This is a genomic window from Streptomyces sp. NPDC051921 (genome assembly GCF_040680975.1).
Classification (GTDB): domain Bacteria; phylum Actinomycetota; class Actinomycetes; order Streptomycetales; family Streptomycetaceae; genus Streptomyces.
This window is the reverse complement of record NZ_JBFAXU010000024.1, coordinates 1-56,000: the sequence shown is the minus strand read 5'-3', so window position 1 is coordinate 56,000 and position 56,000 is coordinate 1. Positions and strand designations below refer to the sequence as shown.

Sequence of the window (56,000 nt, the reverse complement as noted above, 5' to 3'; positions counted from 1 at the left end):
CAGTGGTCCGCCGGCGTCCGCCGCCACCTCGGCGGCGGAGCCGACCAGCTCACCGGACCCGGCGGCAGGGTCGTCACCGTCAGCGGCGCCAAGGGCGGCGTCGGCACCACCGTCACCGCCGTCCACCTCGCCCTCGCCGCCCGCGCCTCCGGACACACCGTCGCCCTCGTCGACATGGACCTCCAGGGCGGCGACATCGCCTCCTACCTCGACGTGCAGTTCCGCCGCTCGCTCGCCGACCTCGCCGCCATCACCGACATCACGCCGAGGGTGCTGCAGGACGCCGTCTACGTCCACGAGACCGGACTCTCCCTGCTCCTCGCCCCCGGCGAGGGCGAACGCGGCGAGGAGGTCACCGACCGCTCCGCCCGCCAGATCGTCAGCGCCCTGCGCAGCCGCCACGAGGTCGTCGTCGTCGACTGCGGCACCCACCTCGACGCGGCCGGCGCCGCGGCCGTGGAGATGGCGGACGCCGCGCTGCTGGTCACGACCCCCGACGTCGTGGCCGTACGCGCCGCCAAGCGGGTCGTCCGCATGTGGGACCGGCTCCAGGTGCGCAAACCGGAGGAGACCACGGTCCTCGTCAACCGCCACCACCGCGCCACCGAGATCCAGCCGGCGCTCGTCCAGAAGATCACCGGCACCCGGATGGCCGGCATCTCCGTCCCGGCCAACTTCAAGGAACTCGCCGCCGTCGTCGACGCCGGCCGGCTGCACGACCTGGACGCCCGGTCCTCGGTCAAGCAGGCCCTGTGGGCGCTCGCCGGGGAGCTCGGTCTGGTCAAGACCGGGGCGGGCACCCCGGGCAAGGAGCTCGTACGCGGCGGGGACCGGGGCGCCCTCGGGCTGCGGCGGCGCGGGGCAGGGCGATAGGCGTGCGCGGGCCGTGGCGGGAGGAGCGGGGGCGGGACGACAGCGGGCAGGTGGCGGTCGAGTTCGTCGGCATGCTGCCGCTGATCCTGCTCACGCTCGTGCTGCTGTGGCAGTGCGTCCTGATCGGCTACACGTACACCCTCGCCGGCAACGCGGCGGACGAGGCCGCGCGGGCCTACGCCGTCGGCGACAGCTGCGGGGAGGCGGCGCTGCGCCATCTGGACGGGGCGTGGCGGTCGGGCGCCGCCTCGGACTGCCGGCGCGCGGACGGCATGGCGCAGGCCAGGGTCAGCATCCGCGTTCCCGTGCTGTTCCCGGGAGCGATCAGCTTCCCCTTCACGGTGGACGGCGAGGCCGCGGCGGTATGGGAGGGGGACGAGCGATGAGACGTCTCTGGAGCTGGAGCTGGAGCTGGAGCTGGAGCTGGAACCAGAACCGGAACAGGAACCGGAGCTGGAACCAGAACCGGAACCGGAACCGGAACAGGAACCGGAGCTGGAGCCCGAGCCCGAGTCCGAGCCCGAACGGCAGGTCGAACCGGGGCCCGCAGCCGGGCCGGCGCCGGGCCCGGAAGCTGGCCCGGCAGCGGGACCGTGGGCAAGTGGCCGTCGAGTACCTGGGCTTCCTGCCGCTCCTGCTGCTGATCGGCCTCGTCGGCGTCCAGCTCGGCATCATCGCGTACGCGGCCCAGCAGGCCGGCACGGGAGCGCGGGCGGCGGCCAGGGCGGCGAGCGTGGACGACCCGGACTCCGTACCCGGCCCCGAGGCGGCGGGTAAGGCGGCGATGAGCGACTGGATCGCGCGCCGCAGCCGCGTCGACGAGGCCGACGGCACCGCCACCGTCACCGTGCCGATCCCCTCGCTCATCCCCTTCTGGAGCTTCGACGACGTGAAGAGGACCGCCACCATGCCCGTCCCCGATTCCGCGTCCGAGGAGGACCGACGATGAGCCTGCGGTCCCGCATCAGCACCCCCGAGGACCACGGGTCCCCCGGCGCCGGACGGGAGGACGGACACCTCGTCGCGTCCTTCCGGGCCAAGCTCCTGGAGGAGATCGACCTCACCGAGATGTCCGCGCTCGCCGCCGCCGAGCGGCGGGCCCGCCTGGAGCGCGTCCTCGGCCACATCATCAGCCGCGAGGGCCCGGTCCTCTCCACCGCCGAGCGCGCCCAGCTGATCCGCCGGGTGGTCGACGAGGCGCTCGGACTCGGTGTGCTCGAACCGCTCCTCGAAGACGCCTCCATCACCGAGATCATGGTCAACGGCCCCGACCAGATCTACATCGAGCGGGCCGGCCGGGTGGAGCTGCTGCCGTTGCGCTTCGCCTCGCACGAGCAGCTGATGCAGACCATCGAGCGGATCGTCTCCACCGTCAACCGGCGCGTCGACGAGTCGAACCCGATGGTCGACGCGCGGCTGCCGTCCGGCGAGCGCGTCAACGTCATCATCCCGCCGCTGGCCCTCACCGGCGCCACGCTCACCATCCGCCGCTTCCCCCGCGCGTACACCCTGCACGAGATGATCGGCCTCGGCTCGATCGACGAGCAGATGCTGCTCCTGCTGTCCGGGCTCGTGCAGGCCAAGTTCAACATCATCGTGTCCGGCGCCACCGGCACCGGGAAGACGACCCTGCTCAACGCCCTCTCCGGCCTCATCCCCGAGGGCGAGCGGATCATCACCATCGAGGACTCCGCCGAGCTCCAGCTCCAGCAGTCCCACGTGATCCGCCTGGAGGCCCGGCCGCCGAACATCGAGGGCCGCGGCCAGGTCACCATCCGCGACCTGGTCCGCAACTCCCTGCGCATGCGCCCCGACCGCATCGTCGTCGGCGAGGTCCGCGGCGGCGAGACGCTCGACATGCTCCAGGCGATGTCCACCGGCCACGACGGCTCCCTCGCCACCGTCCACGCCAACTCCGCCGAGGACGCCCTCATGCGTCTCCAGACCCTCGCCTCCATGTCGGAGGTCAAGGTCCCCTTCGAGGCGCTGCGCGACCAGATCAACAGCGCCGTCGACGTCCTCGTCCAGCTCACCCGGCACCCCGACGGCACCCGCCGGGTCACCGAGATCGCGATCCTCGCCTCCAACGGCCGCGAGCGCTACCTGCTCGCCACCGTGTGCCGCTTCAACGCCCAGCCGCTGACCGCCGACGGGCGGGTGTACGGCGAGTTCGCCTACCACCCGCTGCCGCGCAGGGTCGCCGAACGCCTGTACATGGCGGGTCAGCCCATCCCGCAGGCCTTCGGCGTGGCCGCGACCGACGCGCACCTCGCCACGCGGGAAGCGAAGTAGGGGGAGGAACGATCGTGAACCCGACACTGCTGACCGTGGGCGTGGCGCTGGTCGCCGGCGTCCTGGCCGTGATCGGCGTCCAGCTGTACGCGAGCGGGGCCGCGCAGCGGACCGCGCTGATCGCCCGCCTGTCGCAGACCGCGGGCGAGGCGGGCGACGGCGAGGGCCGACGCAGGCGCCCCTTCCGGGGCATCGACCGGCGGGTGCGGCGCACGAGGTTCGGGCGCAAGCTGGAACTCCGCATCTCCGCCACAGGACTGGACCTGACACCGGGCGAGTTCGTCGTCTCCATGGCGATCGCGGTGGCCGTGCTGTGGACCGCCGGGCAGGCCCTGCTGTCCCCGTTCTTCGGGCCGATCTGCGGCTTCCTCGGGGTGTGGGTCGCCATGGGCTTCCTCAACTGGCAGCGGCAGAAGCGCATCGAGAAGTTCATCAACCAGCTGCCCGAACTGTCCCGCATCCTCGCCAACGCCACCCAGGCCGGCCTCGCGCTGCGCATGGCGCTGTCGCTGGCCGCCGACGAACTGGAGGCCCCGGCCGGCGACGAGCTGGAGAGGGTCGCCCAGCAGCTCGCCGTCGGCACCTCCGTCGACGACGCCCTCGGGGAACTCGCCGAACGCCTTCCCTCCCGCGAACTCGTCGTCCTCGTCACGACGCTGGTCCTCGCCAACCGGGCCGGCGGCACGGTCGTCTCCTCGCTGCGCAACCTCACCGAGACGCTGGAGGAACGCAAGGAGACGAGGCGCGAGGTCCGTACGCAGCTGTCGCAGGTGAGCATGACCGCGTACGCGGTCCCGGTCATCGGCGTCGGATCGCTGCTGCTCATCGACAACATGCAGCCCGGAGCGCTGGACCGGATGACCGGCTCGGGACTCGGCCAGCTGGCGGTCGTCCTCGCCTTCGGACTGTACGGGGTGGGATTCATGGTGATCCGCCGGCTCGCGAAGATCGACGTGTAAGGGACCGGAACCGTGGACCTCCTCCTCGCCCTGCTCGCCGGCCTCGCCGTCGCCGGCATCTGCTACGGCATCCGGCTCTACCGCGCCGACGCCAAGCTGCCCGGCGACCTCCAGCTCGCCCTGGAGGTCGGTGCCACCCGCACCGGCGCCGTCGACTCGGTCGTCGACCGCCTCGGCATGCGCTGGTCGCCGACCGTGCTGCGGCTGATGGGCCCCAAGCGCGTCAACGCGGTCCGCCGCCGGATCGACCTCGCCGGAAACCCCGGCGGCCTCACCATCGACCGGTACGGGGCGCGGCGCGCCGTCTACGGCGTCCTGGGCGGCTTCGGCGGCCTGCTGATGCTGAGCAGGGGCTCCGTCCTGGTGGCGGTGCTGCTGTTCGCCTTCGGTGTCTTCTGGACGGAGGTCGGCATCTGGTCGGCGGTCCGCATCCGCAAGGACCAGATCGAACGCACGCTGCCCGACTTCCTCGACGTCCTGGCCGTCGTCGTCTCGGCCGGCCTCGGCTTCCGCCAGGCCCTGGAACGGGTCGCCGACAAGTACGAGGGCCCGTGGGCCGACGAACTGCGCATCACCCTGCGCCAGATGGACATGGGCGTCAGCCGCCGGGAGGCCTTCGACGAACTGCGCCGCCGCAACGACTCCGAGCAGGTGGCCCAGTTCGTCACCGCGCTCCAGCAGGGCGAGGAGCTGGGCGCGCCGATCGTCGACACCCTGATCCAGATCGCCAACGACATGCGCCGCACGGACGCGCAGAACGCGCGGCGCAAGGCCGCGAAGGCCGTGCCGAAGGCCACGATGGTCATCACGACCCTGATGGTCCCGGCCACGATGATCCTGCTGGGCGCGGGCCTGTTCCTCGGCACGGGCACCGACTTCGGCTCGATCACGGGCGAATGAGGTCGCGGCCGATGCGGAGAGTCGTGGTGGTGGCGGAGAACCCGGTGGTGCGGGCGGGCCTGGGGGTGCTGCTCGCCGCGCACCCGGACGTGGAGGTGACGGCGCAGGTCCCGGACCCGGCGACGGGGCTCGCGGCGGCCCGCGGGACGGCCCCCGACCTCTTCGTCCTCGACGGAAGCCCGGCGGACGTACGGCACTTGAGCCCGAGGGCCCCGGTGCTGCTCCTCACCCACACCCCGGCACGGGCCACGGGCGCGGCAGGGCACCTCGTCCACGGGACCTTCGACGAAGCGGAACTGCTGCGAGCAGTGCGTGCGACTGCACATGCTAGCGGAGCCTCAACTGTCTCCAATATACTGCGCTTCAGAAATCCAGCTTCGCAGGTGCAACGGTTCGGACTGAGTGCCAGGGAGGTGGAGGTGATGGACCTGATCGCCTCCGGCATGACCAACCAGCGGATCGCCACCACCTGCTCCATCACCGAGAAGACCGTCAAGAACCACATCAACCGCATCTTCGCCAAACTCCACAGCACCACCCGCGGCGAAGCCATCGCCTCCTGGCTCGGCACGAGGACCGCCTCATGACGCCGACTACGCACCGTGATTGGGCCTACGGACCCTGTGAACACCCCGCCTTCCGGGCGTACCCTGCCCGAGTCGCCGGACTCGGAGGGGAACACGATGAACGACGCGCTGCTGAAGGCCCTGACCAAGGCCAGGGTGCACGCGGGAAGTTGGTCCAGGGACAGGGGCGATCGAGGGCAGACTGCGGTCGAGTACCTGGGGATCATCGTGGTCGTGGTCGCGATCGTGGTGGCGATCTCGGGGACGAGCATCGGGCAGGACATCAAGGATGCGATCAGCCGGAAGATCACCAGCTTGACCGGTGGCGGCTCCGGTTCGCATCCCTGACGGTTCAAGGGAGGGGTGACGCCGGGCAGGCCTTTCCGGTCTACATCGCGGTGATGGCGGGACTGTTGTTCCTCGCGTTCGTCTATTTCGCGGTGGCGCAGGCAGCGGTCACCCGCGGTGGTGGCCAGACGGCGGCCGACGCCGCCGCACTTGCCGCGGCCCAGGACGCAAGGGAGCAACTGCGGGACGGCTGGCTCGATGTGATCCTCGATCCTGCCGAATGGGACGGCTATCTGCACGGCGATGGATATCTGGCCGATCAGGCGTGTCGACAGGCGGAACTGTTCGCCGCGAGAAACAGGGCCGAAGTGCCTGATGGCGGCTGCACCCCTGTCGAGAAGGGATTCCGGGTACAGATCCGCACCCTCGACGCGGTAGGTGTCCCCGGTGCGGACAAGCAGCACGCTGTCGCGAGCGCGACGGCCGTCCTGGAACCTCGCTGCTCCTTCGACGTACCCGAGCCGACGCCCCCGCCGTCCCCCACCACGCCCACACCGACCGGTTCTGCCACGCCGGAGCCGACCCCCACCCCGAGTCGGGAGCCTGAGCCGATCACCGGCCTCGTGTGCGGCGGCGTCGAGTGGGTCATCGACCCGGATCACCCGCGGCTGCCCGACGCTGCTGACCTGTTCACTGTTCGACTTGCCGACTGACGAGCGAAGGACCTTGTTTCTCATGAACGTTCGGTACGCGAGGAAGGCCCGCAGGGGGGCGGCCGTGGCCCTTGCGGCTGGACTGGCTCTCATCGTGACGGGGTGCGGCAGTGAAGAGCAGCCGAAGAAGGAGCAGCAGGCCGCGAGCTCCGCGTCGCCGAGCACGGGCGGTCAGGACGAGAAGCCGTCCCCGTCGAACGAGCCGGCCGAAGTCCTGGCCGTCCTCAAAGGGCAGGAGGGGCTTGAGCTGACGGTCAACTCGGCCAAGCGCGACGCGGGGGGTTTCATCACCGTCAGCGGTGTCCTCAAGAACACCTCGGGCGACGTCGCCGTCGTCTCCTCCCATCTGAGCGGCGACGAGACAGAGATCATCAAGCACGGCAATTCGCTCGGCGGCGCCACCCTCCTCGACTCGGCCGGGAAGAAGCGTTACTACGTGCTCCGCGACACTGACGGACGCCCCCTGACCACCACCCGGCTCTCCAGCCTCGACTCCGGTGCGGAGACCCCCGTCTTCATGCAGTTCCCCGCCCCGCCCCCCACCACCACCGAGGTCTCGCTCCAGCTCCCCACCTTCACCCCCGCCACCATCAAGCTCTCCTGAGAGCGCAGCCATGACGACGACATCCCGCCGCCTCGCCGCCCTCGCCACTGGTCTTGTGTTGCTGTCCGGTGGGACCGCGCGCGCCGACGATCCCCCCAACTCCACCTCCAGCGGCTCCCCGCCCCCCGCCATCGACGCCACCTCGCCCGCGCTGATGCTCCCCGACGGTGCCACCCTCGCGCCCGCCAAGGTCCTCGACATCAAGCAGATCGTCGAGGAGGAGGGCGGCGAGCAGCGGCGGGAGGACACCAATGTCGACGTGACCTTCGCGCTGCAGGCCGAGGTGCTGTTCCCCAAGGACAGCGCCAAGCTCAGCCCCGCCGCGACCGCCCGTATCGCCGCGATCGCCGCGGAGATCAACAAGCAGGCGTCCAGCCGGGTCCGCGTGTTCGGGTTCACCGACGACCTGGGGACGTACGAGCACGGGCTGAAGCTGTCCAAGGAGCGGGCCGACGCCGTGCAGCAGGAGCTGGCCAAGAACCTGAACCCGGGCACCACCTTCGACATCCGCGGGTACAGCGAGGACTATCCGATCGCCGACAACTCCACCGAGGAGGGCCGCAAGAAGAACCGCCGCGTCGAGGTCTCCTTCCCCCGCACCTCCGGCGGGTAGCGGGGCGATGCGCAGGGTCGCGGTCGCCGCGCTCGTCCTGGGGGTTCTGGGCACGCCCGCCACCACCGGTACCCCGGTCACTCCCGTCGCACCACCCCGGCCCTCGGGGTACCGCAACGCCCCCGACGCCACGCCCGTCCGCGCGGGTTCGCTGCTGCCCGGCCCCGGCACGTACACCGACAGCGTCGCGCGCGGGGAGACCCGCTCGTACCGCGTGCGCCTCGACGGCTCCTCGAACGTCTTCCTCTCCGCCGTCCTCGCCCCCGCACCCGGTGCCGCCGTCGACGTCGTGGACGGCGTCGCGCTGTCGCTGCGCACCGCGTCCGGTCTGCTGTGCGGCATGCGCACCGACGTACGCCTCTACGGCGAGACAGCAAGGCCCGTCGCCGACTACGTCAGCCGGCGCGTCGAACCTGGCCGGGACTGCCAGGAGGCGGGGGAGTACGACTTCGTCGTCGAGGGAGTGGGCCGGGACGGTGACGCCGGTCGGGGGGCGGCCTGGCGCTGGAACCTGGAGCTCGGATACGTCGTGGAGCCCGCGCCCGGCCCCGGCGACGAGCCTCCGCCCCTGCCCCCTGCCTCGGCGTGGAGCACCGACCCGCCGGCCGGCTTCGGCGACGACGCCTCCGGGCGCGGCCGGACGGCCCGCGGCGGCACCGGCTTCAACGACGCCGCGCCGCTCGCCGGGGCCGGGACCTGGCGGGACGAGCTGCGGCCGGGGGAGAGCCGCTTCTACCGGGTGCCCGTCACCTGGGGGCAGCAGCTCTTCGCCCGCGCGCGGTTCGGCAACACGACCGCCCCGTCAGGGGGTTCCGCGCTCCCGGACGGGCTGCGGCTCGCCCTGTACAACCCGGCGCGCGGTGCCGTCGACGAGCGCAAGGCCCTGTACACCGGGGACCCGGCCACGCTTCTCCTCGCCACCGCTCCCGCCGCGTACGCCAACCGCACCGAGGGCGCGACCGACGCCGTCAGCGCGATGCGGTTCGAGGGGACCTACTACCTCCAGGTCAGCCTCGACCGGCGGGCTCCCGGACCGGTCCCCCTGGCCCTCGACCTCGCCCTTCCCTCGCCGTCCGCGGCCTCCGGCGGGGACGGCGAACCGGCCTCCGGCGGGGACGGCGAACCGGCCTCCGGCGGGGACGGCGGCTCCGGCCCCGCTGCCGGTCCCGACTCCGGTCCCGACTCCGGTCCCGCCCGCGGCGGGACCTCGGCTTCCCGACCCGGTCCGGACCCCGTTCTGCGCGCCGTCGGCATCGCCGGGATCTCCACCGGCACCGCCCTGGTCGTGGCCCTCGCCGCCTGGCCCCTGCTCCCCTCCCTACGTCCCCGTCCCCGTCCCCGTCCCCGGTCCCGGTCCCGACCCCGTGGCCGTCACGCCCGCGGGGCGTGACGACCGGCCAGGTCCGGATCGGCGCAGTCGGCCAGGGCCGCCCGGATCGTGGCCGTCATGCGCTCCGGGTGCGTGAAGACCTCGCGGGCCGTGAAGCGCAGCACGCGGCGGACGCCCAGGCAGTTCTGCAGCTCGTTGAAGCGGTGGACGTCGCGTTCGTGGGCCTCGCGGGTGCCGTGATAGGCGAAACCCTCGATCTCGACGACCAGGCCGGCGGCCCGGAAGTAGAAGTCGGGGTGCAGCGGGCGGCCCGCGCGGGTGTGCAGGGTCGGCTGGACCTCCGGGTGCAGGTCCGCGTCCCGCATCCGCAGCCGGGCGACCGTCTCGGCGGGCGAGCCCGCGCCCGGCACGGCGAGCGGCAGCCAGCGGCGGGCCGCGGGGCCGCCCGCACGGCGGGGCGCCGCGAGTTCGACGGCCAGCTCCTCGGGCCGGACGAGCGCGGCGCGGCGCAGGCCGCCGACGATGCGGGGGGAGAGCGCCGAGTCCGCGACGACCACGGCGGCCTCCCGGCTGCCGGCGGTCCGTATCAGGTCGCCGGCCGTCCGTGCCGGGTTCGTCACCCGCAGCCCGTGCCGCAGTGAGCAGTCCCGGTCGGTCAGCAGGGACGTCGTGCGGACGCGCAGTCGTGTCCGTGGCGGTATCCGGCCATGAGCGGCTCGGCCCTGGTGGGGCGTGAGTGGTCTGCGAGGTCCGCCGGCCGCGGGGGACGTGAAGTCCAGGATCTCCACGGCCCCGTCCGGGTGCCCGTACCCGCCCGGCCCGTGGCCCTCCAGCACGTCGATGCGGTGCAGTGCCGCCGCCGTGGCGTGACTGCACACCAGGTCCGGACGCAGCAGCTGGACCGCCCTGGCCAGCACCCGCCAGTCCACCTCCTTTCCCGGGACCGCCCACGCGCCCCGGCAGATCCGCTGCCAGCCGTCCCTCCGCAGCCGCCGGTCCAGCCGTCCGTGCGGCCAGCCCGCGGCGAGCGCCCACACCGTGAGCAGCACCCCGCCCCTGGCGAGTCTCAGCAACTCGTACACATGCGCAACGATCCACGGACGGGGGACACTTCGCATCCCCTGTGGAAAACCCGGCATAAGACGTCGTCAGGAAAGCGCAAAAGCGACGCGCCGGGGCAGTTCAGGAGGAGCATCCTGGTCTCCAGGCCTCCCAAAAGGGCAAAAGTGCAGAGTGCTTTCGAAGTGGGCAGCCCATGACGACCACGACCCCGAGCAGCGTCCAGCTGGTCAGCGATCTCGTCGCCCGTGTTCCCGCGTTCCGTGACGCGTACGACACGCACGTCTTCAACCAGGGCGGTGTCCTGCCGCACGTCTTCTTCTGGAACGTCGTCCAGCGGACCGTCGGCTCCTTCCTCGGTGAGGACGGGGGCGGCGTCGACTGGCGGTGCACCCTCGACTTCCTGGAGGAGCAGAGCTGCCGGGGCGTCCTCGGCATCGACGAGGTGATCGTCACCTCCTTCCTCGGCGACCTGCCCGCTCCCCACGAGCCGGGGCACGAGATCGTGGGGCAGCTGGGCCCGGTCCTGGCGGCCAGGTTCCTGCGCATGCGACCGGGCGGCTGACAGCGGCCAGGTTCCTGCGCATGCGACCGGGCGTCTGATAATCGATCGCATGTCCCGCACCACCCCCGCCCCGCCAGGAGCCGTCTCCACCCGGGTCGCCCCGCCCCGGAGCGCCCGGCCCCGGTTCACCCCGCCCTGGGCCGCCCTCGGCGCCTATGCCGCCACCCGCGTCCTCGGTCTCGCGGTGCTCGCTGCCGCCGCGGCGGTCACCGGCAAGGACGGGCTGCACCGGCTCATGGGGCGCTGGGACGCGGTCTGGTACACCCGGATCGCCGAGCACGGCTACGGCTACCAGGTCACCCTGCCCGACGGGGGCGTCCACGCGGACCTGGCCTTCTTCCCGCTGTTCCCCGCCCTCGAACGCGGTCTGTCCACCGTCCTGCCGGTCGACGCGGCCACCGCCGGGCTGATGGTCTCCTGGACCGCCTCGCTCGCCGCCGCCTGGGGCATCCACGCGGTCGGCGCGCAGGTGACGGGCCGGCCGCGGGTCGGCGTGCTGCTCGCGGTCCTGTGGGGGGTGTACCCGACGGCGTTCGTGCAGTCGATGGCGTACACGGAGACCCTGTTCACGGCCCTCGCCGCCTGGTCGCTCCTCGCCGTGCTGCGCGGGCGCTGGATCCTGGCGGGCGCCCTGTGCGCGGTCGCCGGTCTGACCCGGCCGACCGCCGCCGCACTGGTCGCGGCGATCGGGATCACCGCCGTGGTCACCGTGGTGCGCGAGCGGAGGCTGCGCGCCCCCGTCGCAGCGGGCGCGCTCCTGGCGCCGCTCGGCTGGCTCGCGTACATCGTGTACGTCGGCGTCCGTCAGGGCGCCGCCACCGCCTACTTCGACGTCCAGGCCGCCTGGGGCAACTCCATCGACGGCGGCGTCGCCCTCGCCCGCTTCATCGCCGGACTGCCGTGGCCCGCCGCCCTCGGCCTGTGCGCCGCGCTCGGGCTGCTCGGGTGGCTGGTCGTCCTGTGCGTGCGGCAGCGGCAGCCGCTGCCGCTGCTCGTGTACACGGTGGCCGTGGTCGTGATCTCGCTCGTCGGCGCCGCCTACTTCGGGTCCCGGCCGCGCCTGATGATGCCCGCCTTCGGGCTGCTGCTGCCGCCGGCGGTGGCGCTGGCCCGGCTGCGTGGCCGCACCGCCGTCCCCGTGCTCGCCGGCCTCGCGCTCGCGTCCGCCGCCTACGGGGCCTTCACGCTGCTCGGCTCGGGTCCGCCGTGACGGACACGCCGCGCCGCAGCCCCCACTCCGCCATCGCGCCGCCCGCCGCCTCCAGGACGTGCCGGCCGCGCGGCCGGATCATGCCGAGCCTGCCCGGCCGCATGGTGACGACGTCGAGGACGGTCCACGAGCGGTCGAGGTAGGCGACGTCGATGGTGAAGCGCATACCGAAGGTGTGCACGCTGTTCGTCGGCGTGATGAGCAGGGCCCCGTCGATCCCGTCCCGGCCGAGCAGCCCCCGCCGCCGGGCCCGGTAGGAGGCCGCGATCTCCAGCGGCACCGCCCCGCCCGGGGTCTCCAGCAGGCCTGCTCCGTCATGCCAAGTCCTCCCCATGGGGGAGACGGTAGCCCTAGGGTCGGGCCGTGGACGTCCTGTTGCCGGTTCTGGTCACCGTCGCCGCCCTGTGGGGTGCGGCGGCCGGGCTGCTCGTTCCCCGTGCCGCGTACCGGCTGTCGGTCGACCCGGACGAGCCGTGGCGGGCCGCCTGCCCGGCCGGCCATCCGTTCGCGGGACCGGCCCGCGGCTGGCTGGGCGGTCCGGGGCGGTCCGGGTGTGCGACCAGCTCCGCGCCGCTGACCGCGCCGCTGCTCACCGCGCTCGCCTGCGCCGCGCTCGCGGCGGCCACCGGCGGTCCGCGGCCCGAACTGCTCGTGTGGCTGCTGGCCGCGCCGTTCGGCACGCTGCTCGCCTGCGTCGACGTGCGGGTGCACCGGCTGCCCGACCGACTGACCCTGCCGCTCGCCGCCGCGCTGCCGTTGCTGCTCGCGGTCGCCGCGAGCCTGCCGTACGCGGCCGGATCCTGGATCCACTCCCTGCTCGGGGCGGCCGCGCTCGGCGGCGGCTATCTGGTCCTGTTCCTCGTCCACCCGAACGGGATGGGACTCGGCGACGTGAAGCTCGCGGTCCCGCTCGGCGCGGCGCTGGGCTGGTACGGCTGGGGCGTGCTGTTCCTCGGGGCGTTCGCCGGGTTCCTGCTCGGCGCGCTGTACGGCCTGGGGCTCGTCCTCACCCGACGGGCGCGCCGTGACACGGCGATCCCCTTCGGGCCCTTCATGATCGTCGGCGCTCTCCTCGGCCTGCTGCTCGGCGCGTTCACCGCCCTCCCCTGAACGGGTGCGCCTAGCATCACGCCATATGCGGACAATCGATGAGAAAGCGTCACCGAACCGACGTGAAGCGGCGCTCCCCGACCCGCCCGCCACCACCCCCTGGTACCGCCGCCCGGCCCTCGTCCCCTGGGCCTGGGCGTCCGCCCTCTGCCTGCTGTACGCCACCGTCGCCGTGCGGCGCCACCTCCTCATGCGCACCACCGGCTACGACCTGGGCATCTTCGAGCAGGCCGTCCGCGCCTACGCCGAGCTCCGCGCGCCCGTCGTCCCGCTGCGCGGCGAGGACTTCAACCTCCTCGGCGACCACTTCCACCCGCTGCTCGCCACCCTCGCCCCGCTCTACCGGCTGGGGCCCTCCCCGCTCACCCTGCTCGTGGCCCAGTCCGCCCTCCTCGCGCTCGGCGCCGTCCCGCTGGTCCGCTGGGCACGGCGCGCGGTCGGCCCGCGCGGCGCCCACGCCGTCGCCCTCGGCTACGGGCTGAGCTGGGGCGTCGCGTCCGCCGCCGCCTTCGACTTCCACGAGGTCGCCCTCGCCGTCCCCCTCCTCTCCTTCTCCCTCGAAGCGCTCGGCCGACGCCGCTGGACGGCCGCCGTCGCCTGGGCCGCGCCGCTCCTCCTCGTCAAGGAGGACCTCGGGCTCACCCTCGCCGCCGTCGGCGGGTACATCGCCTTCCGGGCACACCGGGGCGGCGGGGGGCGCACGGACCGGCGGGCCCGCACGCTCGGCCTCGCCACCCTCGCCGCCGGCCTCCTCGGCTCGTTCCTGGAGATCAAGGTCCTGCTCCCGGCCTTCGCCCCCACCGGCGGCTACGCCCACGGCGGCCAGCTAGCCGCCGCCCACGGCTCGCTGCTCGGCGCGCTCGCGCACGCCCCGCTCGACCTGCTCCGCCCCGACACCAAGGCGACGACCCTGATCCTCGTCCTCGCACCGTCGGCGCTGCTCGCCCTGCGCTCCCCGCTCGTCCTCGTCGCGCTGCCCACCCTGGCCTGGCGCATGGCCTCCGAGAACGTCTTCCACTGGGGCACCGCCTTCCACTACAGCGCGATCCTCATGCCCGTCGTGTTCGCCGGGCTCCTCGACGTCCTCGGCCGCGAGTCCAACCCCCGCGCCGTGCGCGCCGCCCTCGCCACCGTGCTCGCGGTCACGGCCGCGCTGCTGCCCTCCTTCCCGCTGGCACAGCTCGCCCAGCGGGCCACCTGGCACACCACCGCGCACCTGGACGCCGCCCGGGCGCTGCTCGCGCGGATCCCCGACGGCGCGACCGTCGCCGCCTCCAACCGGCTCGCCCCGCAGCTGACTTCGCGCTGCACGGTGGTGCTCTTCCCGACCTTCCCGGTCGGCGGCCGGCTCTACGAGTACCGGCGCACCGACCTGCCGCGGCCCACCGCCGAGTGGATCGTGCACGACCCGGAGGCCCCCGAGGCCTGGCCGTACCGACGGGGACACTGGCCCTACCCCCTGGAGCAGCAGCAGGCGGAGCTGTCGGCGGCCGTCGAGAAGTACGGCTACACGCTCGTCGCGCGCCGCGACGGGATCACCCTGCTGCGCCGCGACCGCCGCTGAGGCGGCCCGTCAGGCGTGTGCCCCGACCGTCACCGTCCCCACCGTCAGCTCGGCCCGCCCCTCCAGGACCGCCGCCACCCGCTCGGCCTGCGCCGCCAGGTCCCGGAGCCGGGCCGGCGACAGCGTGCGCAGCGGCTCGACCGTCACCGCGATCCGCTTCCCGGACCGGCGCTGGTGCCAGACGCCCGCCACCGTGCCGTCGACGAGCAGCACCGGGAAGTTCCCGGCCTGACCGCCCGCCAGGGCCCGCTCGTAGGCCCGGCCCGGGAAGAGGCGGGCGCGCGGCTGGGACGCGACGGCGAAGGCGTCGAAGTACGGCAGCAGCCGCACCCCGCGCGGCGGCCGCTCGTCCGGGAAGCCGGTGTCGCCCGCGGCGACCCAGGCCGCCGCCCCGTCGAAGGACACCTCCTCGACGCGCCCCGCCCCGGCCAGCGAGGCGAACAGCTCCGTCGCCCAGCCGGCCGGCGCCGCCAGCCACTTCGCGAAGTGCGCCGGGGTCGCCGGCCCGTACGCGCGCAGATAGCGCTCCACCAGCTCCCCGAGGGCCCGCGGCCCCGCCAGCGGGCGCACCCCGGGGTTCGTGTACGTGACCTTGCGGCCCCGGTCGCGGCCGAAGCCCAGGACGCCCCGGTGCGCGGCCACGTGCGTGATCTGCCGCCAGCGGGGCCACTTCTCCTGGAAGGCGTCCATCACCCGGTCGCCGGCCCAGGGGCCGGTGCGCGCCACGATCGCGTCGGTCAGCTCGTCCACGGTGAGCTCGGCGTCCGTCAGCGCGTCGGCGATCGCCGCCAGGACCTCGTCCGTCTGCGGGGCCGTCATGCGCACGTGCGGCGGCTGCCGGCCCGTCCGGTCGGGGAGGGCGGACAGCGCGCCGGTCCACATCGGCAGGTCGTCGGCCGCCAGCAGGTGCACGGTGCCGCGCGGTCCGTACGTCTTGACCAGCGCGCGGTCCTGCCACAGCGCGGCCCGTACGTCGGCCCGCGTCCCGTCCGTCCTGCGCAGCGCCACGGACAGCTCGGCCGCCGACAGGACCTGGGCGTGCGCGCCGAGCATCGCGGCGGCCACCGCGGCCGGAGAGGCGTCCGCGGGCTCGTCGAGGAACTGGCGGCGGATCCGGCGCGCGTCGGCCTGCGCCCAGGTGACGTGCGGGGGAGGGGAGGTCGTCATGGGCCGACCGTAGGGGCCTTGTAGGCCAGGGTCCGTCCGCTTCGAGGAACACGCCGCGGAGCCTGTCGGCCGGTGGCGTGTGCCGCCTCGCCGCGTCAACCGGGCGACCTGACGGAGGGGTCCCCCGTCGGAGGTACGGATTCCGCCGCCACGCCCGGGCGCAAACCCGCCACGGGGCCCTACAGCCCTTGTCCCGCTTGGCCTCCGGCGAATCCGAGGGCGACCGGTCGGCGCACGTGGCACGCAGCACGACTAATGAAGGGTTATGGTGGAAACCCCCCCTCGGGCCGGTCCGTATCCCCCCCACGGACCGGCCCGTTTTCTTTGCCCGCCCGGGCGGGCCGGCGTGCCGGCGACGGGCGGACCCGGTCCGCCGGCGTCCCACCGGTCCGAGGCGCCGACGACGGGCGGGCCCCCTTTCCCCCTGTCGCGGTCGGCGCGTCAGCCCCGGCCGGCCCAGATGTTGGTGCCCTCGGTGTCGACGGCGAAGGAGTCGATCTCCTTCAGCTCCTCCTCGGTGAGCGGAGCCGCGGCGAGCGCCGCCACGTTCTCCTCCAGCTGAGCGACGCTCGACGCGCCGATCAGGGCGGAGGTCATGCGCTCGTCGCGCAGCACCCAGCGCAGCGCCAGCTGGGCGAGGGACTGCCCGCGCCGCTCGGCGATGTCGGCGAGGCCCCGCAGCCGCCGCAGCACCTCGTCGGACAGCAGCTCCGGGTCGAGGGACTTGCCCTGGGTGGCCCGGGAGCCCTCCGGAATGCCCTTCAGGTACTTGTTGGTGAGCAGGCCCTGGGCCAGCGGCACGAAGGAGATGCAGCCCATGCCGGCCGCCTCCAGCGTGTCGAGGAGGCTGTCCTCCTCCGTCCACCGGTTGATCATCGAGTACGAGGGCTGGTGGATCAGGGCCGGGACGCCCATCTCCTTCAGGATCCGCGCGGCCTCGGCGGTCTGCTCGCTCGTGTAGGAGGAGACGCCCACGTACAGCGCCTTGCCCTGCTGGACGGCGGAGGCGAGCGCCCCCATCGTCTCCTCCAGCGGGGTGTGCGGGTCGAAGCGGTGCGAGTAGAAGATGTCGACGTGGTCGAGGCCCATCCGCTTCAGCGAGGCGTCGAGCGACGACATCAGGTACTTGCGGGAGCCCCACTCGCCGTACGGCCCGGGGTGCATCAGATAGCCGGCCTTCGTCGAGACGATCAGCTCGTCCCGGTAGGGCGCGAAGTCCTGTGCGAAGAGCTTGCCGAAGTTCAGCTCGGCGGAGCCGGGCGGCGGTCCGTAGTTGTTCGCCAGGTCGAAGTGGGTCACGCCCAGGTCGAAGGCGCGGCGCAGGATCGCCTGCTGCGAGGCGAGGGTGCGGTCGTCGCCGAAGTTGTGCCACAGGCCCAGCGAGATCGCGGGGAGCTTGAGCCCGCTGCGGCCGGTGCGCCGGTACTCCATGGCGTCGTAGCGGTCCGCGGCGGCGCGGTACAGGGGGGAATCAGTCACGTATCTCTGCTTATCACGGACTTGTGACAGTCCCGGGCTGGGAGCCGGTTACCCGTCCGCAGTAATGTGGCGGCCTCGGGGGCCGACACTGCATGGAGGGGTAAAGAACAGTGAACCTGCGCGACCTGGTGTACGGGCTCTACGCACGCCGGGTGGAAGGCCGACTCGACCACGCCCAGGTGCCCAAGCACATCGGCGTCATCCTCGACGGCAACCGGCGCTGGGCCAAGGCCTCCGGCGGCACCCCCGAACAGGGCCACAAGGCCGGCGCGGACAAGATCCAGGAGCTGCTCGGCTGGTGCGCCGAGACCGACGTCGAGGTCGTCACGCTCTGGATGCTCTCCACCGACAACCTGAACCGTCCCGAGGAGCAGCTCCTCCCGCTGCTCGGGATCATCGAGGACGCCGTACGGGCGCTCGCCGCCGACGGGCGCTGGCGGGTGCACCACGTGGGCACCCTCGACCTGCTGCCGGCGCGCACCCAGTCCGTCCTCAAGGAGGCCGAGCAGGCCACCCTGGACAATACGGGCATACTCGTGAACGTCGCCGTGGGCTACGGCGGCCGGCAGGAGATCGCGGACGCGGTCCGCTCGCTGCTCCTGGAACACGCGGAGCGCGGCACCAGCTTCGAGGAGCTGGCGGAGATCGTCGACATCGACCACATCGCGGAGCACCTCTACACCCGCGGGCAGCCCGACCCGGACCTGGTGATCCGCACCAGCGGCGAGCAGCGCCTGTCCGGTTTCATGCTGTGGCAGAGCGCGCACTCGGAGTACTACTTCTGCGAGGTGCACTGGCCGGCCTTCCGCAAGGTCGACTTCCTGCGGGCGCTGCGCGACTACGCGGCCCGGCACCGCCGCTTCGGCAACTGACGCCCCCTCGGCGGCATCGGCACCTTCCGTCACCCCCTGTTCACGAACACGCCGTCATATGCCATGGCATGACGGCGTGTGTTCGAGGGCATATCCCTGGTGAAGTGAGCGGCACGGAGACCGCCACCCGGGAGGCCCTTTGCACCAGGACGACCGTGCAGGACATGTACGGACGAAGCGGAGGGCCGGCGCTCGGCCCGCGCATCGTGGCCTGAGCCCGGTCCCATTCCGCCGCGACGTCCGCTCCGTCGGCAGCCTTTCCGGCGGCCCTTCCGCCGGAGCGGGCCCGTCGCAACCCCGACCTCACAGGGGTCCTCGAAGGGGGTCTGTCCTTCCGTGGTGACCAGCACTAAGCGCCGCTTGTCCGACAGGCGCACCTATGTTCTCGACACCAGCGTCCTGCTGGCCGACCCCAGCGCGATGTCCCGCTTCGAGGAGCACGAAGTCGTGCTTCCCATCGTCGTGGTGACCGAGCTGGAGGCCAAGAGGCACCACCCCGAACTCGGTTACTTCGCCCGGCAGGCCCTGCGCCTGCTGGACGACTTCCGGGTCCGGTACGGACGCCTCGACTCCCCGCTCCCCATCGGGGACCTGGGTGGCACCCTGCGTGTCGAGCTCAACCACTCGGACCCCGGGGTCCTCCCGGCCGGCTACCGGCTCGGGGACAACGACTCCCGCATCCTCGCGGTCGCGCGCAACCTGCAGGCGGAGGGGTACGACGTCACCGTCGTCTCCAAGGACCTGCCGCTGCGGATCAAGGCGTCCTCGGTCGGTCTCCTCGCCGAGGAGTACCGGGCCGAGCTCGCCATCACGGACTCCGGTTGGACCGGGATGTCCGAAGTCGCGCTGTCCGCCGACCAGGTCGACCTGCTCTACGACCAGGAGACGCTGTACGTGCCGGAGGCGGCCGAGCTGCCGGTGCACACCGGTCTCGTGCTGCAGTCCGAGCGGGGCAAGGCGCTGGGCCGGATCACGGCCGAGGGCAACGTGCGCCTGGTGCGAGGTGACCGGGAGGCCTTCGGCATCCGCGGCCGCAGCGCCGAGCAGCGGATCGCGCTCGACCTGCTGCTCGACCCGGACGTCGGCATCGTCTCCATGGGCGGCCGGGCCGGCACCGGCAAGTCGGCGCTCGCGCTGTGCGCGGGCCTGGAGGCGGTCCTGGAGCGCCGTCAGCACCAGAAGGTGATGGTCTTCCGTCCGCTGTACGCGGTGGGCGGGCAGGATCTCGGCTATCTGCCGGGCACCGAGGCCGAGAAGATGAGCCCCTGGGCGCAGGCGGTCTTCGACACGCTCTCGGCGGTGGCCGGCCGCGAGGTGATCGAGGAGGTGCTGGGCCGCGGGATGCTGGAGGTCCTGCCGCTCACCCACATCCGAGGCCGCTCGCTGCACGACGCGTTCGTCATCGTCGACGAGGCCCAGTCCCTCGAGCGGAACGTCCTGTTGACCGTTCTGTCCAGGATCGGGGCGAATTCCCGTGTGGTGCTGACCCATGACGTCGCCCAGCGCGACAACCTGCGGGTGGGTCGGTACGACGGAGTCGTCGCCGTGGTCGAGAAGCTGAAGGGGCATCCGCTCTTCGCGCACGTCACGTTGACCCGCTCCGAGCGCTCGCAGATCGCGGCGCTCGTGACCGAGATGCTGGAGGACGGTCAGATGTGATCTGTCCCGAATGAGGTGATTCGCACCCCAGTTGGCGCCGCCCGGCAAAGCGCGAGAGCTTAGCCGGGCGGCGTCGTGCTGTCCGCCGTATCGACCAAATCCCGTACGTCCGGCCCGGTGTGAGCTTTCACACGCAACATGGAATTGCCTTGCGGCGTCACCGTCCGGCAGAGTCTTGCTTCCGTCAGGCCCCGCATACGGCACACGTGCACCCTCAGGGGTGTAGCACCACACAACTCAACAGCCGTTCGCCGTATGCCGCCCACAGCACCACGGGCCCGTGTCTTCTGTGACCCAGTAGTCGGAGACCAGCGTCAGGGGCACGATTTTTCGCCCGCTTGGTCACCCTGTGCGGGCGATGCTGGAAGGAAACCGTGTGAGCCGGATCTCGGTCCGGGGATTCGCGGTGGCTTCGGCCACTGCGGTCACCACCGTCGGCGCCGTCGTCGGCGTCGCCTCGGGCAATGCCGCGCAGGCCGACGACAACTTCGAGGCCACCGCGGCCGACGCCACGCTGCTCGCGGACATCCCCGCGGGCCAGCAGGCCCAGGTACAGGTCGCCACCCTCGCGGAGCAGGCCGACGCCCAGGCGGCCGCCGCCGACTCCGTCGCGCGCAAGTCCGCCGAGGAAGCCGCCCGCATCCAGGCCGCCAAGGACGCCGAGGCCAAGAAGGAAGCGGCCGACAAGGCGGAGAAGGAGCGCAAGGAGGCCGAGGCCGAGCGCGCCAGCCGGTCCGCCCTGCGTGACGCGTCGAGCTTCGCCGCCCAGGGCTCGTACAGCATCTCCGAGGTCAAGGCGATCGCCCGCCAGATGATCCCCGGCGACCAGTTCCAGTGCTTCAGCAACATCGTGGACCACGAGTCCGGCTGGAACTACACCGCGACCAACGCCTCCTCGGGCGCGTACGGTCTCGTCCAGGCCCTCCCCGGTTCGAAGATGTCCACGGCCGGCGCGGACTGGCGGACGAACCCCGCCACCCAGATCAAGTGGGGTCTCAGCTACATGAACGGCCGCTACGGCAGCCCCTGCGGCGCCTGGTCGTTCTGGCAGGCGAACCACTGGTACTAGGAGACGGCGCCCGGTGTTCCCACCGGCCCCCGCTCAACCCCGCGAAGCCCCTCACCGTCCTTCGGTGAGGGGCTTCGCCCGTGCAGGGGTGTAGGTTCAGGGATCCGAGGGGGGAGAGGGAAGAGCATGTCGAGACTGCCAGGATGGCTGCGCCGCGTGGGCGACGGCCTGAGCCGCATGGGCGAACGCCTGGACGAGCGGCGGGCGGAGACCGAGCGCGCCACCGCCACCGCCGTCGGCGCGCCGCCGCACGCCGTCCCGGAACCCGTGCCCGCCCTCGCGACCGCCCAGGCCACCCCGGCCGCACCGGCCGCCCAGGCCACCCCGGCCGCACCGGCCGCCCAGGCCACCCCGGCCGCCGCCCCGGCCCCGGCGCCGGTCGCGGAACCCGCCGCCGACCCGGACCCCGCGCCGCGGCCGACCGTCGCGGAACCCGCCGCCGAACCCCCGGTGGCCGCCGCCTCGGTGCCGGCGCCGCCCGCCTACGCGCCCGCCGTCGCCGCCCGCCCCGACCCCGTGGCCGCCATTCCCTGGGGCATGCGGGTCGCCGCCGAGGCGAGCTGGCGCCTGCTCGTCCTCGCCGGCACCGTCTGGGTGCTCATGAAGGTGATCAGCTCCGTGCAGCTGGTCGTCCTCGCCTTCGTCGCCGCGCTCCTCATCACCGCCCTGCTCCAGCCCACCGTGGCCCTGCTGCGCCGGAAGGGCCTGCCGCGCGGGCTCGCCACCGCCGTCACCGCGGTCACCGGCTTCGTGATCATGGGACTGGTCGGCTGGTTCGTGGTCTGGCAGGTGATGGACAACATCGACAACCTGTCCGACCGGGTCAAGGACGGCATCGAGGAGCTCAAGCGCTGGCTGCTCGACAGCCCGTTCCACGTCACCGAGCAGCAGATCAACGACATCGCCAAGAACCTCAGCGACACCATCGGCGCCAACGCCGAGCAGATCACCTCCGCCGGACTCCAGGGCGTGACCGTGGTCGTCGAGGCGATGACCGGCATCCTGCTCGCCATGTTCTCCACCCTCTTCCTGCTCTACGACGGGAAGAAGGTCTGGGAGTGGACGCTCAAGCTGGTGCCCGCCCAGGCGCGGCCCGGTGTCGCGGGCGCCGGCCCCCGGGCCTGGCGCACCCTGACCGCGTACGTCCGCGGCACGGTGCTCGTCGCCCTGATCGACGCCGTCTTCATCGGCCTCGGCCTGTGGTTCCTCGACGTGCCGATGGCCGTGCCGCTCGCCGTGTTCATCTTCCTCTTCGCGTTCATCCCGCTCGTCGGCGCCGTCGTCTCCGGCGCCCTCGCGTGCGTCGTCGCGCTCGTGACCAACGGGGTGTTCACCGCCCTCATGGTGCTCGTGGTCGTGCTCGCCGTGCAGCAGATCGAGGGCCATGTGCTGCAGCCGTTCATCCTCGGGCGGGCCGTGCGGGTGCACCCCCTCGCGGTGGTCCTGGCGGTCGCGGCCGGCGGTCTGACCGCCGGCATCGGCGGCGCCGTCGTCGCCGTCCCGCTGGTCGCCGTCGCCAACACGGTGGTCGGCTACCTCCGCGCGTACAGCACCGAACAGGCCCTGCGCGCCGCCCCCGAGCCCAGAGGGGCGACCGCCCACGAGGTGGCGCCGACCCCGGCGCCCGGCTCGGCCGACCGGGTTCCGGGAGGCCGCGCGTGATCTCCGAGCCCGAGCTGGTCAGCGGCCCGGACGGTCCCGGCGCCGGCCCCCCGCCGCAGCAGGTGTGGGCGGAGCCGCCGTGGCCGCAGCCCGCGCCCGGTCCGCAGCCGGTCACCCCGCGTGCCCGCCGCCCGTGGCTGTGGGCGCTCGGCGGCGCGGCGCTCGCCTCGGCCGTGTGGGCCGGCGGGCTCTACGCGTACGACAGCGCGGGCCCCGACCTGCGCGGCTACCGCACCGACCGCGACCCCTGCCAGGTGGGCCGGTTCGACGGGCTGACCGCCGCGATCGGGCCCAAGGGGCCGTCCATGAACGAGCCGCTGAAGGTGGACGAGCCCGCACTCTTCCAGTGGGGGTGCAGCGTGAGCCTGGCGAAGGGGAGCGCACGCTACAGCGCCAGCGTCGACTACTCCCTGCACCGGGTCACCGACCCCGGCCCCGAGTTCGAGGCCCGGATGGCCGATCCGCAGATCAGCGAGCTGGGCGACCGGATAGGCGGATTGGCGGAGTTCGCCTACGTGGGCCAGATCAGCGGCGGAGGCGTCTGGGTGAGGGTCGTGGACGGGCAGGCCGAGGTCTCCCTGACCGTCATGCCGGAGATCTGGGACGAGAAGAAGAACCGGTACGTGGAGTCCCCGGATCTGGACCCGGTCGCCCTGCAGACCTATCTCGTCGAGGACATGCGGCAGCTGATGGACGCGCTCAGGAAGTGAGCGGATGGCGCGAAGGCCCCGGGGTTCTCGCAACCCCGGGGCCTTCGGTCTGCCGTATGTACGGCGGGTGCTACTCGGCGAGGACGGCCTCGGCGTCGAGCGTCACGCCGACCGCCTGGATGACCGAGGCGATCTTCACGGCCTCCTGGATCGTCTCGCGGTCGACACCGGCCTTGCGCAGCACCTGCTCGTGCGAGTCCAGGCACTGGCCGCAGCCGTTGATCGCGGACACGGCCAGCGACCACAGCTCGAAGTCGACCTTCTCGACGCCCGGGTTGCCGATGACGTTCATCCGCAGACCGGCGCGCATCGTCCCGTACTCGGGGTCCGACAGCAGGTGCCGGGTCCGGTAGAAGACGTTGTTCATCGCCATGATCGCGGCGGCCGACTTCGCAGCCTGGTACGCCTCGGGCTTCAGGTTGGCCTGGGCCTCGGGCTCCAGCTCCTTGAGGACCTTCGGCGAGCGGGAGGCGATGGCGCAGGCCAGCACCGTGCCCCACAGCTGCTGCTGCGGGAGCTCGCTGTTGCCGATCACCGAACCGAGGTTCAGCTTCAGGTCCTTGGCGAAGTCCGGTACGGCGGCCTTCAGCTCATCGAGCGCCATGCTCACTCACCGGCCAGGAGCGCGGCGGCGTCGAGGGTGTCCTCGCCCTTGTTCCAGTTGCAGGGGCACAGCTCGTCGGTCTGCAGGGCGTCCAGGACCCGCAGGACCTCCTTGGGGTTACGGCCGACGGAGCCGGCGGTCACCATGACGAACTGGATCTCGTTGTTCGGGTCCACGACGAAGACGGCGCGCTGGGCGAAGCCGTCCGCACCCTCGACGCCGCAGTCGCGCATGAGCTCGTGCTTCGAGTCGGCGAGCATCGGGAAGGGCAGGTCACGCAGGTCGGCGTGGTCCTTGCGCCAGGCGTGGTGGACGAACTCGGAGTCGCCGGAGACGCCGAGGATCTGGGCGTCGCGGTCGGCGAACTCGTCGTTCAGCTTGCCGAACGCCGCGATCTCGGTCGGGCAGACGAAGGTGAAGTCCTTCGGCCAGAAGAACACCACGCGCCACTTGCCCTCGTAGGACTTGTGGTCGATCTGCGCGAACTCCTTGCCGCTCTCCAGCGACACGCAGGCGGTCAGGTCGTAGGTGGGGAACTTGTCACCGACAGTGAGCACGCGCTCTCCTTACAGGCCGGAAGGGTCCCTTTTGAGGTCTTCCGTGAGGGGTTGGACGGCCCCCAGCATGGCACGGAGTGCATTGATCAGTGAAATAGCTAGAGTGGGTCGGGTTGATCGAAGGTGGTTATCAGTGAATCCAGTGCGCCGGGTGAAGCAGCCCAGCCTTTCCCAGCTCAGAGCATTCGCGGCGGTCGCCGAGCAGTTGCACTTCCGGGACGCCGCGGCGGCCATAGGGATGAGCCAGCCGGCCCTCTCGGGCGCGGTCTCCGCGCTGGAGGAGGCACTCGGTGTCCAGCTCCTCGAGCGTACGACCCGCAGGGTGCTGCTCTCGCCGGCGGGGGAGCGGCTCGCGGTGCGCACGCACGCCGTGCTCGACGCGGTGGGCGAGCTGATGGAGGAGGCGGAGGCGGCGCAGGCGCCGTTCACCGGGGTGCTCCGGCTCGGGGTCATCCCGACGGTCGCGCCCTACCTGCTGCCGAGCGTGCTGCGGCTCGTCCACACCCGCTATCCCGAACTCGACCTCCAGGTGCACGAGGAGCAGACCTCCTCGCTGCTCGAAGGGCTCGGAGCCGGGCGGCTCGACCTGCTGCTGCTCGCCGTCCCGCTGGGGGTCCCGGGGGTCACGGAACTTCCCCTCTTCGACGAGGACTTCGTGCTCGTCACCCCCGAAGGGCATCCGCTGGCCGGCCGGGCCGACATCCCGCGCGAGGCGCTCCGGGAGCTCAAGCTGCTGCTCCTGGACGAGGGGCACTGCCTGCGCGACCAGGCCCTCGACATCTGCCGGGAGGCCGGACGCACGGACGGGGCGCCGGTCACCACCACGGCGGCCGGCCTGTCGACGCTGGTGCAGCTCGTGGCCGGCGGGCTCGGCGTGACCCTGCTGCCGCGCACCGCGGTGAAGGTCGAGACCGCCCGTAACCCGGCCCTGTTCACGGCGGACTTCGCCGACCCGGCGCCGTCCCGGCGGATCGCCCTGGCGATGCGGACGGGAGCGGCCCGCCAGTCCGAGTTCGAGGAGCTGGCGGGCTCGCTCCGGGACGCGATGAGGCGTCTGCCGGTACGGATCGTCCGGGCGGGGGTCACTCCGTCCTGAGGCCGTCGGCCCGCATCAGCCGCCACAGCAGCGGCAGGCTCAGCAGCGTCACCACCGCGATCAGGGCCGCGCCGACCCCGGTGATCGGCAGGAAGACGAACCAGTCCTCGACCTGCTTGCCGATCATCCGGAGCAGCACCACGCCGAGTGCGAGGCCGCCCGTCACCGCGAGGGCGAGGCCGAGCAGGATCGGCACCGCGGTCTGCCACAGCACCGACCAGCCGAGGGTGGCGCGGCGGGTGCCGAAGGCGACCAGCGAGGACAGCAGCCGCTTGCGGTCCCGGAGTTGCTCCAGGGTGGTGACCAGGAGCGAGACGGCGACCAGCAGCATGGTGAGGGTCGCGCCGATCAGGATGCCGGTGCGGACGCTCGAGAACTGCGCGTCGCGCTCGAAGTTCTGCAGGGTCTGCACGCGGGTGAGCGGATCGAGGGCGGCGACCGTGTTCCGTACGTGCTCGGAGGCGTCGGGCACCGCCGGGTCGATCCGGATCATCGCCGTGGCCCCGGGGGACTCCAGCCGGCTCGCGTCGAGGGCCTTCGGGGTGGCGAACACGCCGAACTGCATCCGTCCCATCGGGTCGAGCCGGGAGTCCACCGTGCGTGCGGTCGCCGGGATGCGCCAGGTCGGCATCGGGCCGTCGCCCCGCCGGGCCCCCGGCTCGCGCAGCGCGACCACCGCGCCGGGCCGCGCCGTCCTGGTGACCCAGGCGTCGTCCGCGCCGCCGTCCCGGCCGTGCGCGAGCGCGACGAAGACGTCGCCGTCGGCGCAGGACGGCAGGTGTGCCAGCTCCCTGAGGGAGGCGCAGTCGCCCACCACGACCGAGGTCAGCGGCCCGATCTCCTCCCCCTCGGGCGGCGGTCCGGGAGGGTAGGCGTAGGACTCGATGGTGCCGACCACCCCGGTGACGCCCTCGGTCCTCGACAGCGCGTCGATGGCCTTGCGGGCGTCGTCGCCGCTCCTGGCGTCGACCCGGGTCTCCATCTGGGCGCGGGCGGTGTCCATGTTGGTGGGCCGCATGAAGTCGTTCTGCATCGCCTGGAACAGCATCGACAGGGCGATCGCCCCGGCGGCGGCCACGACGATGCCGCTGACCGCGCGGGCGGCGGTGCCGCTGCTCAGCTGAAGCCTGCGGGTGGCCAGCTGCCAGGCCACCGGCCCGCCGCGCAGCCGCTTCACCAGGGCCTCGACGAGCCAGGGCAGCAGCGTGGTGAGCCCGATGAGGGCGAGGGCGGCGCCGAGGGCGATCCCGACGGTGTCGATCTGGGTGCCGGTGGCCTCGACGTCGCCGACCGTCGGGACGAGCACGGCCGCGCCGAGGACGAGCAGGAGCAGTCGCCAGAGCAGCCGGCGCGGCCTGGGCGTGGCGGCGCGGACCACGCCGAGCGGTTCGACGGCCACCCCGCGCAGGGCGAACAGGCCGACCACGACCGCCGAGACGGGCACCACCGCGATGATCACGGCGGCGAGCCAGGGCACCGGCGTCACGTCGGACGGGAAGGCGTTGACGTCCCAGATCTGCACGGTCCCGGCGAGCTGCCGGGCCGCGGCGAAGAAGCCGACGCCGACGGCGAGGCCGAGCAGGGATCCGGCGAACGACTCGCCCGCCGCGATCCGCCGGGTCATGGCCGTGTCCGCGCCGACCAGACGCAGGGCGGCCAGCCGCCGGTCGCGCTGTTCGCCGCCGAAGCGGACGGCGGTCGCGATGAACACGAGCACGGGCAGCAGCAGGACGACGCAGGCGATGACGACGAGCAGCAGGAGGAACGCGTTCATCGGTTCCTCGGGCACGGACCAGCCGTAGGTACGCCCGCGCCCGTCGTAGTTGTCGGTGGTGAGGGTGTCGGAGCCGGCGACGTAGCGCAGCTCGGCGGGGCCGATCAGTCCCGGCTGGGTGAGCGTGCCGACGATCTCGTAGGGCAACCGCGGCTTGAGCAGGGCGCCTTCGGGGGAGTCGAGCAGGGCGCGCAGGGCCGGGGAGACCACCATCTGGCCGGGCCCGGGGATCCGGTCCGCGCCGGGCGGCACGGCCGCCTCGGGGCCCTCGGGCCGCAGGAGCATCCCGGTGACGGCGGCGTTGCGGTAGCTGGTCTCGTGCCGGACGTAGAGGAAGGTGTCGCGGCCGGGCTCGAGGATCTCGTGGCTGGCGTCGGGCTGCCGCTCCGACTCCCGCACCTCCCGCTGGAAGGTCATGGCGGGCAGCGAGGCGGCGACGAGCAGCAGGGCGACGCCGAGTCCGATGCCGGTGGCGGTGAGGACGGTGCGGAGCCGGCTGCCGCGCCCGCCGGTGACGGCGAACCGGGCGCCGAGCGCCAGGTCGCGGAGCCAGGCGCGCGGGCCGGTGCCGGTGCCGGTGCTCCGACCGGACGCCGCGGCGGGGACGGGGTCGCTCATACCGCCCACTCCGTGTTCCGCACGCTGCCGTCGCGGACCACGACCTCGCGGTCGGAGTAGGCGGCGACCCGGGCCTCGTGGGTGACCAGGACGACGGCGGCGCCGGTGTCCCGGGAGGCGTCGGTGAGCAGCTGCATCACCCGCTCGCCGTTGAGCGAGTCGAGCGCGCCGGTCGGTTCGTCGGCGAAGATCACCCGGGGTGCGGTGACGAGCGCGCGGGCGACGGCGACCCGCTGGCCCTGGCCGCCGGAGATCTCGCCGGGGCGCTTGCCCGCCACCCCTTCGACCTCCAGACGGGCCAGCCACTCCCGGGCCCGGGCCTCGGCCTGCTTGCGGCGCTCGCCGTTGAGCCGGAGCGGCAGGGCGACGTTCTCGACGCAGCTCAGCTCGGGCACGAGCTGGCCGAACTGGAAGACGAAGCCGAAGTCGGAGCGGCGCAGGGCGCTGCGCTGCCCGTCGGTCATCGCGGTGAGCTCGCGGCCGTCGTAGTGGATGGTGCCGGCGTCGGGGCTGACGATGCCGGCGAGGCAGTGCAGGAGGGTCGACTTGCCGGACCCGGACGGGCCCATCACCGCGACGACCTCGCCGGCCCGCAGGGTGAAGTCCGCTCCGGCGAGGGCGGGGGTCGAGCCGTACGCCTTGTCGAGGCCCGTCGCGGTGAGCAGGGGTGCGGTGGTCACGGGCGGATCTCCTCGGCGAGCCGGTCGAGGCGGGCGGCGGTCAGCTCCAGCCAGCGCAGGTCGGCCTCCAGGTGGAACAGCGCGTGGTCGCAGATGAGCTGGTCGGCCAGGTCGCCGTCCTTCTTCCGCCGGGTGAGCTCGCGCATCAGTCGCAGGTGCTCGGCGCGCTGGACGTCGAGCAGCTCGGCGGCGCCGCGGCCGGTGAGCAGGGCGAGGACGACCTTGGTGTAGAGCGTGGACTGGAGGTACGGCTCCGGCTTCTCGGGGGTGGCCAGCCACTGCTCGACGTCGGTGATGCCGGCCTCGGTGATGGCGTACCGCTTGCGCTCGGGACCGCCGCCGGCCTCGACGCCGTCGACCTCGACGAGGCCGTTCTTCAGGAGCCGGGACATCGTCGAGTAGACCTGCCCGTAGTGGAGGGGCCGGTCGTGGCCGAAGCGCTCGTCGAAGGCGCGCTTGAGGTCGTAGCCGTGCCGGGGGCCGGACTCCAGGAGTCCCAGAAGGGTGTGACCGATGGACATACCCGCCACTGTACACGCGGTGTATACGCGGGGTGTATAGCCCTCGGGAGGCCTGCCGCGGGCACGCGGGCACCCCTCGAACGGGAACTCTGTGACCGGCGGCACACAACCATCCCGACCTGTGGAGCGTCGGTTCCCTCGGGAGTGGGTGCTCATTCTCACGCCCGGAAAAGCCGGATCGGTCGCCGTTTGTCGCGATGGCCGGTGTTAGCTTGCTGAGCTGATTCACGACGAGCGGAGCGATCGAGGACATGGGCCGTACGGGTAAGAGCCAGGCGGACAAGGGCGGGCGCATACGCCGCCTCTTCACCTGGAAGAAACTCCTGGGCACGTTCTTCGTGGGCTGCCTGCTCGCCATGGGCGCCTTCTACGCGCTCTATCTGATGGTCCCGGTGCCGGTGGCCAACGCGGACGCGACGCTGCAGAGCAACGTCTACAAGTACGCCAACGGCAAGGTCATGGCCCGCACGGGCAAGATCAACCGCGAGATCGTGGGCCTGGAGAAGGTGCCCCTGGACGTCCAGCGGGCGTTCGTCGCCGCCGAGAACAAGACCTTCTACAAGGACAACGGCGTCGACGTCATGGGCACCGCCCGCGCCGCCTGGAACACCCTGACGGGCAAGGGCAAGCAGGGCGGTTCGACGATCACCCAGCAGTACGTCAAGAACTACTACCTGAGCCAGGACCAGACGGCGACCCGCAAGCTCAAGGAAATGGTCATCGCCATCAAGGTGGACCAGCGCATGAGCAAGTCGGAGATCCTCGCCGGCTACATCAACACCAGCTACTACGGCCGCAACGCCTACGGCATCCAGGCCGCCGCCCAGGCCTACTACGGCGTCGACGCCACCAAGCTCACCGCCGCCCAGGGCGCCTACCTCGCCTCCGTGCTCCAGGCCCCCAGCCAGTACGACTGGACCTTCGCCGGACCTGAGGGCCGCAAGCTCGTCGAGCAGCGCTGGAACTACGTCCTCGACAACATGGTCGAGGAGGGCTGGCTGGACGCCGGCACGCGGGCCGGCCTGAAGTTCCCCGTCCCGCAGAAGCCCAAGGCCCCCAAGGGCCTCAGCGGCCAGAGCGGCTACATCGTCGAGGCCGCCAACCAGGAGCTCGTGCGCCAGGGCGTCAGCGAGGAGGACCTGAAGGCCGGCGGCTGGACGATCACCCTCAACATCGACGAGAAGAAGCAGAAGGCCCTGGTCAAGGCGGTCGACGAGGAGCTGGAGGACAAGCTCGACCGCAAGGGCGACAAGAAGCAGGCCACCGTCCAGGCCGGCGCCACCTCCGTCGACCCGAAGACGGGCGCGGTCGTCGCCATGTACGGCGGCGTCGGCGCCACCGAGCACTGGACGAACAACGCCACCCGGCGCGACTACCAGCCCGCCTCGACGTTCAAGCCGATCGTGCTCGCCTCCGCCCTCGACAACGACGCCGAGACCCAGGACGGGCGCCGGATCGGCCTCGGCACGATCTACGACGGCACCAGCAAGCGCCCGGTGGTCGGCAGCGACATCCGCTTCGCGCCGGAGAACGAGGACGACCAGAGCTACGGCCCCGTCACCGTCCAGAAGGCCACCAACAGCTCGATCAACTCGGCCTACGCCCAGATGATCGTGGACGTCGGCCCCAAGAAGGCCAAGCAGACCGCCCTCGCGCTCGGCCTGAAGGACGGCAAGGACTTCGGCGAGACCCCGGCGATGTCGCTCGGCGTCATGGGCGCCTCCACCATGGACATGGCCGGCGCCTACGCCACCCTCGACAACCACGGCAACAAGGTCACCCCGACCCTCGTGAAGACCGCCGAGCACAAGGACCGCAAGGTCGAGGGCGTGCAGTCGATCGGCGAGCGGGTCATCAGCCGCGAGGCCGCCGACACCACCACCAAGGCGATGCAGGGCGTCGTCCAGAGCGGCTCCGGCTTCCGCGCCGCCGGCAACTATCAGGCGGCCGGCAAGACCGGTACCTCCGAGAACAACCGCTCCGCCTGGTTCGTCGGCTACACCCCCGAACTCGTCACCGCCGTCGGCCTCTTCGGCGAGGACGCCAAGGGCAACCAGGTGACGCTCACCGACACCATCAACCCGGGCCGCGCCAACGGCGGCCGCACCCCGGCCCAGATCTGGGGCGCCTACACCACGAAGGCGCTCGGCGGTGGCTCCGACGCCACCTTCGACCTGCAGACCGACGGCACCTCCGGCGGCGACACCGGCCCGACGCCGACCCAGACCACCGGGTCGCCGACGCCGACCCCGACGGCCACCGGCGAGGCCACCACCCCGCCGCAGCCGCCGACCTCCACGGCCACCACGCCGACGCAGCCGCCGACGGCGACCGGCACGACCCCGCCGGAGCCGACGCCGACCCGGACGAGGACGACCGACCCGACGATCCAGCCGCCCCCGGACGGCATCGTCGACGGCCGCGACGGCTGACCCACCGACCCGCACGACGACGGCCGGGCCCCTCCCAGGAGGGGCCCGGCCGTCGTCGTGCGGGTGCGTACGGGCTCAGCGCGTGGCCAGTTCGAACCACACCACCTTGCCGCCCGAGAGCCGCGTCGCCCCCCAGCGCCGGGCCAGCCGGTTCACCAGGAACAGCCCGCGGCCGCCCTCGTCGGTGTCCCGGGCCCGCCGCTGCCGTGGCAGCTGCGGAGAGTCGTCGCCGACCTCGCAGCGCAGCACGTCCGTCCGCAGCAGCCGCAGCGTCACCGGCCGCTCCGCGTACCGCACCGCGTTGGTCACGACCTCGCTGATCAGCAGCTCCACCGAGTCCGTGAGCTCCTCCAGGTCCCAGCGAGCGAGCGCGCGCCGGGCCAGCCGCCGGGCCCGGCCCGGGGCCGCGTCCTCCGGCTCCAGGAACCAGTACGCCACGTCGCTCGGCGCGATCCCGTCGAAGCGGGCCGCGAGCAGCGCGATGTCGTCGTCCCGGTCGCCCGGACCCAGCATGTCCAGCACGTCGTCGCACAGCGCCTCCAGGGGAGGCGAATGGTCCGGGCCGGTGAGCTGGGCCGTCGCCGCGAGCCGCTCCCGCAGCTGCTCGATCCCGGTCCACACGTCCCGGAGGCGGGACTCCACCAGACCGTCGGTGTAGAGCAGCAGCGTGGCCCCGGCCGGCGCGTCGAGCTCCACCGCCTCGAAGTCCACCCCGCCCACGCCGATCGGCGCGCCCGGCGGCACCCGGAGCACCTCGGCCCGGCCGCCCAGGTGCAGCAGTATCGGCGGCGGATGGCCCGCGTTGGCGATGGTGATCCGGTGCGAGACCGGGTCGTAGACCGCGTACATGCAGGTGGCCATGCGGTTCTCGCCGAGCCGCTGGGCCTGCTCGTCCAGGTGGTGCAGCACCTCCTGCGGCGGCAGGTCGAGGCCGGCCAGGGTCTGCGCGGTGGTGCGCAGCTGGCCCATGATCGCCGCCGAGGTCATGGAGTGGCCCATGACGTCGCCGACGACGAGCGCGACGCGGCTGCCGGGCAGCGGGATCGCGTCGTACCAGTCGCCGCCGACCCGGGCGGTCTCCGCCGCCGGCAGATAGCGCGAGGCGAGCCGCACGCCGGTCGGCTGCGGCAGCGAGTCCGGCAGCATCGTGCGCTGCAGCTCGTCCGCGATGTAGGCCTCGCGCCCGTACAGCACCGCCTTGTCGATGCCCAGGGCCGTGTGGGTGGCCAACTGGGCGGCGACCAGGAGGTCGTTGGGCTCGAAGCCGGCCCGCTCCGGCCGGCGCAGGAACACCGCCGCGCCGATCACCCGGCGCCGCCCCCGCAGCGGCGCGAGTATGGCCCGGTGCCCGCCGGGCACCGGGTGGTCCGGACCGAGCAGCTCCGGCAGCGCGGCCCGCGCGGCGGCGGAGTCGCCGGGCACCGGGCGCACTCCGCGCAGCACCTCGGACAGCGCGCTGCCCGAGCGGACCTCGCACAGCTCCGCCGCGGGCGTCGGGTCGGGATCGGGGACGAGCACCAGCTCCTCGCCCTCGCCGTCCGTTAACCGCAGCCGGTCGGTACGGCGCAGGCGCAGCACGAACGGCTCGGCGGGCCGCTCGTCGCCCACCGGCAGCGGATCGCGGAGATAGACCAGGATCGCGTCGGAGAAGGTCGGCACCGTCGCCCGGCACAGGCCGAGGACGATCTCGTCGAGGTCGAGGCCGCGCGCGATCCGCCGGGTCGCGGCGCCCACGAACCGCAGCCGGTCGCCCTCGCGCCGCGCGGCGGCGCCGTCGGCACCGCTCTGACCGCCGCCACCGGGCGGCGGCACCGCGACGGCGGCCGCGGCCGCCGTCGTCGCCGTCTCCTGGCGGGGGCGGGTGCGTTCCTGCGGCCGGTCGGCCATCGCCTTGCGGCCTTCGTGGGAGGTGGGATGCTCCGTCACGCCTGGGGTTCCGTCCATCCGGGCCGGTGGTGCGTTGCACGCGCTCTTCTCGCCGATGCCGCGCCTTCGGCGGGGCTAAACCACCGGCGCGACGTCGATGTGGAGGAGGAGGCCGCCGCGACCGCGCACAGGACAGGCACTGCTCTCCCCCTCATGAAGCAATCATGGATGACTAGCGGATGACTAGCGGTCAGGTGCTGTGCCGTGCCGGGTCTTTGACGTGCCGTCCGATCGGTCGAGTGGTTGCGGAGGACGATCCTACGTTTGCACCCCGGGGGCGCATCAAGGGTCTCATGGTGCCGTGTGCGCCGGAGTGCGATCCCAGTCGGCGGGCAGTTCGGGAACCGGCCAGGCGGGGTCCGGCCGCCAGTCCTCCCAGCCGTCGGAGAACGGCGTCCCCCAGGACCGGATCAGCTCGACGGCGGCACGGCCCGCCTCCTTGACCCGGCCCGCCTGCGCGGCGTCCATCAGGCCGGCCCGCTGGGCCTGGGCGAACTCGTCCTCGTCCCGCCACAGCCAGCTGCGGTCCGGGTAGACGGAGATGTCGAGGAAGTGGTCCTCGGAGTCGATGCCGCCGGACCAGCGGGTGCGCGGCTCCTCCAGGTTCACGTACCAGCTGCGGAAGCGCCAGCCCCGCTCCCAGAACAGCCAGACGGACCACGGGTCGGCGGGCGCGGCCAGCTTGAGCACGCCGGTGCCGTGCCAGTGGGCGCGGGCGGTGGTGCGCGGAGCCGTGTACCGGGTGGCCAACGGCTCCTCGTGCACGGGGGTGCCGTCGGCCAGGACCGGTTTGACGCACTCGGTGCCGGGGGCCATCCAGACCGCGAGGAGCTCAGGCGTGTCCTGGACCACGGTCACCGGGCGGCAGATGTGCACGTCGCCGGTGCCGTTGTCGCGGTAGCGCCAGAGGATGTGATCCCCCGGCGCCCAGTGCTGAGGGCGGCCGGATCCTGTCATGCGCAGATCTTAGGGGCGGGCCCCCGGCACCGCTGCGGCGAAGGTCACGGATGAGTCAGCCGCGATCAGGGGCGGGTCATGCGCAGGACGTCCAGGGCCTCGTCGAGCTGTTCGAGGGTGAGGTCGCCCCGCTCCACGTACCCGGACTCCAGGACCACCTCGCGGATCGTCCTGCGCTCGGCCAGCGACTTCTTCGCGACCTTGGCGGCCTCCTCATAGCCGATGTACTTGTTCAGGGGCGTCACGACGGACGGCGAGGACTCGGCGTACTCGCGGGCCCGCTCGACGTTGGCGGTGACGCCGTCGACGGTGCGGTCGGCGAGCAGCCTGGCCGCGTTGGCCAGCAGGCGTACGGATTCCAGCAGGTTCTTGGCCATGACCGGGAGCATCACGTTGAGCTCGAAGTTCCCGGCCGCGCCGGCCACCGCCACCGTGGTGTCGTTTCCGGTCACCTGTGCGGCGACCATGAGGACCGCCTCGGGGATGACCGGGTTGACCTTGCCGGGCATGATCGACGAGCCCGGCTGGAGGTCGGGCAGATTGATCTCCGCGAGGCCGGTGCGCGGGCCGCTGGACATCCAGCGCAGGTCGTTGGCGATCTTCGTGAGCGAGACGGCGATGGTCCTCAGCTGGCCGGAGGCCTCGACCAGACCGTCCCGGGCGCCCTGGGCCTCGAAGTGGTCGCGGGCCTCGGTGAGCGGCAGGCCGGTGGCGTCGGCGACCTCGGCGATGACGGCGGCCGAGAACCCGGGCGGCGTGTTGATGCCGGTGCCCACCGCGGTGCCGCCGAGGGGGAGTTCGGCGAGCCGCGGGAGCGAGGCCCTGAGCCGCTCGATCCCGTACCGGACCTGGGCCGCGTAGCCGCCGAACTCCTGGCCGAGAGTGACCGGCGTGGCGTCCATCAGGTGCGTACGGCCCGACTTGACGACGCTCGCGAATTCGGCTGATTTCCGCTCCAGCGAAGCGGCCAGGTGATCGAGGGCCGGGACCAGGTCGTGGGTGACGGCGGCGGTGGCCGCGATGTGGATCGACGACGGGAAGACGTCGTTGGAGGACTGGGAGGCGTTCACGTGGTCGTTGGGGTGGACGTCCCGGCCCAGCCGCTCGGTCGCCAGGGTGGCCAGCACCTCGTTGGTGTTCATGTTGGAGGAGGTGCCGGAGCCGGTCTGGAAGACGTCCACCGGGAAGTGCTCGTCCCAGCGCCCCTCGGCGACCTCCGCCGCCGCGTCCTGGATCGCCGCGGCCACGTCCCGGTCGAGGACGCCGAGCTCGGCGTTGACCTTGGCGGCGGCCGCCTTGATCCGGGCCAGGGCCTCGATGTGGGCCCGCTCCAGGTGCTGTCCGGAGATCGGGAAGTTCTCCACGGCCCGCTGGGTCTGGGCGCGCCACTTGGCGTGCGCGGGGACCCGGACCTCTCCCATGGAGTCGTGCTCGATGCGGTAGCCGTCGGTGCTGCTGGCGTCGCTCATGTTCCTCAACCTCCGTGACCGTGCTCGACGGGGGGCGACCTCCCGAACCCCCCGAAAAACATGAGCACTTGTCTTGTTCGATGTATTCCCAACGTGCGTACCGGCCAGTAAAAACCGTGGGTAACCCCACTTCCAGGAGGCGCAATGACGCGCACCAGGTACAGACTCCGCTGGCCGATAGCCGCCCTCGCGGCAGCGGCCGCGGCCCTCGGTTCGATGACCGCCGCCGCCCCCGCCGGCGCGGCGCAGACGGGCACCGCCGCCGTCACCTCCGTACCGCTCCCGCCCGAGCTGGAGGCGATCCGGGCCGCGGAGGCCACCAGGATCTACGGCAGTCCCGAGGAACGCCCGCTCGCCCAGCGCAGGACCGGACTGATCTCCCTCGGCGACAGCGAGATCTCCGGCGAGGGCGTCGGCACCTACGAGTCGCCCACCAACGGCCCGACCAACTGGTGCCACCGCTCGCCCGACGCCGCCATCCACCGCACCGGAATCCCCGCGGACCTCACGTTCAACGTGTCCTGCTCCGGCGCGTACACCGGCAACATCCGGATCGGCGGCTCGAAGCAGTACGCCGACGAGCTGGTCCAGAGCGACAACCTGGCGATCAAGGCGCGCAACACCCGCATCAAGATGGTGCTCCTGGTCGCCGGCGCCAACGACGACCTCCAGTTCGGTCCCGTCATGACCGACTGCGTCCAGCGCTACCTGCTCCTCCAGGGCGCCTGCGAGCCGAAGTACGCGCCCGGCTGGCAGGCCCGCGTCGACGCGCTCGTGCCCAAGGTCGAGCAGACCGTCCGCGACCTCAGGACCGTCATGCGCGACGCCGGCTACGCCGACGGCGACTACAAGCTCGTGGTCATGGGCTACCCGAGCCCGATCGGGCCCGACTTCCACGACAACCCGAACTTCCCCGGCAAGCTCTCCTGCGGCGGCCTCGGCTACGACTCCGACACCAAGTGGGGCCGCAACACGGCCGTCCCCGCCTTCGAGCGGGGCATGCGCAGGGCGGCCGCCGACACCGGCGCCGTCTTCCTGGACAACTCGCGGCTCTTCCACGGCCACGAGGTCTGCATGGAGGACACCTGGGCGCGGGGCCTGTACATCGACCTGTCCAAGCCCGGCACCCCGGACGAGAACTCCGTCCGCCAGTCCTTCCACCCCAACTACAAGGGCCACGGCGCCTTCGCGTCCTGCCTCACCCAGATCTACAACGCCGGCGTGCGCGAGGCCGCCTGCGCGGACGTCAACTCCTCCGGCACCCCGGCGCTCTTCCCGCTCGCCTGGGACGACGCCTACCGGCCGCTGAAGAACGCGGCGACCGGCAACTGCCTCGACGTCAACGCGTCCGAGTCCGCCAACGGCACCGCCGTCCTCGGCTGGGACTGCCACGGCGGCCGCAACCAGGGCTGGTGGTACGACTCCGCCCGCAGGACCCTGCACACCGAGCTCACCCAGGACCGCTGCCTGGACGTCCCGGGCGCGGCCTACGAGGCAGGCAAGGCGCTCATCGTCTGGAACTGCAGCGGCGCCGCCAACCAGAAGTTCGTCCGTGACGGCGACACCCTCCGGCCGGCCGCGGCCACCGGACTGTGCCTGACCCAGGGTGCGGCCAAGGAGGCGGTCCGGCTGCAGAGCTGCAACGGCTCGGCGAACCAGCGGTTCGTCGCCTGAACCCTCGCGAAGGGCCCGATGGCACCGTGGCCCCCGTCCGGTGCGGGACGGGGGCCACGGGCATGGTCGCGGTGGCGGGCCGGTGCCGCTCGCCGTGCCCCTCAGCGCAGCTTCAGGCTCTGCTTCGCCAGCTCGTACGCCGGGAGCATCTCCTTGTGCTCCTGGCTGTCGAGACCGCCGAGGTGCACGATGACCGGGCCCTTCGGGGTGTCGACCGCGAAGGCCCGCTCCTGCTTCTTCTCGTCGAGGGCCTCGCTGTGCGCGGTGTAGACGGCCTCGACGGCGGGCAGCGCACCGGCCTGCGTCTTCTTGTACAGGGCACCCGAGGTCTTGTCCTGCGCCTTCACGAAGGCCAGGAGCGCGGCACGCGCCGGACCCTTGTCCTTCGGCGCGGTCCACACCCGCAGGAAGCCGATGTTCCCGGCGGGCTTGGCGTCCACCTCGCAGCGGACGAAGGCCGGCCCCTGGCGGGTGAGCTCGGCGAACTCCGGGTCCTCGGGCTTCTCGACCGCCTTCGGCTTCCAGCCCTTCGCGAGGGAGAACGAGACGGGCAGGTCACAGGCCGTCCCGGCGCCGCCGAGCGAGCCGGCCGCGGCCGCGGGCTTCGTCGCCGCGGGCGTGGAGCCGGGTGCCGGGGCGGCGCTCGGCGGCGTGACCGACGCGGGCTTCGCCGCGGGGGCGCCGCAGCCGGTCAGCAGCAGTCCGGCCGCCAGCAGGGCGACGGGGACCGCCGTACGTAGGGGTGCTCTCTCTGGCATGGGCCCATCATCCCCGGTCGGGGGGCGGCGCCGATGACCCGGGTGCGCACCCCGGCCGACGGCCGGACAATGATGAGCGGGCCTCGGGGGAGATCCGCCATCCCGGCAGGAGGCAGGACATGATCCGCAGGTTCAGGAGGATCGGCGCGCTCGGCGCCTGCACGGTCGCGGCCGTGGCCCTCGGTACCGCCGCCCCGGCCGGCGCCCACGACCAGGGCGACGGCTTCGAGTTCACGCTCTACGCCAAGGAGGTCCCCGTCCCGGGGGCGAGCGAGAGCGCTCCGGCACCCGAGGTGGGCGACATCTTCGCGTTCGCCGACGACCTGTACAAGACCAAGGGCGGCGAGAAGGTCGGCCGGGACGGCACGGTCTGCGCGGTGGTGCGGACGTCCGGCGACCAGTCCGACGCGAACTGCATCGGCACCTTCGTCCTGAACGGCGGACCGGGCGGCCAGCTGACCGCCCAGGCCCTGACGACGTTCGACATCACGAACGAACAGCCGGCCGCCTTCGACGCGGCCATCACCGGTGGCACCGGCGACTTCGCGAACGCGCACGGCTACATCCGCGTGACCCCCGACGGGGACTACGAGCGCATGGAGTTCCACATCACCACGCGCTGACCGCGGGGCGACCGGACCCGCTACGACAGCTTGCCGTCGTAGTCCGGCAGCTTGAACGCGCGCTCCGCGTGGCCGCCGACCAGGTCGGTGGTGTTGTTGCCGATGTTCGCGATGATCGTGTAGCCCTTGGCCTCGATCTCCGCGCGCTTGGCGGTCTTGTACGCGCCGACCTCGGCGAACAGGTCGGGCAGCGAGCGCACGTACAGACCGTCGACGGGGTAGCCGGCCTTCTTCAGGTTCCAGTCCGTCAGGGAGTGGATGATCCCCGGACGGGCCGTCACGAAGAAGACCGACACCCCGCGCGCGTGGGCGTCGGCGACCAGGGCGCGCACCTCGGGGATCGCCGGGGTCGGCAGCTCCCAGAACGGGTGGAAGTCCGTCTCCAGGGAGGAGTTGTCGATGTCGAGGACGATCGCCTGCTTCTCGTCGTCGGCGTCCTCGGCGCGCTCCTCGATGTACGGGCGGGCCTGGGCGACCACAGCCGCCACGTCGCGGCGCCAGGTCGTGTAGTCGACGTGCTTGATCGCGGCGGTGGAGGTGAGGTGGGTGTCCGGGTCGGCCGCGGAGGCGGCCGGCGCGGGGCCGACGACGAGGAGGGCGGTCAGGCCGAGGGTGGCGGCGGCGGTGGCGTTGGCCTTGGCGGAGGGCATGGTGGGGGCTCCCGAGAGGTCTACCGGCTCTGTGGTTGACATGCTCGCGTCCCATACTGGCCAGTAGGAGACGGGAGGGCTACCAGTCGGTAGCGAAAATCTGAGCGGAGATCGACGTCGGGGCCCGACACGCCGACGCGGGCCGACGGGCGCCGACGGGCGCCGACGCGGCCGCCCCCGGCCGACGAGGGCCGGGGGCGGGCACGGAGCGGGCCGTGGCGAGCCCGGGGCAAGGGGGCGGGCCGTCGCCGCGGGGGACGGGCCGGCCGTGGCCCGGGCGACGGGGCCGGCCATGGGCCCGGCCACGGACCGTCGGCGGCTCGGGCGACGGGCCGGGCCACTCACCGTCGGCGGTTCGGGCGACGGGCCGGGCTGCGGCCTCGCGGCCCGGGCGACGGGGCCGGCTGTGGGCCCGGGCCACTGACCGTCGGCGGCTCGGGCGACGGGCCGGGCGACGGGCCGGGCTGCGGCCTCGCGGCCGGAGGCGGTCGGTCAGCCGACGAGCCCCTCCTCGAAGCGCAGGTAGCGCTCGACGGACCGGGCCAGGACCTCGTTGCCCCCCGAGGTCACCACCCGGTTCCACCAGGCCCCGTAGATGCGTTCGAAGCGGTAGCCGGCCAGCAGGTCCGCGGCGGCGCGGACGGCCTGCGGGCGCTCCGGAATGTGGTTCGCGTAGCTGTACATGACGGTCACCCAGCGCCCGTCGGGGCAGACGTTGACCACGTCGCCGGTGAACAGCGCCCCCTGGCCCGCGCTCCAGTGCAGCACCGCGCTGCCGGGGAAGTGGATGCCCGGGTTGACCAGGGTCAGCTCGTCGCTCAGCCGCAACGTGCCGCCGCTCCAGAACTTCAGCGCGGGATCGGGCCGTCCGACCCACTTCCGGTCGGCCTCGTGCAGGTGGACCGGTGCGTCGAAGGCGTGCGCCCACTCCACCATCGTCGAGTAGAAGTGCGGGTGGCTGACGGCGATGTGGTCGATGCCGCCGAGCTCCTCGACGGCCCGCACCATCGCGTCGTCGAGGTACGGCACGCAGTCCCACAGCACGTTGCCGGCGGACGTGCGCAGCAGGAGCGCGCGCTGCCCGATCGCGAAGCCCGGGGTGTACCCGACGCCGAGCACGTCGGGGCCCTCCTCCTCGAAGCGGCCGGCCTGCCCTTCGGCGCGCAGCTCCTCCAGGCTCGTCCACTGCTGCCCGTCCCGGCCCACGTACTGCCGCTCGTCCAGGCAGACGGGACAGTCGGGGCGCGGCTCGGCGTACTGGGTGCCGCAGGTGCGGCAGATCGGGGGCGCCGGGATGCCGGAGTCAGCCACGGGTGCCCCCGGCGAGCTCGGTGAGGACGTACGGCCGGCTCGGACGCCAGCCGAGCCGCTCGGCGGCCCGCTGACCGGAGACCACCTGGTGCAGGGCGAGCGCCTCCGCGAACGGAGCGCCGAGCGCCTCCGCGGCCCGTTCCACCGGCCACGGCTCGGCCCGGCCGGTGCCGCCGGCGGCGAGGTCCGCGGCCGCCGCGACCGCGGCGACCGGCACGGCCTCGTGCGCCACGCCGTGCAGCACCGCGCCCGCCTCGGCCTCGGCGAGCACCAGGGCGTACAGCTCGGCGAGGTCGTCCACGTGCACCATCGGCCAGCGGGTGGCCGCCGAGCCCACGTACCGGCCCGTGCCGTGCTCCTCGGCCCAGCCGGTCATCATCGCCGGGATGCCGCCCCCGCGGCCGTACACGATGCCGGGGCGCACCACGACCGCGCGGACGTTCTCCCAGGCCGAGGTCAGCACCCGCTCCTCGATCCGCGGCCGGTAGCCGACGATCGCGATCGGATCGGTCGCCGCGTCCTCGTCCACCGGCGCGTCCTCGGTCGCGCCGAGCACCCACACCCCGCTCGTGTAGACGAAGGCCCGGCCGGTGCCGCGCAGCGGCGCGAGCAGCGCGTCGAGCGCGGCCGCGTCCACCGCCTCGTCGCCGGTCGGCGTCGCCAGGTTCACCACCGCGTCCACGTCGTCCGTCACGGCCGCGCGCAGCGACGCCGGATCGGTCAGATCACCCACCCGCACGGGCACGCCGGGATCCCACGACGACGCGTCCTTCACCAGCGGGACCACGTCGTGGCCCTCCCATGTCAGCCGTGCCACCACCGCGGAACCTATGTAGCCGGTCGCGCCCAGCACCAGAACCCTCATGACCTCTCCCCTCCGGCCCACCCGCCGGTCGCTCGTCGAACAAGGGGAACCGTACGAGCACCGCCGGGTCCTGCGGATCCGTCAGATGACCTGGATGCCGTACCGGGGCACGCCACCGGTGCGGCACCGATGTCGGTCACCGGGTCGCGCCACGGTGTCGCCCACCGGGGCGGCCGGCAGGGCGGCGGGCGGGGCGGCCGGCAGGGCAGCCGGCGGGTGCGCCACCGGTGTCGGCCGACGTCCGGCCGCCGCGGCCGCCGGAACCCCCGCAACCGCCGCGGCCCCGGGGCCCCTCGGCCCGCGCGGCTCCTCGGCCCGTGCGGCCCCCGCGACCCCCGGGGCCGGGGCCCGTGGCCGCGGGCCCGGTCGGCCCGGCCCCGCGGTCGTACCTCAGCCCAGGTCCAGCGCCCCCAGGGCGGCCCGCGACGTGACGCCGAGCTTCGGGTACACGTTGGACAGGTGGTAGCCGACCGTGCGGGGGCTGAGGAACAGCCGGGCCCCGATGTCCCGGTTGCTCAGGCCCGTCGCCGCCAGCCGGACCACGCGCAGCTCCTGCGCCGTCAAGCGGCCCGCGAGGTCCGGGCCGGCCGGGACCGGAGCCGCACCCAGCGCCCGCAACTCGGTCCGCGCGCGGTCCGCCCACGCCCCCGCCTGCGTCCGCTCGAATGCGGCGAGCGCCACGGTCAACGCCTCCCGGGCGGCGGCCCGGCGCTTCGCCCGCCGCAGCCACTCGCCGTACAGCAGGCGCGTACGCGCCTCCTCGAACGGCCGGCCATCCCCCTCGTGCGCCGTGAGCGCCCGCTCGTACCACTCCTCCGCCGCCCCGTCAGGAGCGAGCAGAGCACGGCAGCGCAGCTCCACCGCCCCGGCCCACGGCGTCCCGGTGGCCCCGGCCCAGCGCGTGAACCGCTCGGCGGGCGGACCCGCGTCGGCGGTCCGGCCCAGCCGCACGGCCGCCTCCACCTGGTCCGGCAGGCTGTGCACGGAGAGCATCAGATGCCGGTACGGCCCGCCGGTGAGCGCGTCGAACCGCTGCAGCGCCGCCTCGTAGCGTCCGAGCCCCAGGTCCAGCATGCCCTGCGCCCTCGTCAGCGAGACCTGGTGCGGCGCGACACCGGAGCCGAGCTCGCCACCCGCCCGGCCGCCCGGATCGGCCCCCACGCCCGGCTCCGACACCCCCGCCTCGTCCCCGTCGAGCGCGGCGAGCAGGGACAGGACGGAGCACAGCAACGAGGCGAGGTGACGCTGCCCGGTGTCCCGGGCGATCTCCAGCCCCTCGACCGCCGTCGTGTACGCGTCCCGGTGCCGGCCCAGGAACAGCCGGCAGCGCGCGAGGCGCAACAGCACCCGCGGCAGCACCCCCACGGCACCCTCCGCACGGCACTCCTGCTCCAGGGCCACCGACTCGTCGAGCACCCCCTGGTACTCGCCCAGCAGCATGTCCCAGCCGTGCAGCCGCACCTGGTCCGACAGGCTGCGCTCGTGCCGGGTCCGCACCACGTACCCGGCGAACTCCCGGAGCGCCGCCGCGCCGACCACCGGATCACCCGCCAGCGCGTCCAGCACCCCGCTCGCGCCCCGGTGCACCGGACAGTCGCCGAAGTCCAGACCGGCGAGCCGCGCCCGGGTGTCCCGCACCGCCGCGACCGGGTCCGGCGCGTCCCAGGCCATCGCCGCCGACTCGAACATCAGCCACGCCCCCGTGGCCGGCCGGCGCGCCGTCACCTCGCGGGTCGCCTCGACGAGCAGCAGCCGCGCCGACTCCGGGCGGCCCCGGCTGTGCTCCAACGCCGCCCGCACGCTCGCGAGCCGGGCCATGGCCGGCGAACTGCACACCGTGCCCGCCTCGTCGGCGAGCGCCGCCGCCAGCTCCACCTGCCCGGCCTCGGCCGCCGCGGCCGCGGCGGCGGCCAGCCGCAGCGACCGGGCCTCCGGGTCCTCCGTCAGCCGCGCGGCCCGCCGGTAGGCCGCGGCGACCGCCGCCCGGCCGCCGCGCGAACGGAACAGCTCGGCGCTGCGCTCCAGCTCCGCCGCGACCTCCTCGTCGTAACCGACGGTGGCCGCCGCCAGATGCCAGGCCCGGCGGCCCATGTCCCCGCCGGCCGGCCCCGCTTCGGCGAGCGCCCGGTGGGCGGCCGTCCGTTCCGCGAGCACCGCCCCCTGGTACGCGGCGGCCCGCACCAGCGGATGCCGGAAGACCAGCCGCCGCCCCGACACCCGCACCAGGTCCGCCGCTTCCGCGGGCCCGAGGTCCCCGGCCGTCGCGCCCGTGCGTTCCGCCGCCGCCACCACCAGCGCCACGTCACCGGTGTCGTCGGCCGCCGCGACCGTCAGCAGCCGGCGCGTCGGCCCGGGCAGCGCCCGGATCCGCTCGTCGAAGATCCGCCGCACGCGCCACGAGGCCGGCAGGACGGCGATCTCCCGGGCGTCCAGCGGCTCGCTCCCGTCCCGCTGGGCCGCCGTCAGCGCCCCGGCCAGCTCCACCAGGGCGAGCGGATTGCCCTGCGCGAGCCCGCGGATCCGGCTGCTCACGGCCGCGTGCAGATCGGGCGCACGGCCGGCGAGCAGCGCCGCGCCCTCCTCGTCGGTCAACGGCCCGAGGTGAAGCACCGGCAGACCCGGCGCGCCGTCGAAGGCCGCCGAGCCCTCGCGCGCGGCGAACACCATGGCCACCCGCCCCACGCCGATCCGGCGGGCCGCGAACAGCAGCGCGTCCACGGTCTCCAGGTCCAGCCAGTGCGCGTCGTCGACCAGCACCACGACCGGCCGCTCCTCGGCCAGCTCAGCTAGCAGGCTGACCGTGGCCGCCCCGACCAGGAACCGGTCACCGCCCGGCGCCCCGTCCAGCTCGATCACCCCGCGCAGCGCCCGCAGCTGACGTTCCGGCAGACCGCGGGCCCGTTCCAGCGTGCCCCGCAGCAGCACCTGCAGTCCGGCGTAGGGCAGCGCCGCCTCCGACTCGACCCCGACGCACCGCAGCAGCGTGGCCCCGTCCGCCAGCTCCCCGACGCGTTCCAGCAGCGCGGTCTTGCCCGACCCCGCCTCGCCCCGGAGCACCACGGCCCCGCCCCGGCACTCCGCCGCCCCCGCCAGCAGCCCCTCCAGACGATCCAGCTCCCGGTCCCGACCGCTCAGGCCCCCGTCGCTCATCGGTGTTCCCCCTTCACCCGGACGTCGTGACGATCATGCTGTCACCCGGGAGGACGACGACGGGCCCCCGGCACGTGCCGGGGGCCCGTCGTCACGCGGGGATCAGAGACCCGGACCGCGCACCGGGATGTGGGTGAACGTCGGCTCGGGGGCCGGGTTCTGGAAGAAGTCGTTGCCCTTGTCGTCCACGACGATGAACGCCGGGAAGTCCTCGACCTCGATCTTCCAGACCGCCTCCATGCCGAGCTCCTCGTACTCGACGACCTCGACCTTCTTGATGCAGTCCTGCGCGAGGCGCGCCGCCGGGCCGCCGATCGAGCCCAGGTAGAAGCCGCCGTGCGCGCCGCACGCGTCGGTGACCTGCTTCGAGCGGTTGCCCTTGGCCAGCATGACCTTCGAGCCGCCCGCGGCCTGGAACTGCTCCACGTACGAGTCCATGCGGCCGGCCGTCGTCGGGCCGAAGGAGCCGGAGGCGTAGCCCTCGGGGGTCTTCGCCGGGCCGGCGTAGTAGACCGGGTGGTCCTTCAGGTACTGCGGCATGTCCTCGCCCGCGTCCAGGCGCTCCTTGATCTTGGCGTGCGCGATGTCGCGCGCCACGACCAGCGGGCCGGTGAGCGAGAGGCGGGTCTTGACCGGGTACTTGGTGAGCTCGGCGAGGATCTCGTCCATCGGCTGGTTCAGGTCGATCTCGACGACCTCGCCCGCCTCCAGGTGGGAGTCCTCGGTCTCCGGCAGGAAGCGTGCCGGGTCGGTCTCCAGCTGCTCCAGGAAGACGCCCTCGGCGGTGATCTTCGCGACGGCCTGGCGGTCGGCCGAGCAGGAGACGGCGATCGCGACGGGCAGCGACGCGCCGTGGCGGGGGAGGCGGACCACGCGCACGTCGTGGCAGAAGTACTTGCCGCCGAACTGCGCGCCGATGCCGATCTTCTGCGTGAGCTCGAAGACCTTCTCCTCCAGCTCCTTGTCGCGGAAGCCGTGGCCGGTCTCGGCCGAGCCCTCGGTGGGCAGCTCGTCCAGGTAGTGCGCGGAGGCGTACTTGGCGGTCTTCAGCGCGAACTCGGCGCTCGTGCCGCCGACGACGATCGCCAGGTGGTACGGCGGGCAGGCGGCCGTGCCGAGCGAGCGGATCTTCTCCTCCAGGAACTTCATCATGGAGGCCTCGTTCAGGACCGCCTTGGTCTCCTGGTAGAGGAAGGACTTGTTGGCGGAGCCGCCGCCCTTGGCCATGAAGAGGAACTTGTACGCGCCGCCGTCGGTCGCGTACAGCTCGATCTGCGCGGGCAGGTTCGAGCCGGTGTTCTTCTCCTCCCACATGGTCACCGGGGCCATCTGCGAGTAGCGCAGGTTGAGCTTGGTGTAGGCGTCGTAGATGCCCTTGCTCAGGGCCTCCTCGTCACGGCCCTGCGTGAGCACGTTCTGGCCGCGCTTGCCCATGACGATCGCGGTGCCGGTGTCCTGGCACATGGGCAGGACGCCCGCGGCGGCGATGTTCGCGTTCTTCAGGAGGTCGAGCGCGACGAACTTGTCGTTGCTCGACGCCTCCGGGTCGTCGATGATCTTCCGCAGCTGGGCCAGGTGGGCCGGGCGCAGGTAGTGCTGGATGTCGTGGATCGCCTCGGCGGCCAGCTTGCGCAGCGCCTCCGGCTCGACCTTGAGGAACGTACGGCCGTCGGCCTCGAAGGTGGAGACTCCCTCGGCGGTCACCAGGCGGTAGGGCGTGGTGTCCTCTCCCAGGGGGAGCAGATCGGAGTACGCAAACTCTGGCATGACGGCGGCCATTCCTCACTCGGCAGACAGCGGCGCCGCCTCCGTTGGCGGCGCGCCCTCCAGCGTAAGACGCGGGGGCGGCGGCGATCCTGTGAGGTAAGGCTCAGTAGGTGCCGGGACCGCGCCGGAATGGCGTGTTTCCCGCGTGGCGTCCCGGTCGTCCACAGGACACGGCCGCTCCCCCTGGTCGCGATCTATCGCGTTTCGCTAGGCTGAGGTCGTGGACCTCGAAAAGCAGCCCCAGCAGCCGCCCGCCCCCGCGCCCCGGCCCGGCTTCGCCGATCCCGAGGGGGCGCTGCGGGCCTCGGACGCGGATCGGGACCGGGTCGCGGACATCCTCGCGGACGCCCTGGCGGAGGGGCGGCTCGACGCCGAGGAGCACTCGGAGCGGCTCGACGCGGTCTACCGGGCGAAGACCGTCGGCGAGCTGGAGCCGATCGTGCGGGACCTGCCGGTCGCCGGCTCGCGGTCGCGGCCCGCGCCCGCCCCGGTGTACGGCCCCGAGGAGGTCGAGGGTCCGGCCGACAACCTGGTCGCCGTGTTCTCCGCGTCGACCCGCAAGGGCCGCTGGCGGGTGGGCCGCAGGACCAACGCGTTCTCGCTGTTCGGCAGCGTCGAGATCGACCTGACCGAGGCGATCTTCGCCCAGCGCCTCACCACCATCAACGCGACCTCGATCTTCGGCAGCGTCGAGATCCGCGTCCCGGAGAACATCACGCTGCGTGGCAGCGGCACCGGCGTGCTCGGGAACTTCGAGGTGGTCACGCTGGAGGGCGTCGACCCGCAGGCCCCGGTCGTCGTCGTGAACGGCTTCGCGATCCTCGGCAACGTGGAGGCCAAGCCCAGGCGCGGAAAGTGGATCACCGACCTGCAGAACCAGGTTCAGGACAAGTTCCGCAAGCGTCTCGGCCACTGACGCCCGCGTTCCGCTCCGCGCGATGACCGGAATTCGCCGCCGGGTGTCCGCACCGCGGAACACCGCGGCACGCAGTGCATAGGCGTGCGCACAGCGGGTAGGGCTGGTGCATCGTCGCTCGCTCGCCCGCGGAAGCCGTCGTCAGGAGTAGACCGTGCTGCACACGCCGCCGCATCAGCCCCTCCGGGTCGCCGCCGCCGTGCCGCCCCCGCGCATCCCCGCTCGGGAGGACGAGGCCGGCCCCTGGCACGCGGAGGCGGTGTGCCGGAGGGACGAGGCCGGGCTCTTCTTCGCCCCCTCCAAGGAACCCACCGCTGCCCGGCTCGCCCGTGAGGAGGCCGCCAAGCGGGTCTGCGCCCGCTGTCCCGTGATGGTCGAGTGCCGCGAGCACGCGCTGCTGCAGCCCGAGCCGTACGGGGTGTGGGGCGGGCTCACCGCCGCCGAGCGGCGTGTGGTCCTCGCCCGGCGCCGTCGCCGGGAGGTCGAGCTCCGCAAGGCCGCCGCGGCCGAGCGGATCGCCCAGGCCGGCTGACGGGTCTGCCGCCCGTACGGGAAGGGGCGCCCCCACCGCACATGGGGGCGCCCCTTTTCGTACCGTCGTCGCTTCCGGGCCGGCTACTTCGCCCGGTCGAAGTCGATCTTGCTGTACGCGCGCAGCTTCGACAGGCGGTGCGTGGAGTCGATCTGCCGGATGGTGCCGGACTTCGAGCGCATGACCAGGGACTGCGTGGTCGCGGTCTCGGAGCGGTAGCGCACCCCGCGGAGGATCTCGCCGTCGGTGATGCCGGTGGCGACGAAGAAGACGTTGTCGCCGGAGACCAGGTCGTCGGTGGTGAGGACGCGGTCGAGGTCGTGACCGGCGTCGAGGGCCTTCTGGCGCTCGGCCTCGTCCTTCGGCCACAGCTTGCCCTGGATCACACCGCCCAGGCACTTTATGGCGCAGGCCGAGATGATGCCCTCGGGCGTGCCGCCGATGCCCATGAGCAGGTCGACGCCGGTGCCTTCGCGGGCCGCCATGATGGAGCCGGCCACGTCGCCGTCGGAGATGAACTTGATCCGGGCGCCGGTCTCGCGGATCTCCTTGACGATGCCCTCGTGGCGGGGGCGGTCCAGGATGACGACGGTGACGTCCTCGGGCGTCATGCCCTTGGCCTTGGCGACCCGGCGGATGTTGACCGAGACCGGCGCGTTGATGTCGACGAAGTCGGCGGCCTCGGGGCCGGTGACCAGCTTGTCCATGTAGAAGACCGCGGACGGGTCGAACATGGCGCCGCGGTCCGCGGCGGCCAGCACGGCGATCGCGTTCGGCATGCCCTTGGCGTTGAGCGTGGTGCCGTCGATCGGGTCGACGGCGATGTCGACCTCGGCGCCGGTGCCGTCACCGACCCGCTCGCCGTTGAAGAGCATCGGCGCCTCGTCCTTCTCGCCCTCGCCGATGACGACCACGCCGTTCATCGAGACGGTGGAGATCAGGGTGCGCATGGCGTTCACCGCCGCGCCGTCCGCGCCGATCTTGTCGCCACGGCCGACCCAGCGGCCCGCGGCCATCGCGGCGGCCTCGGTCACGCGGACCAGTTCGAGGGCGAGGTTGCGGTCGGGGGCCTCGGGGGAGACCTCCAGCTCGGGCGGCAGGTGGTGGTGCTCGGTCATCGGAGCGCACCTTTCTGTACGGCGACGGACGGCGACGGCCGGAAAACAAGAGGGTGCTGTGACTCTATCGTCAGGTCGACAAATTGAGCAGAGGGGCCCACGTATGAGCACAACACCATGATGCGACCATGGGGGGCGTGGCAGGTATGCGAGGCAGGCAGACGGTACGCGGGATGTTCCAGTCCCTCGCGGTGATCATGGTCGCCGCGGGCGTGATGTATTACTTCGTCCCGCACGACGAGAAGGCGAACCCGGTCGAGGCCAAGGACTACCGGGTGGAGCTGGCGACGGCCCAGCGGGCGGCGCCGTACCCGGTGCTGGCCCCGGAGGGGCTGGGCGCGGACTGGAAGGCGACGGTCGTCTCGTACAAGCGCGAGGACCACAACGCCTGGCGGCTCGGCTTCCTGGACCCGGACACCCAGTACGTGGCGGTCAACCAGTCCACGGAGGACCCGGAGAAGTACGTGCCCGAGGTGACCCTGGAGGCCAAGGACTCCGGGAAGACGCAGACGGTGGGCGGTCAGGTCTGGCAGCGCTGGGAGGGCCCGAAGTACGACGCCCTGGTGCGCACCGAGGGCGGCGCGACGACCGTGGTGGCCGGCACGGCCTCGTTCGAGCGCCTCGCCCAGATGGCGGGCGCGCTGCAGGCGAAGAAGGTCTGACGAACCGCCGTCCGAGGACGAGCGAAGGGCCCCTGGTGCATGCACCAGGGGCCCTTCGCGTGCGCTCACGTCATCAGACGGTGGTGATGACCTCGTCGTAGGCCAGTCGCGGGGAGCGCGGGAACCAGGCGTCATCGCCCGGCTTGCCGATGTTGACGACCATCAGCGGGGTGTGGTCGTCGTCCAGGAACTCCTTCTGGAGGCCGGCGAAGTCCATGCCGGTCATCGGGCCGGCGGCCAGGCCGGCGGCGCGGACGCCGACGATGAAGTACGCGGCCTGGAGGGCGGCGTTCAGCAGGGCGGACTGCTCGCGGACCGGGCGCTCGGCGAAGAACATGTCCTTGGCCTGCGGGAAGTGCGGGAGCAGGGCCGGCAGCTCCTCGTGGAACTCGTTGTCCGCGGAGAGGATCGCGACCAGCGGGGCGGCCTTGGTCTTGGCCTGGTTGCCCTCGGCCATGTGCGTGACCAGGCGCTCGCGGGCCTCGGGGGAGCGGACCAGCGTGATGCGCAGCGGCGTCTGGTTGAACGCGGTCGGACCGTACTTGACCAGGTCGTAGATCGCCTGAACCTGCTCGTCGGTCACCGGCTCGTCGGTGAACGTGTTGGCCGTGCGGGCCTCACGGAAGAGGAGGTCCTGGGCGGCGGGGTCAAGAACGAGAGACATGCTGCGTACCTTCCGGACTGCAAGGGGGCCGCCCGTCGGGGGGAGCGGGCGATGTCTCGACAGTACGACCGGAGTAGGTGAAATTTCAACTATCGGAACCGGATAGTGATCCGGTTCACAGGATTCAGTGTTCGGGACCGCTACCCGGCCTCCCCTTCCGCCTCCTCCTCGGCACGCTCCGCCGCCAGGGACGCGTCCAGCCGTGCCCGCGCCCCTTCGAGCCAGTGCCGGCACACCTTGGCCAGCTCCTCACCGCGCTCCCACAGCGCCAGCGACTCCTCCAGCGTCGTCCCGCCCGCCTCAAGGCGCCGGACGACCTCGATCAGCTCGTCACGCGCCTGCTCGTAGCCGAGCGTGCCCTGTTCCGTACCCGTAGCCATGCGTCTCTCCTAGGAATGTGCTCCGGAAATGCCCTCCGGCGGGCGTGCGGCGCTCAGCCCCGACCGGCCGTGCGGCGCACCGTGAACTCACCCGCGGCCACCCGGGCCCGCAGCTCCTCGTCGGCCGCGACCTCCGCCGGATCCCGCACCACCGCGCCGTCCGCCCGCTGGAGCACCGCGTACCCCCGCTCCAGCGTCGCCGCCGGCGACAGCGCCCGGACCCGCGCCCGCGTGTGCGACAGCTCCGAGTCGGCCCGGTCCAGCAGATGCCCGAGAGTGCGCCGGCTGCGCGCGAGGAGCGCGTCGAGCTCGTCCTCGCGCACCTCGACCATCCGCTGCGGGTGCTCCATCACCGGCCGGGCCAGCGCGTGCGCCAGCCCCCGCTCCTCGCGCTCGAGCAGCCCCCGCACGCAGCGCAGCGCCCGGTCCCGCAGGCCCCGCACCCGCTCCAGCTCCTCGCCCACGTCAGGGACCACCTTCTTGGCGGCGTCCGTCGGCGTGGACGCCCGCAGGTCCGCGACCAGGTCGAGCAGCGGGGAGTCCGGCTCGTGGCCGATCGCCGACACCACCGGCGTACGGCAGTCGGCGACCGCCCGGACCAGCTGCTCGTCCGAGAACGGCAGCAGGTCCTCGACGCTGCCGCCGCCCCGGGCCACGACGATCACGTCCACGTCCTCGTGCGCGTCCAGCTCCTTCACCGCCTGGATCACCTGCGGCACGGCCTTCACGCCCTGCACGGCCACGTTCCGCACCTCGAAGCGGACGGCGGGCCAGCGGCGCCGCGCGTTCTCCAGGACGTCCCGCTCGGCCGCCGACGCCCGTCCGCAGACCAGCCCGATCAACTGCGGCAGGAACGGCAGCGGCTTCTTCCGGTCGAGCGCGAAGAGCCCCTCGGCGGCCAGCGACCTCTTCAGCATCTCCAGGCGCGCCAGCAGCTCGCCGATGCCGACCGGCCGGATCTCCGCCGCCCGCAGCGACAACTGCCCCCGCGGCGCGTACCACTCCGGCTTCGCGTGCACCACCACCCGCGCGCCCTCGGACACGACATCGGCGACGGCGTCGAAGACCTGCCGGTAGCAGGTGACGTTGATCGAGATGTCGTACGAGGGGTCCCGCAGCGTCAGGAACACCACCCCGGCCCCCGGCCGCCGCGACAGCTGCGTGATCTGCCCCTCGACCCACACCGCCCCGAGCCGGTCGATCCAGCCCCCGATGAGCCGGGAGACCTCACCGACCGGCAGCGGCGCTTCGGCTGACGTGTTCAGACCCATGCGCCGAGCGTAACGGGAGGCTCCGACAGGGCACCCCAGGCGTGCGGGCGCCTGTCGTCTCCCGACCCCGCCGCGCCTCCCGCCCCGCCGCGTCCCCCGCCCCCGCCGCGCCTCCGGGCCGGCCGCGTCTCCCGCCCTTGCCGCGTCTCCCGACCCCGCCGCGCCTCCGGGCCTGCCGCGTCTGCGGGGCTGCGTCTGCGGGGCTGTCCCGCCCTCCGGGCACGTCACGCCTCCGGGCGCCGCGCCCCCTGGACCGCGAGGACCACCAGGCCGATGCCCAGCCAGACCACGCCCACGACCTGGGCCGAGGGAGAGGCCTCCACGATCACCGCGATCAGGATCGCCCCACCGAGCACCGGCGCCACCACATGGCGCAGCCAGTGCGGCGGCCCCGCCATGCGACGGACCGCGAACCAGCCCACCACGCTCGCGTGCAGCAGCACGAAGGCCGTCAGCGCGCCGATGTCGACCACCGACACCAGATGGTCCAGGCCGTCGTCGCTGCGGGCCGCCCACACCGCCGCGATCATCGTGACCGTCGCCGACACGAGCAGCGCCACCCGGGGCACCCCCGAGTCCGTACGGGCCAGCAGGTGCGGGAGCCGGTGCTCGCGGCCCATGGCGAACAGCAGCCGACCGCCCGCCGCCTGCCCGGCGAGCGCCGCGAAGGCCGCGCCGATCGCCTTCGAGACGGCCACCAGGTCGTGCAGCCAGCCCCCGACGGCTCCCTCCACCGCGTCGTAGAAGGCCGAGCCCTGCAGCGCCGGATCCGCCGCCAGCTCGCTCGACGAGACCGGTTCGAGCAACGCCACCAACCACGTCTGCGCGACGAACAGGGTGCCCGCGAGCGCCAGGCAGAACAGCAGCGCACGCGCCACCTGAGCGGAGCCGCCCGTCACCTCCTCCGCGAACGAGGCGATCGCGTCGAAGCCCAGGTACGACAGGACCGCCACGGACACCGCCCCGACGACCGCCTCCGCCGAGAACCCGGCGTCGCCCGTGAGCGGCGACCACCAGTCGCGCTGCGCCCCGTCCCGCACGAGCACGACGATCGCGGACACGACGAAGACCAGGAGGACCACGATCTCCATCGCGAGCACCGCGAAACCGACCCGGGCCGCGGCCCGCACGCCCCACAGATTGAGCAGCGTCGTGACCACCACGGCGATCCCCGTCCACACCCACCGGTGCACCTCGGGGACCAGCGCCTCCATGGCGATGCCCGCGAAGAGGTACGCGACGGCCGGGATCAGCAGGTAGTCGAGCATCGCCATCCAGCCGGCGACGAACCCGGCGCCCTCCCCGAGCGCCGTGCGCGCGTACGTGAACACGGAGCCGGCCCGCGGGGCGACCCGCACCATCTGCGCGTAACTGAAGGCCGTGAACGCCATGGCGACCGTCGCCACGACGTACACGAGTGCGACCGCCCCGTGCGACTTGGCGTCGAGCGTGCCGTACACGCCGACCGGGGCCATCGGGGCGATGAACAGGAGCCCGTACACCACGAGATCCCGGAAGCCGAGACTCCGCCGCAGGCCCTCGTGGTCCGTCCCCGCCGCCCGCGCATCCTCAGCCATGGCGTCAGTCTCGGCCACCGCCGTGACGAAACCGCCCACCGACGCGGCCTTACGATGGGCACCATGACTGCAACGCCCGCGAACAGCCCGAAGCGTGTCCTGCTCGCCGCTCCCCGCGGCTACTGCGCGGGCGTGGACCGTGCCGTGATCGCCGTGGAGAAGGCCCTGGAGCAGTACGGGGCCCCCATCTACGTCCGTCACGAGATCGTGCACAACAAGTACGTCGTGCAGACCCTGGAGCGGAAGGGCGCGATCTTCGTCGACCAGGCCACCGAGGTGCCGCCGGGCAACATCGTGATGTTCTCCGCCCACGGCGTCGCCCCGACCGTCCACGAGGAGGCCCGGCAGGGCCGCCTCGCGACGATCGACGCGACCTGCCCGCTGGTCACCAAGGTCCACAAGGAAGCCGTGCGCTTCGCCAACGAGGACTTCGACATCCTCCTCATCGGCCACGAGGGCCACGAGGAGGTCATCGGCACCTCCGGCGAGGCCCCCGACCACATCCAGCTCGTCGACGGCCCCGAGGACGTCGCCAAGGTCGAGGTCCGCGACCCGTCCAAGGTCGTCTGGCTCTCCCAGACCACGCTCTCCGTCGACGAGACCATGGAGACGGTCGACGCGCTGAAGGAGAAGTTCCCGCAGCTGATCTCCCCGCCGTCGGACGACATCTGCTACGCCACGCAGAACCGCCAGACCGCGATCAAGGAACTCGCCGCTCAGGCCGAGCTCGTCATCGTCGTCGGCTCCAAGAACTCCTCGAACTCGATCCGCATGGTCGAGGTCGCCAAGCAGGCCGGCGTCCCCGCCGCGTACCTCGTGGACTTCGCCAGCGAGATCGACGAGGCCTGGCTGGAGGGCGTCACCAGCGTCGGCCTCTCCTCCGGCGCCTCCGTCCCGGACGTGCTCGTCCAGGAGGTCCTGGAGTGGCTCTCCGAGCGCGGCTACGTCGACGTGGAGCTGGTCAAGACGGCCGACGAGTCGCTGACCTTCTCGCTCCCCAAGGAGCTCCGCAACAAGGACCTGCGCGCGGTGGCCGACGCTCTCGGCAAGGAGTGACGGCGGTCCCGCTCGAGCGGGACCGGCGGTCCCCGTTCAGGGAGTGACGGAGCGCTTCTGCCCGTAACGTTGGGTCCATGAACGTCTTCGGAGTGGACATCGGCGGCTCGGGCATCAAAGGTGCCCCCGTGGACCTGGTCCGTGGCGACCTGGCCGAACCGCGCCACAAGGTACTCACCCCGCAGCCCGCGACGCCCGACGACGTCGCGGGCTGCGTCGTCGAGGTCGTGGACCACTTCGGCTGGTCCGGACCGATCGGCGTCACCTTCCCCGGGGTCGTGACCGGCTCCACCATCCGCACGGCCGCCAACGTCGACAAGCGCTGGGTCGGCGTCGACGCGGCCCGGCTGCTCGGCGACCGGCTCGGGGGGCTGCCGGTGACGGTCCTGAACGACGCCGACGCGGCCGGGATCGCGGAGATGGCCTTCGGCGCGGGCCGCGGACGCGAGGGCACCGTCATCCTGCTGACCCTCGGCACCGGCATCGGCTCGGCCGTCTTCGTGAACGGCACGCTCGTCCCCAACACCGAGCTCGGCCACCTGGAGCTCAAGGGCCACGACGCGGAGAAGCGCGCCTCGTCCAAGGCGCGCGAGGACGAGGAGCTGAGCTGGGAGCACTGGGCGACGCGGCGGCTGCAGAAGTACCTCGCGCACGTGGAGATGCTCTTCTCGCCCGAGCTGTTCATCATCGGCGGGGGAGTCAGCCGCAAGGCGGACAAGTTCCTGCCGCTGATCGAGGGCATCAGGGCGGAGATCGTGCCGGCGGAGCTGCAGAACAACGCCGGGATCGTGGGCGCGGCGATGGCCGCGGCGCCGGGCAGGACGACGGCGCAGGTGCCGCCCGCCCAGGTGCTCTGACCTCCGCCCCCGGCCCCCGTGCGGGCGATCGTCCGGCGTCGACGCCCTCGCGCGGCGGCGGCGGCAGGCGCGGGGCGGGACGGGTGGGCTCACGGGTCGCCTGCCTTGCCGGGCCCAGCCCCTCTGCGCCCGCTCGCCCGCCACCGCGGGCGCCGCGCGGGGAAACCCGTGGGTCGCCGGGGTCCGGGGCTCCGCGGGGGAGGGGTGTCCGGACTGCGAGCTCCACTTCGCTCCGCTCGTGGAGGTCGCCTGTAAAGTACGTAAAGCAGAT

53 protein-coding genes (1 of these 53 running past the window's edge) are annotated in these 56,000 nt (G+C 72.8%); 30 read left to right on the top strand and 23 right to left on the bottom strand.

Annotated elements, in window-relative coordinates:
• The 12 genes from AB0M16_RS28385 to AB0M16_RS28330 form a co-directional block, all read left to right on the top strand.
• Positions 1-873, top strand: the 3' portion of a protein-coding gene (locus AB0M16_RS28385; protein ID WP_365347817.1) for a P-loop NTPase. It extends 381 nt beyond the left edge of the window; the window shows 873 of its 1,254 coding nt (coding positions 382-1,254); its start codon lies beyond the left edge, outside the window; it ends in the stop codon at positions 871-873.
• Positions 874-875: 2 nt separating this feature from the next.
• Entirely contained in the window at positions 876-1,259 is a 384-nt protein-coding gene (locus AB0M16_RS28380; protein ID WP_365347815.1) for a TadE/TadG family type IV pilus assembly protein, read from the top strand.
• A gap of 215 nt (positions 1,260-1,474) precedes the next feature.
• Complete coding sequence (locus tag AB0M16_RS28375) at positions 1,475-1,822, top strand: TadE/TadG family type IV pilus assembly protein (RefSeq protein WP_365347813.1); 348 nt, start codon at positions 1,475-1,477, stop codon at positions 1,820-1,822.
• Positions 1,819-3,165, top strand: a complete 1,347-nt coding sequence (locus AB0M16_RS28370; RefSeq protein ID WP_365347811.1) for a CpaF family protein — start codon at positions 1,819-1,821, stop codon at positions 3,163-3,165. The genes AB0M16_RS28375 and AB0M16_RS28370 overlap by 4 nt, the downstream gene beginning before the upstream one ends.
• A gap of 11 nt (positions 3,166-3,176) precedes the next feature.
• Entirely contained in the window at positions 3,177-4,124 is a 948-nt protein-coding gene (locus AB0M16_RS28365) for a type II secretion system F family protein (protein ID WP_365347996.1), read from the top strand.
• A gap of 12 nt (positions 4,125-4,136) precedes the next feature.
• Positions 4,137-5,024, top strand: a complete 888-nt coding sequence (locus AB0M16_RS28360) for a DUF5936 domain-containing protein (protein WP_365347809.1) — start codon at positions 4,137-4,139, stop codon at positions 5,022-5,024.
• A gap of 11 nt (positions 5,025-5,035) precedes the next feature.
• Complete coding sequence (locus tag AB0M16_RS28355; RefSeq protein WP_365347807.1) at positions 5,036-5,611, top strand: response regulator transcription factor; 576 nt, start codon at positions 5,036-5,038, stop codon at positions 5,609-5,611.
• Positions 5,612-5,707: 96 nt separating this feature from the next.
• Complete coding sequence (locus AB0M16_RS28350) at positions 5,708-5,938, top strand: Flp family type IVb pilin (protein ID WP_365347805.1); 231 nt, start codon at positions 5,708-5,710, stop codon at positions 5,936-5,938.
• A gap of 53 nt (positions 5,939-5,991) precedes the next feature.
• On the top strand, positions 5,992-6,591 hold the full coding sequence (locus tag AB0M16_RS28345; protein WP_365347803.1) for a hypothetical protein: 600 nt from the start codon (positions 5,992-5,994) through the stop codon (positions 6,589-6,591).
• Positions 6,592-6,613: 22 nt separating this feature from the next.
• Entirely contained in the window at positions 6,614-7,195 is a 582-nt protein-coding gene (locus AB0M16_RS28340; RefSeq protein WP_365347801.1) for a hypothetical protein, read from the top strand.
• Between the two features lie 10 nt (positions 7,196-7,205).
• Positions 7,206-7,808, top strand: coding sequence for an OmpA family protein (locus AB0M16_RS28335; protein ID WP_365347799.1), 603 nt, complete (start codon positions 7,206-7,208; stop codon positions 7,806-7,808).
• Between the two features lie 7 nt (positions 7,809-7,815).
• Positions 7,816-9,198, top strand: a complete 1,383-nt coding sequence (locus AB0M16_RS28330; protein ID WP_365347797.1) for a hypothetical protein — start codon at positions 7,816-7,818, stop codon at positions 9,196-9,198.
• Here the strand turns inward: AB0M16_RS28330 and AB0M16_RS28325 are convergent.
• The gene (locus AB0M16_RS28325; RefSeq protein ID WP_365347795.1) at positions 9,180-10,220 is read right to left on the bottom strand and encodes a DUF559 domain-containing protein; all 1,041 of its coding nucleotides are present in this window, start codon (positions 10,218-10,220) and stop codon (positions 9,180-9,182) included. The two genes, AB0M16_RS28330 and AB0M16_RS28325, sit on opposite strands and share 19 nt — an antisense overlap.
• Positions 10,221-10,393: 173 nt before the next feature.
• Between AB0M16_RS28325 and AB0M16_RS28320 the strand changes: the two genes are divergently transcribed.
• On the top strand, positions 10,394-10,762 hold the full coding sequence (locus tag AB0M16_RS28320) for a hypothetical protein (protein ID WP_365347793.1): 369 nt from the start codon (positions 10,394-10,396) through the stop codon (positions 10,760-10,762).
• A 49-nt stretch (positions 10,763-10,811) separates the two neighbouring features.
• A complete protein-coding gene (locus tag AB0M16_RS28315) occupies positions 10,812-11,972 on the top strand; it encodes a hypothetical protein (RefSeq protein ID WP_365347791.1) in 1,161 nt (386 codons plus the stop codon).
• On the opposite strand, the gene AB0M16_RS28310 is transcribed toward AB0M16_RS28315, so the two are convergent.
• Positions 11,944-12,306: a DUF192 domain-containing protein gene (locus tag AB0M16_RS28310; protein ID WP_365347789.1), complete on the bottom strand. Its 363-nt coding sequence runs from the start codon at positions 12,304-12,306 to the stop codon at positions 11,944-11,946. The genes AB0M16_RS28315 and AB0M16_RS28310 overlap by 29 nt on opposite strands.
• A gap of 38 nt (positions 12,307-12,344) precedes the next feature.
• On the opposite strand from AB0M16_RS28310, the gene AB0M16_RS28305 reads away from it, so the two are divergent.
• Positions 12,345-13,082: an A24 family peptidase gene (locus tag AB0M16_RS28305; protein WP_365347994.1), complete on the top strand. Its 738-nt coding sequence runs from the start codon at positions 12,345-12,347 to the stop codon at positions 13,080-13,082.
• A 25-nt stretch (positions 13,083-13,107) separates the two neighbouring features.
• Positions 13,108-14,646 (top strand): DUF2079 domain-containing protein, encoded by a 1,539-nt coding sequence (locus AB0M16_RS28300; RefSeq protein WP_365347787.1) that lies wholly within the window; start codon positions 13,108-13,110, stop codon positions 14,644-14,646.
• Between the two features lie 9 nt (positions 14,647-14,655).
• Here the strand turns inward: AB0M16_RS28300 and AB0M16_RS28295 are convergent, their stop codons facing one another.
• Both AB0M16_RS28295 and mgrA read right to left on the bottom strand, forming a co-directional pair.
• Entirely contained in the window at positions 14,656-15,813 is a 1,158-nt protein-coding gene (locus AB0M16_RS28295) for a winged helix DNA-binding domain-containing protein (RefSeq protein WP_365347785.1), read from the bottom strand.
• Positions 15,814-16,254: 441 nt separating this feature from the next.
• Positions 16,255-17,292 carry an L-glyceraldehyde 3-phosphate reductase gene (gene mgrA / locus AB0M16_RS28290; RefSeq protein ID WP_365347783.1) on the bottom strand — a complete coding sequence of 346 codons (1,038 nt, stop codon included), beginning with the start codon at positions 17,290-17,292 and terminating at the stop codon, positions 16,255-16,257.
• 110 nt (positions 17,293-17,402) lie between these two features.
• Between mgrA and AB0M16_RS28285 the strand changes: the two genes are divergently transcribed.
• From AB0M16_RS28285 to AB0M16_RS28265, 5 genes are all read left to right on the top strand, one after another.
• Positions 17,403-18,164 (top strand): isoprenyl transferase, encoded by a 762-nt coding sequence (locus tag AB0M16_RS28285; RefSeq protein WP_365347781.1) that lies wholly within the window; start codon positions 17,403-17,405, stop codon positions 18,162-18,164.
• 336 nt (positions 18,165-18,500) lie between these two features.
• The gene (locus AB0M16_RS28280; RefSeq protein WP_365347779.1) at positions 18,501-19,823 is read left to right on the top strand and encodes a PhoH family protein; all 1,323 of its coding nucleotides are present in this window, start codon (positions 18,501-18,503) and stop codon (positions 19,821-19,823) included.
• A gap of 376 nt (positions 19,824-20,199) precedes the next feature.
• Positions 20,200-20,892 carry a transglycosylase SLT domain-containing protein gene (locus AB0M16_RS28275; RefSeq protein WP_365347777.1) on the top strand — a complete coding sequence of 231 codons (693 nt, stop codon included), beginning with the start codon at positions 20,200-20,202 and terminating at the stop codon, positions 20,890-20,892.
• A 126-nt stretch (positions 20,893-21,018) separates the two neighbouring features.
• Positions 21,019-22,554, top strand: a complete 1,536-nt coding sequence (locus AB0M16_RS28270) for an AI-2E family transporter (protein ID WP_365347775.1) — start codon at positions 21,019-21,021, stop codon at positions 22,552-22,554.
• Positions 22,551-23,264 carry a hypothetical protein gene (locus AB0M16_RS28265; protein WP_365347773.1) on the top strand — a complete coding sequence of 238 codons (714 nt, stop codon included), beginning with the start codon at positions 22,551-22,553 and terminating at the stop codon, positions 23,262-23,264. The genes AB0M16_RS28270 and AB0M16_RS28265 overlap by 4 nt, the downstream gene beginning before the upstream one ends.
• A gap of 70 nt (positions 23,265-23,334) precedes the next feature.
• On the opposite strand, the gene AB0M16_RS28260 is transcribed toward AB0M16_RS28265, so the two are convergent.
• On the bottom strand, positions 23,335-23,868 hold the full coding sequence (locus AB0M16_RS28260) for an alkyl hydroperoxide reductase (RefSeq protein WP_365347771.1): 534 nt from the start codon (positions 23,866-23,868) through the stop codon (positions 23,335-23,337).
• 2 nt (positions 23,869-23,870) lie between these two features.
• Positions 23,871-24,425 carry a peroxiredoxin gene (locus AB0M16_RS28255; protein ID WP_365347769.1) on the bottom strand — a complete coding sequence of 185 codons (555 nt, stop codon included), beginning with the start codon at positions 24,423-24,425 and terminating at the stop codon, positions 23,871-23,873.
• A 133-nt stretch (positions 24,426-24,558) separates the two neighbouring features.
• Here AB0M16_RS28255 and AB0M16_RS28250 point away from each other — a divergent pair, with 133 nt between their 5' ends.
• Positions 24,559-25,521, top strand: a complete 963-nt coding sequence (locus tag AB0M16_RS28250) for a hydrogen peroxide-inducible genes activator (protein ID WP_365347767.1) — start codon at positions 24,559-24,561, stop codon at positions 25,519-25,521.
• On the opposite strand, the gene AB0M16_RS28245 is transcribed toward AB0M16_RS28250, so the two are convergent.
• Genes AB0M16_RS28245 through AB0M16_RS28235 form a run of 3 tightly spaced genes read right to left on the bottom strand, consistent with a single transcriptional unit; the run spans position 25,508 to position 29,114 of the window.
• Complete coding sequence (locus tag AB0M16_RS28245; protein ID WP_365347765.1) at positions 25,508-27,913, bottom strand: FtsX-like permease family protein; 2,406 nt, start codon at positions 27,911-27,913, stop codon at positions 25,508-25,510. The two genes, AB0M16_RS28250 and AB0M16_RS28245, sit on opposite strands and share 14 nt — an antisense overlap.
• Positions 27,910-28,593 (bottom strand): ABC transporter ATP-binding protein, encoded by a 684-nt coding sequence (locus AB0M16_RS28240; RefSeq protein WP_365347763.1) that lies wholly within the window; start codon positions 28,591-28,593, stop codon positions 27,910-27,912. Before AB0M16_RS28240 ends, AB0M16_RS28245 begins: the two co-directional genes overlap by 4 nt.
• The gene (locus tag AB0M16_RS28235; protein WP_365347761.1) at positions 28,590-29,114 is read right to left on the bottom strand and encodes a PadR family transcriptional regulator; all 525 of its coding nucleotides are present in this window, start codon (positions 29,112-29,114) and stop codon (positions 28,590-28,592) included. The genes AB0M16_RS28240 and AB0M16_RS28235 overlap by 4 nt, the downstream gene beginning before the upstream one ends.
• A 251-nt stretch (positions 29,115-29,365) precedes the next feature.
• Here AB0M16_RS28235 and AB0M16_RS28230 point away from each other — a divergent pair, with 251 nt between their 5' ends.
• On the top strand, positions 29,366-31,546 hold the full coding sequence (locus AB0M16_RS28230; protein ID WP_365347759.1) for a transglycosylase domain-containing protein: 2,181 nt from the start codon (positions 29,366-29,368) through the stop codon (positions 31,544-31,546).
• Positions 31,547-31,621: 75 nt separating this feature from the next.
• Here AB0M16_RS28230 and AB0M16_RS28225 read toward each other — a convergent pair whose 3' ends face one another.
• From AB0M16_RS28225 to AB0M16_RS28215, 3 genes are all read right to left on the bottom strand, one after another.
• A complete protein-coding gene (locus AB0M16_RS28225) occupies positions 31,622-33,472 on the bottom strand; it encodes an ATP-binding SpoIIE family protein phosphatase (RefSeq protein WP_365347757.1) in 1,851 nt (616 codons plus the stop codon).
• Positions 33,473-33,763: 291 nt separating this feature from the next.
• Entirely contained in the window at positions 33,764-34,429 is a 666-nt protein-coding gene (locus AB0M16_RS28220; RefSeq protein WP_365347755.1) for a DUF402 domain-containing protein, read from the bottom strand.
• 65 nt (positions 34,430-34,494) lie between these two features.
• Positions 34,495-35,898 (bottom strand): class II fumarate hydratase, encoded by a 1,404-nt coding sequence (locus AB0M16_RS28215; protein ID WP_365347753.1) that lies wholly within the window; start codon positions 35,896-35,898, stop codon positions 34,495-34,497.
• Between the two features lie 144 nt (positions 35,899-36,042).
• Between AB0M16_RS28215 and AB0M16_RS28210 the strand changes: the two genes are divergently transcribed.
• The gene (locus tag AB0M16_RS28210; RefSeq protein ID WP_365347751.1) at positions 36,043-37,572 is read left to right on the top strand and encodes a ricin-type beta-trefoil lectin domain protein; all 1,530 of its coding nucleotides are present in this window, start codon (positions 36,043-36,045) and stop codon (positions 37,570-37,572) included.
• A 101-nt stretch (positions 37,573-37,673) separates the two neighbouring features.
• Here the strand turns inward: AB0M16_RS28210 and AB0M16_RS28205 are convergent, their stop codons facing one another.
• Positions 37,674-38,330, bottom strand: coding sequence for a lipoprotein (locus AB0M16_RS28205; RefSeq protein ID WP_365347749.1), 657 nt, complete (start codon positions 38,328-38,330; stop codon positions 37,674-37,676).
• A gap of 119 nt (positions 38,331-38,449) precedes the next feature.
• Between AB0M16_RS28205 and AB0M16_RS28200 the strand changes: the two genes are divergently transcribed.
• Positions 38,450-38,953, top strand: a complete 504-nt coding sequence (locus AB0M16_RS28200; protein WP_365347747.1) for a dirigent protein — start codon at positions 38,450-38,452, stop codon at positions 38,951-38,953.
• 20 nt (positions 38,954-38,973) lie between these two features.
• On the opposite strand, the gene AB0M16_RS28195 is transcribed toward AB0M16_RS28200, so the two are convergent.
• The 5 genes from AB0M16_RS28195 to AB0M16_RS28175 all read right to left on the bottom strand — a co-directional run bounded on the left by AB0M16_RS28195 (position 38,974) and on the right by AB0M16_RS28175 (position 46,696).
• Positions 38,974-39,603, bottom strand: a complete 630-nt coding sequence (locus AB0M16_RS28195) for an HAD family acid phosphatase (protein ID WP_365347745.1) — start codon at positions 39,601-39,603, stop codon at positions 38,974-38,976.
• Positions 39,604-40,095: 492 nt separating this feature from the next.
• Positions 40,096-40,914, bottom strand: a complete 819-nt coding sequence (locus AB0M16_RS28190; protein ID WP_365347743.1) for an MBL fold metallo-hydrolase — start codon at positions 40,912-40,914, stop codon at positions 40,096-40,098.
• Positions 40,907-41,779: an NAD-dependent epimerase/dehydratase family protein gene (locus AB0M16_RS28185; protein WP_365347741.1), complete on the bottom strand. Its 873-nt coding sequence runs from the start codon at positions 41,777-41,779 to the stop codon at positions 40,907-40,909. Before AB0M16_RS28185 ends, AB0M16_RS28190 begins: the two co-directional genes overlap by 8 nt.
• A 390-nt stretch (positions 41,780-42,169) precedes the next feature.
• Positions 42,170-44,929 (bottom strand): AAA family ATPase, encoded by a 2,760-nt coding sequence (locus AB0M16_RS28180; RefSeq protein WP_365347739.1) that lies wholly within the window; start codon positions 44,927-44,929, stop codon positions 42,170-42,172.
• A 102-nt stretch (positions 44,930-45,031) separates the two neighbouring features.
• Entirely contained in the window at positions 45,032-46,696 is a 1,665-nt protein-coding gene (locus AB0M16_RS28175) for a fumarate hydratase (protein WP_365347737.1), read from the bottom strand.
• 220 nt (positions 46,697-46,916) lie between these two features.
• On the opposite strand from AB0M16_RS28175, the gene AB0M16_RS28170 reads away from it, so the two are divergent.
• Both AB0M16_RS28170 and AB0M16_RS28165 read left to right on the top strand, forming a co-directional pair.
• On the top strand, positions 46,917-47,612 hold the full coding sequence (locus AB0M16_RS28170; RefSeq protein WP_365347735.1) for a DUF1707 domain-containing protein: 696 nt from the start codon (positions 46,917-46,919) through the stop codon (positions 47,610-47,612).
• A 157-nt stretch (positions 47,613-47,769) separates the two neighbouring features.
• Entirely contained in the window at positions 47,770-48,144 is a 375-nt protein-coding gene (locus AB0M16_RS28165; RefSeq protein ID WP_365347992.1) for a WhiB family transcriptional regulator, read from the top strand.
• An 83-nt stretch (positions 48,145-48,227) separates the two neighbouring features.
• On the opposite strand, the gene glpX is transcribed toward AB0M16_RS28165, so the two are convergent.
• Entirely contained in the window at positions 48,228-49,262 is a 1,035-nt protein-coding gene (gene glpX / locus AB0M16_RS28160) for a class II fructose-bisphosphatase (RefSeq protein WP_365347733.1), read from the bottom strand.
• 128 nt (positions 49,263-49,390) lie between these two features.
• Between glpX and AB0M16_RS28155 the strand changes: the two genes are divergently transcribed.
• A complete protein-coding gene (locus tag AB0M16_RS28155; RefSeq protein WP_365347731.1) occupies positions 49,391-49,924 on the top strand; it encodes a DUF4245 domain-containing protein in 534 nt (177 codons plus the stop codon).
• Between the two features lie 73 nt (positions 49,925-49,997).
• Here AB0M16_RS28155 and AB0M16_RS28150 read toward each other — a convergent pair whose 3' ends face one another.
• The 4 genes from AB0M16_RS28150 to AB0M16_RS28135 all read right to left on the bottom strand — a co-directional run bounded on the left by AB0M16_RS28150 (position 49,998) and on the right by AB0M16_RS28135 (position 53,816).
• Positions 49,998-50,588 (bottom strand): malonic semialdehyde reductase, encoded by a 591-nt coding sequence (locus tag AB0M16_RS28150; protein WP_365347729.1) that lies wholly within the window; start codon positions 50,586-50,588, stop codon positions 49,998-50,000.
• A gap of 140 nt (positions 50,589-50,728) precedes the next feature.
• A complete protein-coding gene (locus AB0M16_RS28145; protein ID WP_365347727.1) occupies positions 50,729-50,968 on the bottom strand; it encodes an exodeoxyribonuclease VII small subunit in 240 nt (79 codons plus the stop codon).
• 53 nt (positions 50,969-51,021) lie between these two features.
• Entirely contained in the window at positions 51,022-52,239 is a 1,218-nt protein-coding gene (xseA, locus tag AB0M16_RS28140) for an exodeoxyribonuclease VII large subunit (protein WP_365347725.1), read from the bottom strand.
• Between the two features lie 224 nt (positions 52,240-52,463).
• A complete protein-coding gene (locus AB0M16_RS28135) occupies positions 52,464-53,816 on the bottom strand; it encodes an APC family permease (RefSeq protein WP_365347723.1) in 1,353 nt (450 codons plus the stop codon).
• Positions 53,817-53,870: 54 nt separating this feature from the next.
• On the opposite strand from AB0M16_RS28135, the gene AB0M16_RS28130 reads away from it, so the two are divergent.
• Together AB0M16_RS28130 and ppgK are read left to right on the top strand one after the other, a co-directional pair.
• The gene (locus AB0M16_RS28130; protein WP_365347721.1) at positions 53,871-54,872 is read left to right on the top strand and encodes a 4-hydroxy-3-methylbut-2-enyl diphosphate reductase; all 1,002 of its coding nucleotides are present in this window, start codon (positions 53,871-53,873) and stop codon (positions 54,870-54,872) included.
• A 77-nt stretch (positions 54,873-54,949) separates the two neighbouring features.
• On the top strand, positions 54,950-55,729 hold the full coding sequence (gene ppgK, locus AB0M16_RS28125; RefSeq protein ID WP_365347719.1) for a polyphosphate--glucose phosphotransferase: 780 nt from the start codon (positions 54,950-54,952) through the stop codon (positions 55,727-55,729).
• Positions 55,730-56,000: the final 271 nt, after the last annotated feature.

What these genes read in the sequence shown, in the direction of transcription:
- AB0M16_RS28370 (WP_365347811.1), top strand. Translation starts at nt 1,819, where the DNA reads ATGAGCCTGCGGTCCCGCATCAGCACCCCCGAGGACCACGGGTCCCCC.
- AB0M16_RS28355 (WP_365347807.1), top strand. Translation starts at nt 5,036, where the DNA reads ATGCGGAGAGTCGTGGTGGTGGCGGAGAACCCGGTGGTGCGGGCGGGC.
- AB0M16_RS28350 (WP_365347805.1), top strand. Translation starts at nt 5,708, where the DNA reads ATGAACGACGCGCTGCTGAAGGCCCTGACCAAGGCCAGGGTGCACGCG.
- AB0M16_RS28345 (WP_365347803.1), top strand. Translation starts at nt 5,992, where the DNA reads ATGGCGGGACTGTTGTTCCTCGCGTTCGTCTATTTCGCGGTGGCGCAG.
- AB0M16_RS28340 (WP_365347801.1), top strand. Translation starts at nt 6,614, where the DNA reads ATGAACGTTCGGTACGCGAGGAAGGCCCGCAGGGGGGCGGCCGTGGCC.
- AB0M16_RS28335 (WP_365347799.1), top strand. Translation starts at nt 7,206, where the DNA reads ATGACGACGACATCCCGCCGCCTCGCCGCCCTCGCCACTGGTCTTGTG.
- AB0M16_RS28330 (WP_365347797.1), top strand. Translation starts at nt 7,816, where the DNA reads ATGCGCAGGGTCGCGGTCGCCGCGCTCGTCCTGGGGGTTCTGGGCACG.
- AB0M16_RS28320 (WP_365347793.1), top strand. Translation starts at nt 10,394, where the DNA reads ATGACGACCACGACCCCGAGCAGCGTCCAGCTGGTCAGCGATCTCGTC.
- AB0M16_RS28315 (WP_365347791.1), top strand. Translation starts at nt 10,812, where the DNA reads ATGTCCCGCACCACCCCCGCCCCGCCAGGAGCCGTCTCCACCCGGGTC.
- AB0M16_RS28310 (WP_365347789.1), bottom strand. Translation starts at nt 12,306, where the DNA reads ATGGGGAGGACTTGGCATGACGGAGCAGGCCTGCTGGAGACCCCGGGC.
- AB0M16_RS28300 (WP_365347787.1), top strand. Translation starts at nt 13,108, where the DNA reads ATGCGGACAATCGATGAGAAAGCGTCACCGAACCGACGTGAAGCGGCG.
- AB0M16_RS28295 (WP_365347785.1), bottom strand. Translation starts at nt 15,813, where the DNA reads ATGACGACCTCCCCTCCCCCGCACGTCACCTGGGCGCAGGCCGACGCG.
- AB0M16_RS28270 (WP_365347775.1), top strand. Translation starts at nt 21,019, where the DNA reads ATGTCGAGACTGCCAGGATGGCTGCGCCGCGTGGGCGACGGCCTGAGC.
- AB0M16_RS28260 (WP_365347771.1), bottom strand. Translation starts at nt 23,868, where the DNA reads ATGGCGCTCGATGAGCTGAAGGCCGCCGTACCGGACTTCGCCAAGGAC.
- AB0M16_RS28245 (WP_365347765.1), bottom strand. Translation starts at nt 27,913, where the DNA reads ATGAGCGACCCCGTCCCCGCCGCGGCGTCCGGTCGGAGCACCGGCACC.
- AB0M16_RS28235 (WP_365347761.1), bottom strand. Translation starts at nt 29,114, where the DNA reads ATGTCCATCGGTCACACCCTTCTGGGACTCCTGGAGTCCGGCCCCCGG.
- AB0M16_RS28230 (WP_365347759.1), top strand. Translation starts at nt 29,366, where the DNA reads ATGGGCCGTACGGGTAAGAGCCAGGCGGACAAGGGCGGGCGCATACGC.
- AB0M16_RS28220 (WP_365347755.1), bottom strand. Translation starts at nt 34,429, where the DNA reads ATGACAGGATCCGGCCGCCCTCAGCACTGGGCGCCGGGGGATCACATC.
- AB0M16_RS28215 (WP_365347753.1), bottom strand. Translation starts at nt 35,898, where the DNA reads ATGAGCGACGCCAGCAGCACCGACGGCTACCGCATCGAGCACGACTCC.
- AB0M16_RS28210 (WP_365347751.1), top strand. Translation starts at nt 36,043, where the DNA reads ATGACGCGCACCAGGTACAGACTCCGCTGGCCGATAGCCGCCCTCGCG.
- AB0M16_RS28205 (WP_365347749.1), bottom strand. Translation starts at nt 38,330, where the DNA reads ATGCCAGAGAGAGCACCCCTACGTACGGCGGTCCCCGTCGCCCTGCTG.
- AB0M16_RS28200 (WP_365347747.1), top strand. Translation starts at nt 38,450, where the DNA reads ATGATCCGCAGGTTCAGGAGGATCGGCGCGCTCGGCGCCTGCACGGTC.
- AB0M16_RS28195 (WP_365347745.1), bottom strand. Translation starts at nt 39,603, where the DNA reads ATGCCCTCCGCCAAGGCCAACGCCACCGCCGCCGCCACCCTCGGCCTG.
- AB0M16_RS28185 (WP_365347741.1), bottom strand. Translation starts at nt 41,779, where the DNA reads ATGAGGGTTCTGGTGCTGGGCGCGACCGGCTACATAGGTTCCGCGGTG.
- AB0M16_RS28180 (WP_365347739.1), bottom strand. Translation starts at nt 44,929, where the DNA reads ATGAGCGACGGGGGCCTGAGCGGTCGGGACCGGGAGCTGGATCGTCTG.
- AB0M16_RS28175 (WP_365347737.1), bottom strand. Translation starts at nt 46,696, where the DNA reads ATGCCAGAGTTTGCGTACTCCGATCTGCTCCCCCTGGGAGAGGACACC.
- glpX (WP_365347733.1), bottom strand. Translation starts at nt 49,262, where the DNA reads ATGACCGAGCACCACCACCTGCCGCCCGAGCTGGAGGTCTCCCCCGAG.
- AB0M16_RS28155 (WP_365347731.1), top strand. Translation starts at nt 49,391, where the DNA reads ATGGGGGGCGTGGCAGGTATGCGAGGCAGGCAGACGGTACGCGGGATG.
- AB0M16_RS28150 (WP_365347729.1), bottom strand. Translation starts at nt 50,588, where the DNA reads ATGTCTCTCGTTCTTGACCCCGCCGCCCAGGACCTCCTCTTCCGTGAG.
- AB0M16_RS28145 (WP_365347727.1), bottom strand. Translation starts at nt 50,968, where the DNA reads ATGGCTACGGGTACGGAACAGGGCACGCTCGGCTACGAGCAGGCGCGT.
- xseA (WP_365347725.1), bottom strand. Translation starts at nt 52,239, where the DNA reads ATGGGTCTGAACACGTCAGCCGAAGCGCCGCTGCCGGTCGGTGAGGTC.
- AB0M16_RS28135 (WP_365347723.1), bottom strand. Translation starts at nt 53,816, where the DNA reads ATGGCTGAGGATGCGCGGGCGGCGGGGACGGACCACGAGGGCCTGCGG.
- AB0M16_RS28130 (WP_365347721.1), top strand. Translation starts at nt 53,871, where the DNA reads ATGGGCACCATGACTGCAACGCCCGCGAACAGCCCGAAGCGTGTCCTG.
- ppgK (WP_365347719.1), top strand. Translation starts at nt 54,950, where the DNA reads ATGAACGTCTTCGGAGTGGACATCGGCGGCTCGGGCATCAAAGGTGCC.